48 protein-coding genes (1 of these 48 running past the window's edge) are annotated in these 57,671 nt (G+C 61.2%); 26 read left to right on the top strand and 22 right to left on the bottom strand.

Annotation, left to right across the window (positions count from 1 at the left end; translation table 11 throughout):
• Positions 1-57: the 3' portion of a hypothetical protein gene (locus P3T21_RS16465; protein ID WP_429256993.1), read on the top strand. 192 nt of this gene lie to the left of the window's left edge; only the last 57 of its 249 coding nucleotides appear in the window; its start codon lies beyond the left edge, outside the window; its stop codon occupies positions 55-57.
• A 44-nt stretch (positions 58-101) separates the two neighbouring features.
• On the opposite strand, the gene hfq is transcribed toward P3T21_RS16465, so the two are convergent.
• Positions 102-608 carry an RNA chaperone Hfq gene (hfq, locus tag P3T21_RS16460; protein ID WP_429256992.1) on the bottom strand — a complete coding sequence of 169 codons (507 nt, stop codon included), beginning with the start codon at positions 606-608 and terminating at the stop codon, positions 102-104.
• A 486-nt stretch (positions 609-1,094) separates the two neighbouring features.
• On the opposite strand from hfq, the gene P3T21_RS16455 reads away from it, so the two are divergent.
• From P3T21_RS16455 to P3T21_RS16430, 6 genes are all read left to right on the top strand, one after another.
• Positions 1,095-1,238 carry a hypothetical protein gene (locus P3T21_RS16455; RefSeq protein ID WP_429256991.1) on the top strand — a complete coding sequence of 48 codons (144 nt, stop codon included), beginning with the start codon at positions 1,095-1,097 and terminating at the stop codon, positions 1,236-1,238.
• Positions 1,239-1,252: 14 nt separating this feature from the next.
• Positions 1,253-1,786: a sigma-70 family RNA polymerase sigma factor gene (locus P3T21_RS16450; protein ID WP_429257218.1), complete on the top strand. Its 534-nt coding sequence runs from the start codon at positions 1,253-1,255 to the stop codon at positions 1,784-1,786.
• The gene (locus P3T21_RS16445; protein ID WP_429256990.1) at positions 1,786-2,586 is read left to right on the top strand and encodes an anti-sigma factor family protein; all 801 of its coding nucleotides are present in this window, start codon (positions 1,786-1,788) and stop codon (positions 2,584-2,586) included. The genes P3T21_RS16450 and P3T21_RS16445 overlap by 1 nt, the downstream gene beginning before the upstream one ends.
• Positions 2,587-2,745: 159 nt before the next feature.
• Entirely contained in the window at positions 2,746-3,249 is a 504-nt protein-coding gene (locus tag P3T21_RS16440) for a hypothetical protein (RefSeq protein ID WP_429256989.1), read from the top strand.
• A 104-nt stretch (positions 3,250-3,353) separates the two neighbouring features.
• Positions 3,354-4,931, top strand: coding sequence for an FAD-binding protein (locus P3T21_RS16435; protein WP_429256988.1), 1,578 nt, complete (start codon positions 3,354-3,356; stop codon positions 4,929-4,931).
• Between the two features lie 57 nt (positions 4,932-4,988).
• Positions 4,989-5,393 carry a hypothetical protein gene (locus P3T21_RS16430; protein ID WP_429256987.1) on the top strand — a complete coding sequence of 135 codons (405 nt, stop codon included), beginning with the start codon at positions 4,989-4,991 and terminating at the stop codon, positions 5,391-5,393.
• A 3-nt stretch (positions 5,394-5,396) separates the two neighbouring features.
• Here the strand turns inward: P3T21_RS16430 and P3T21_RS16425 are convergent, their stop codons facing one another.
• The 8 genes from P3T21_RS16425 to P3T21_RS16390 form a co-directional block, all read right to left on the bottom strand.
• On the bottom strand, positions 5,397-6,350 hold the full coding sequence (locus P3T21_RS16425; RefSeq protein WP_429256986.1) for a DUF1571 domain-containing protein: 954 nt from the start codon (positions 6,348-6,350) through the stop codon (positions 5,397-5,399).
• A gap of 48 nt (positions 6,351-6,398) precedes the next feature.
• The gene (locus P3T21_RS16420) at positions 6,399-8,201 is read right to left on the bottom strand and encodes an AMP-binding protein (protein WP_429256985.1); all 1,803 of its coding nucleotides are present in this window, start codon (positions 8,199-8,201) and stop codon (positions 6,399-6,401) included.
• A 63-nt stretch (positions 8,202-8,264) separates the two neighbouring features.
• Positions 8,265-9,566, bottom strand: a complete 1,302-nt coding sequence (locus tag P3T21_RS16415) for an acetyl-CoA C-acetyltransferase (protein ID WP_429256984.1) — start codon at positions 9,564-9,566, stop codon at positions 8,265-8,267.
• 135 nt (positions 9,567-9,701) lie between these two features.
• Positions 9,702-10,622, bottom strand: coding sequence for a MaoC family dehydratase (locus P3T21_RS16410; protein WP_429256983.1), 921 nt, complete (start codon positions 10,620-10,622; stop codon positions 9,702-9,704).
• Between the two features lie 2 nt (positions 10,623-10,624).
• Entirely contained in the window at positions 10,625-12,034 is a 1,410-nt protein-coding gene (locus P3T21_RS16405) for a 3-oxoacyl-ACP reductase (protein ID WP_429256982.1), read from the bottom strand.
• A 64-nt stretch (positions 12,035-12,098) separates the two neighbouring features.
• Positions 12,099-14,597, bottom strand: a complete 2,499-nt coding sequence (locus P3T21_RS16400; protein WP_429256981.1) for an acyl-CoA dehydrogenase — start codon at positions 14,595-14,597, stop codon at positions 12,099-12,101.
• An 18-nt stretch (positions 14,598-14,615) separates the two neighbouring features.
• Positions 14,616-15,395, bottom strand: coding sequence for a TetR/AcrR family transcriptional regulator (locus P3T21_RS16395; RefSeq protein WP_429256980.1), 780 nt, complete (start codon positions 15,393-15,395; stop codon positions 14,616-14,618).
• Between the two features lie 317 nt (positions 15,396-15,712).
• Entirely contained in the window at positions 15,713-16,933 is a 1,221-nt protein-coding gene (locus P3T21_RS16390) for an MFS transporter (protein WP_429256979.1), read from the bottom strand.
• Between the two features lie 433 nt (positions 16,934-17,366).
• Here P3T21_RS16390 and P3T21_RS16385 point away from each other — a divergent pair, with 433 nt between their 5' ends.
• The 3 genes from P3T21_RS16385 (at position 17,367) to P3T21_RS16375 (ending at position 21,501) form a co-directional block, all read left to right on the top strand.
• A complete protein-coding gene (locus P3T21_RS16385) occupies positions 17,367-18,962 on the top strand; it encodes a hypothetical protein (RefSeq protein WP_429256978.1) in 1,596 nt (531 codons plus the stop codon).
• Between the two features lie 243 nt (positions 18,963-19,205).
• Positions 19,206-20,363 (top strand): acyltransferase family protein, encoded by a 1,158-nt coding sequence (locus P3T21_RS16380; protein WP_429256977.1) that lies wholly within the window; start codon positions 19,206-19,208, stop codon positions 20,361-20,363.
• A 10-nt stretch (positions 20,364-20,373) separates the two neighbouring features.
• A complete protein-coding gene (locus P3T21_RS16375) occupies positions 20,374-21,501 on the top strand; it encodes an acyltransferase family protein (protein ID WP_429256976.1) in 1,128 nt (375 codons plus the stop codon).
• A 71-nt stretch (positions 21,502-21,572) separates the two neighbouring features.
• On the opposite strand, the gene P3T21_RS16370 is transcribed toward P3T21_RS16375, so the two are convergent.
• The 4 genes from P3T21_RS16370 to P3T21_RS16355 all read right to left on the bottom strand — a co-directional run bounded on the left by P3T21_RS16370 (position 21,573) and on the right by P3T21_RS16355 (position 25,616).
• Entirely contained in the window at positions 21,573-21,977 is a 405-nt protein-coding gene (locus tag P3T21_RS16370) for a GtrA family protein (RefSeq protein ID WP_429256975.1), read from the bottom strand.
• A complete protein-coding gene (locus P3T21_RS16365; protein WP_429256974.1) occupies positions 21,970-23,058 on the bottom strand; it encodes a glycosyltransferase family 2 protein in 1,089 nt (362 codons plus the stop codon). The genes P3T21_RS16370 and P3T21_RS16365 overlap by 8 nt, the downstream gene beginning before the upstream one ends.
• 265 nt (positions 23,059-23,323) lie before the next feature.
• Positions 23,324-25,018, bottom strand: a complete 1,695-nt coding sequence (locus P3T21_RS16360; RefSeq protein WP_429256973.1) for a hypothetical protein — start codon at positions 25,016-25,018, stop codon at positions 23,324-23,326.
• Positions 25,019-25,208: 190 nt separating this feature from the next.
• Complete coding sequence (locus tag P3T21_RS16355; protein WP_429256972.1) at positions 25,209-25,616, bottom strand: phosphatase PAP2 family protein; 408 nt, start codon at positions 25,614-25,616, stop codon at positions 25,209-25,211.
• A gap of 45 nt (positions 25,617-25,661) precedes the next feature.
• Here P3T21_RS16355 and P3T21_RS16350 point away from each other — a divergent pair, with 45 nt between their 5' ends.
• The gene (locus P3T21_RS16350; RefSeq protein ID WP_429256971.1) at positions 25,662-25,895 is read left to right on the top strand and encodes a hypothetical protein; all 234 of its coding nucleotides are present in this window, start codon (positions 25,662-25,664) and stop codon (positions 25,893-25,895) included.
• A 282-nt stretch (positions 25,896-26,177) separates the two neighbouring features.
• On the opposite strand, the gene P3T21_RS16345 is transcribed toward P3T21_RS16350, so the two are convergent.
• Positions 26,178-27,737 (bottom strand): hypothetical protein, encoded by a 1,560-nt coding sequence (locus tag P3T21_RS16345; RefSeq protein ID WP_429256970.1) that lies wholly within the window; start codon positions 27,735-27,737, stop codon positions 26,178-26,180.
• 522 nt (positions 27,738-28,259) lie between these two features.
• Here P3T21_RS16345 and P3T21_RS16340 point away from each other — a divergent pair.
• Both P3T21_RS16340 and P3T21_RS16335 read left to right on the top strand, forming a co-directional pair.
• Entirely contained in the window at positions 28,260-28,601 is a 342-nt protein-coding gene (locus P3T21_RS16340) for a response regulator transcription factor (protein ID WP_429256969.1), read from the top strand.
• A 236-nt stretch (positions 28,602-28,837) separates the two neighbouring features.
• A complete protein-coding gene (locus P3T21_RS16335) occupies positions 28,838-29,815 on the top strand; it encodes a LysR family transcriptional regulator (RefSeq protein WP_429256968.1) in 978 nt (325 codons plus the stop codon).
• Between the two features lie 67 nt (positions 29,816-29,882).
• On the opposite strand, the gene P3T21_RS16330 is transcribed toward P3T21_RS16335, so the two are convergent.
• Entirely contained in the window at positions 29,883-35,396 is a 5,514-nt protein-coding gene (locus tag P3T21_RS16330; RefSeq protein WP_429256967.1) for a trifunctional serine/threonine-protein kinase/ATP-binding protein/sensor histidine kinase, read from the bottom strand.
• 392 nt (positions 35,397-35,788) lie between these two features.
• On the opposite strand from P3T21_RS16330, the gene P3T21_RS16325 reads away from it, so the two are divergent.
• Positions 35,789-36,463 carry a VOC family protein gene (locus tag P3T21_RS16325; RefSeq protein WP_429256966.1) on the top strand — a complete coding sequence of 225 codons (675 nt, stop codon included), beginning with the start codon at positions 35,789-35,791 and terminating at the stop codon, positions 36,461-36,463.
• A gap of 206 nt (positions 36,464-36,669) precedes the next feature.
• Here P3T21_RS16325 and P3T21_RS16320 read toward each other — a convergent pair whose 3' ends face one another.
• The gene (locus P3T21_RS16320; protein ID WP_429256965.1) at positions 36,670-37,626 is read right to left on the bottom strand and encodes an enoyl-CoA hydratase/isomerase family protein; all 957 of its coding nucleotides are present in this window, start codon (positions 37,624-37,626) and stop codon (positions 36,670-36,672) included.
• Positions 37,627-38,263: 637 nt separating this feature from the next.
• Here P3T21_RS16320 and P3T21_RS16315 point away from each other — a divergent pair.
• On the top strand, positions 38,264-39,589 hold the full coding sequence (locus P3T21_RS16315) for an epoxide hydrolase family protein (RefSeq protein ID WP_429256964.1): 1,326 nt from the start codon (positions 38,264-38,266) through the stop codon (positions 39,587-39,589).
• Between the two features lie 397 nt (positions 39,590-39,986).
• Here the strand turns inward: P3T21_RS16315 and P3T21_RS16310 are convergent, their stop codons facing one another.
• Positions 39,987-40,664, bottom strand: a complete 678-nt coding sequence (locus P3T21_RS16310; protein ID WP_429256963.1) for a type 1 glutamine amidotransferase domain-containing protein — start codon at positions 40,662-40,664, stop codon at positions 39,987-39,989.
• A 610-nt stretch (positions 40,665-41,274) separates the two neighbouring features.
• On the opposite strand from P3T21_RS16310, the gene P3T21_RS16305 reads away from it, so the two are divergent.
• The 6 genes from P3T21_RS16305 to P3T21_RS16280 all read left to right on the top strand — a co-directional run bounded on the left by P3T21_RS16305 (position 41,275) and on the right by P3T21_RS16280 (position 46,668).
• Positions 41,275-41,841: a VOC family protein gene (locus tag P3T21_RS16305; RefSeq protein ID WP_429256962.1), complete on the top strand. Its 567-nt coding sequence runs from the start codon at positions 41,275-41,277 to the stop codon at positions 41,839-41,841.
• A gap of 291 nt (positions 41,842-42,132) precedes the next feature.
• Positions 42,133-42,420 carry a DUF1330 domain-containing protein gene (locus P3T21_RS16300; protein ID WP_429256961.1) on the top strand — a complete coding sequence of 96 codons (288 nt, stop codon included), beginning with the start codon at positions 42,133-42,135 and terminating at the stop codon, positions 42,418-42,420.
• Between the two features lie 670 nt (positions 42,421-43,090).
• Positions 43,091-43,840: an electron transfer flavoprotein subunit beta/FixA family protein gene (locus tag P3T21_RS16295; RefSeq protein WP_429256960.1), complete on the top strand. Its 750-nt coding sequence runs from the start codon at positions 43,091-43,093 to the stop codon at positions 43,838-43,840.
• A gap of 23 nt (positions 43,841-43,863) precedes the next feature.
• The gene (locus P3T21_RS16290; RefSeq protein ID WP_429257217.1) at positions 43,864-44,796 is read left to right on the top strand and encodes an electron transfer flavoprotein subunit alpha/FixB family protein; all 933 of its coding nucleotides are present in this window, start codon (positions 43,864-43,866) and stop codon (positions 44,794-44,796) included.
• 36 nt (positions 44,797-44,832) lie between these two features.
• Positions 44,833-45,651, top strand: a complete 819-nt coding sequence (locus P3T21_RS16285) for an HpcH/HpaI aldolase/citrate lyase family protein (RefSeq protein ID WP_429256959.1) — start codon at positions 44,833-44,835, stop codon at positions 45,649-45,651.
• A gap of 78 nt (positions 45,652-45,729) precedes the next feature.
• Positions 45,730-46,668 (top strand): LysR substrate-binding domain-containing protein, encoded by a 939-nt coding sequence (locus P3T21_RS16280; protein WP_429257216.1) that lies wholly within the window; start codon positions 45,730-45,732, stop codon positions 46,666-46,668.
• A gap of 74 nt (positions 46,669-46,742) precedes the next feature.
• Here the strand turns inward: P3T21_RS16280 and P3T21_RS16275 are convergent, their stop codons facing one another.
• The 5 genes from P3T21_RS16275 to P3T21_RS16255 all read right to left on the bottom strand — a co-directional run bounded on the left by P3T21_RS16275 (position 46,743) and on the right by P3T21_RS16255 (position 52,616).
• A complete protein-coding gene (locus P3T21_RS16275; protein ID WP_429256958.1) occupies positions 46,743-48,125 on the bottom strand; it encodes an MFS transporter in 1,383 nt (460 codons plus the stop codon).
• A gap of 123 nt (positions 48,126-48,248) precedes the next feature.
• Positions 48,249-49,427: a CaiB/BaiF CoA transferase family protein gene (locus P3T21_RS16270; RefSeq protein ID WP_429256957.1), complete on the bottom strand. Its 1,179-nt coding sequence runs from the start codon at positions 49,425-49,427 to the stop codon at positions 48,249-48,251.
• A gap of 15 nt (positions 49,428-49,442) precedes the next feature.
• A complete protein-coding gene (locus P3T21_RS16265; protein ID WP_429256956.1) occupies positions 49,443-50,606 on the bottom strand; it encodes an acyl-CoA dehydrogenase family protein in 1,164 nt (387 codons plus the stop codon).
• A gap of 37 nt (positions 50,607-50,643) precedes the next feature.
• Entirely contained in the window at positions 50,644-51,486 is an 843-nt protein-coding gene (locus tag P3T21_RS16260; RefSeq protein ID WP_429256955.1) for an FAS1-like dehydratase domain-containing protein, read from the bottom strand.
• 185 nt (positions 51,487-51,671) lie between these two features.
• Positions 51,672-52,616 (bottom strand): LysR family transcriptional regulator, encoded by a 945-nt coding sequence (locus P3T21_RS16255; RefSeq protein ID WP_429256954.1) that lies wholly within the window; start codon positions 52,614-52,616, stop codon positions 51,672-51,674.
• Positions 52,617-52,727: 111 nt separating this feature from the next.
• On the opposite strand from P3T21_RS16255, the gene P3T21_RS16250 reads away from it, so the two are divergent.
• The 5 genes from P3T21_RS16250 to P3T21_RS16230 form a co-directional block, all read left to right on the top strand.
• On the top strand, positions 52,728-53,264 hold the full coding sequence (locus P3T21_RS16250) for a phosphonopyruvate decarboxylase (RefSeq protein ID WP_429256953.1): 537 nt from the start codon (positions 52,728-52,730) through the stop codon (positions 53,262-53,264).
• On the top strand, positions 53,264-53,860 hold the full coding sequence (locus P3T21_RS16245; protein ID WP_429256952.1) for a thiamine pyrophosphate-dependent enzyme: 597 nt from the start codon (positions 53,264-53,266) through the stop codon (positions 53,858-53,860). Before P3T21_RS16250 ends, P3T21_RS16245 begins: the two co-directional genes overlap by 1 nt.
• A 76-nt stretch (positions 53,861-53,936) precedes the next feature.
• On the top strand, positions 53,937-55,415 hold the full coding sequence (locus P3T21_RS16240; RefSeq protein ID WP_429256951.1) for an aldehyde dehydrogenase: 1,479 nt from the start codon (positions 53,937-53,939) through the stop codon (positions 55,413-55,415).
• 148 nt (positions 55,416-55,563) lie between these two features.
• Positions 55,564-56,853: an MFS family transporter gene (locus P3T21_RS16235; RefSeq protein WP_429257215.1), complete on the top strand. Its 1,290-nt coding sequence runs from the start codon at positions 55,564-55,566 to the stop codon at positions 56,851-56,853.
• A 485-nt stretch (positions 56,854-57,338) separates the two neighbouring features.
• Positions 57,339-57,671 (top strand): LysR family transcriptional regulator (locus P3T21_RS16230; protein WP_429256950.1); only part of this gene is annotated, 333 nt, incomplete at its 3' end.

Raw genomic sequence — 57,671 nt, 5'->3', positions numbered from 1 at the left:
GCGATCCTGAAGCGTATTGAAGCGATCCTGCAGCGACTCGACAATCGCCTCCGGTAGGCGCCGGCCTGTCGTTTCAGACGAAGACCGGCCGCCCGGGCAGGTTACTCGTTGCCGTTATTGTTGTTGCCGTCACCGTTGCCGGTTCCGAAGAGGCGCCGGCGGCGCGTCACCACAACGGGGCCGTCCGATGCCGGACGATCTGTCCCGGCCGATGAGCCAGTCGAGCTCGACGAACCCGTCGCACCTGAATCCGGAGAAGACGACGACCCCGGACCATAAGCGCCACGCGGCTCACGGGGTTCTCTCGGCTCGCGCGGTTCACGATGGTCGCGCGAACCGTGCGGGCCGCGCGTGGTGTGTTCGCCGTGTGAAGGACGGCCCGCGCGCGGCGCCGGACGGGTGCCGGTGTCGAGCTGGATCGTCGAGATGGCGCGTTTGTAGATGCCCTGCAGGCCAACGGGCGTGCGCAGCATCACCAGATACTGATCGAACGACTCGATGCACCCCGTCAGGCGGATACCATTGACGAGATAAATTTCAACGCGCTTTCTTTCTTTGCGCGCTGCGTTCATGAAGTCGTTTTGCGGATGCGATTCTGCGGAAGGCATGGGCGATTCGGAGGCGGGCAGCGATGCGCCGCGGTCAGTTATAAGAATGGCTACTCGCCGCGATTCTACCCTGTAACCGGATACAAACGCGCTGTGCGGGCGGCCTTACGCCCACTATAACGGCTTGCGGGCCCGGAAGCATCCCTTAAAGTATTGTGTAACGTGTAGTTACGATTTATCGCAATCCGCGCGCGGCGCGGTCCCGCCGTTCGATCCCACCGTTCGGTTCGCCGCACGCCGCGCGGTTCAACGCAGCGAGGCGCGCGGATATCGGAATAAAAGCAGCGCGGGGAACGTTAAGTCTGCATGGTGAGCGTCGGGAGGTCCGGCGCCGCCAGTCTGACCAGCACGAAGAGACCAGAACAGACCGAACCCGTTCGATTCAACCCGACCCCAACCCGGGCGAACCCTCCGGCGCACGCGAAGACCGCACCTCGAGTGGGGCGTCGCGCGTGCCGCCCGGTCCGCGCCAGCAGGAGACGACAGATGAACATGCCTCGCATTCTTTCCACTGCACTCACGATCCTGGTGCTCGCGCTGTCGTCGCTGACGGCGGCGTGTGGCGACATGGCCGCCTCGGGCAGCAGCACGACCAACAGCGGCGGTAGCGGCACCGGCGGCGGTTACTGACGCCCGTGTTGCGCCTGAACGCCCGCCGGGCGAGCTTCGAAGCGGATGTGATTTCGTGGCTCCCGCAGTTGCGCCGCTACGCGCGCGCGCTGACGGGCGATGTCGCGTGGGCGGACGATCTGGTGCAGGACACCGCGGAGCGCGCGCTTGCTCGCTGGACGGCGTTTCGTCCGGACACGAACCTGCGCGCGTGGCTGCTGACGATCCTGCGGCATCTGTACATCGACCAGCTGCGGGTGCGCCGCGAGATTGCCGTCGACGACGAAAGCGCGCCCTGGCGCAATCTGGAGGCGCCGCATGGCGAGGTCGACGGGCTCGTTCTGCGAGATGTTCAGCGGGCGCTGTATTACCTGCCGATCGAGCAACGTGAGGTATTGCTACTGGTGTGTATCGAGGAATTGTCGTATCAGGAAACATCGACGGCACTCGGGGTGCCGATCGGTACAGTGATGTCGCGGCTGTCCCGCGCGCGTGAACACATGCGGGCCCTCCTCACGGAAGGCCCGGCGCGCAGATCCCCGCCGTTGAAGGTAGTGAGAGGCTCGTGATGACAAACGACGAACAACACGACCACGTGCACGATCCCGCGACCGGGCTGGATCCGCGCGCGCTGTCCGCGCTCGTCGACGACGAGTTGCCGGAAGGCGAACGCGCCGCGCTACTGGAGCGGCTTGCTCAGGATCCGGAGGCGGCCAGCCGGATTGCCGGCTACCGGGCGCAGAAGGCCGCGTTGAAGGCGCTGGGCGCGTCGGCAGCGCATAGCGAGCCTCATGTCGTCGTGCTGCGCGCACGCACGCCGTGGTGGCGTCAGGCGGGCATCGCGGCGTGCTGGCTGGCGGTGGGCGCAGGCCTCGCGCTCACGCTCGCACCCATGGCGCCGCGCCTTATCGGTGGCGGGGGCGGCGAGCCGGCTTTTGCGCAGCGCGCCGATATCGCCTACGCCGTGTACACGCCGGAGCGTCGACATCCTGTGGAAGTGGCGGCGGCCGAAGAAGAGCATCTGATCGCGTGGCTCTCGAAGCGGCTGAACCGTTCGCTGTCGGTGCCGTCGCTGCAGGAGTATGGCTACACGCTCGTCGGTGGCCGGCTGTTGCCGGGCGAAGCGGGGCCGGCAGCGCAGTTCATGTACGAGAATCACGCCGGCGCGCGGCTGACGCTTTACGTCACCGCCACGCCGAAGGGCGAAACGGCGTTTCGCCTGTTCCGGGATGGGAATCGTCGTACCTTCTACTGGGTGAGCGACGAAATGGGCTACGCACTTTCTGGTCCGATCTCGGAAGGCAAGCTGCGGACGATCGCGATCGACGTATGCAGTGAACTCGGCGGGCGTCCGGAGTCGTGGCAATAGCGGTGATGGTGGCGTTGGCAGCAGCGACAGCAGGACGAACGCCAGCCTGACATCGCACCAGCAGGACACGGTACAGAGCAGGACAGAACAGACGAAGGCAGAGGACCACGCGGGGATCGGCAAGGACGGCATTGCGGGCCGTCGAGGCAGGGCGGAATCATGCGCAACATCATTGGACTCGGGGCAGTGCTTGGCACCTGCATTGCATGCACGACGCCGGTGGCGTCGCAATCAATGGCGGAGGATCCGCTGAACGATCCGGCGCTGACGTGCCGCACGGTCGTTGGCGAAGCGGAAATCGATGGCGCGATGCAGCAGATCATGGGGCGGGCTTGCCGGCAGCCGGATGGCACCTGGCAGATCGTGCAGGGCACGGATAGCAGTGAGACGGCCATTTACCCCGTCCCGGCGTATCCGTACTATCCGTATTATCCGTATTACGACCCGTGGTACTGGGGGCCGCCGGTGACGATCGGCGTCGGAGCGTCGTTTATCTTCGTCGATCATTTTCATCACTTCCATCACATGGACCACGTCCATTTCAGTCATCCGTCGAATGGGATGGGCATGCGTGGCGGCTTTCGCGGCACCGGCGGTGGGTCTCACGGAATGGGCGGCATGCGGCAATTCGGCGGCATGTCGGGTGGTGGCCGGCGACATTAGCGCAAGACGTCCCACTCGCGCAGGCGATCGCCCCGGCCGCTGACGATGTAGATGGCCGGCGTCGATGACGGTCGACGGTCGCCGGTCGCGTCGAGGAGGGCGACTTGAGCCGCGTATTGCCGCCGGGTGTTTCCGAAGCGAACTTCGATCGCGCGCTCGCTGCGTGGGCGGCGATCGTCGGTGCGCCGAATGTCGTGTCGTCATCGACGGGTCTCGCGCCGTATCGCGATCCGTTTGCGCTGGGGCCGGCGTTTGATTTCGCTGCATCGGCGGTGTTGCTGCCGGCTTCCGTCGACGAAATCCGCGCCGTGCTGCGCGTCGCCAACCAGTATCGCATTCCGCTGTGGACCGTTTCGACCGGGCGCAACTTCGCGTACGGCGGCGCGGCGCCACGTCTTGCCGGTGCCGTCGTGCTCGATCTGCAGCGGATGAACCGCGTCATTCATGTCGACGAATCGCTCGCGTATGCGCTCGTCGAACCCGGCGTCAGCTATTTCGATCTGCACACGTATCTGCGCAACAACGGCTACCGGCTGTGGGTCGATCCGCCGGCAGCAGGCTGGGGCAGCGTGATCGGCAATACACTGGAACGCGGTTTCGGCTACACGTCATATGGCGATCACGCCGCGACGCAATGCGGAATGGAAGTCGTGCTCGCAAACGGCGACGTGGTGCGCACCGGCATGGGCGGTATCGAGATCGGTACTTCATGGCAGTTGTACAAGCCCGGCTACGGGCCATCGTTCGACGCGATGTTCATGCAGTCGAACTACGGCATCGTCACGAAGATGGGCGTGTGGCTGATGCCGGCGCCGCCTTCGTATCTGCTCGGCGAATTCCAGTTTCGCAACGAGAGCGATCTGGAGACGATCGTCGAAACGTTGCGGCCATTGCGGCTCGACGACACGATCCGCAATCACGCGGTGATCGAAGGCGCGATCCGGCGCGCGGCGAGCCTCGCGCCGCGCGCGCAGTATTACGACGGCGCTGGACCGATGCCGGAGAGCGCCGTTGTGGCGATGATCGACCGCCTTCACATCGGCCGCTGGAACCTGCATTTTGCGTTGTACGGCTCTCAGGACATCATCGACGCGCAGTACGCCAGTGTGCATCGCGCGTTTGCGCGCGTGCCGGGCGCGGTGCTGTCGGCAGCGCGTTATGCGGGCGATGCGCAACCCACCGGTGGTGGCGATCGCAATCTTGCCGGCATTCCGGCGATGAGCGCGTTTCGCATGCTCGACTGGCGCGGCGGCGCGGGCGCGCATGTGGATTTTTCGCCGGTGTGCCCGGCGACCGGCCGCGACGCGATGCGTCAATACACGATGGTGAAGGCACGCGCGGCAGAGTATGGCTTCGACTACTACGGCGGCTTTACGGCGGGCACGCGTCACCTGCATCACATCTTCGCGGCGATTTTCGATCGCAACGACGCGCAGCAGTCGGAAGTGGCGGGCGATCTCCTGCGCGCGTTGATGAGCGATGCACGGGCAGCGGGCTATGGCGAATATCGCGCGCATCTGGCGTACATGGATTTTGCCGCGGCACAGTACAGCTTCAACGACGGGGCGATGCTGCGCCTTTCGGAAACGATCAAGGATGCGCTCGATCCGGGTGGCATTCTGTCGCCGGGCAAGCAGGGCATCTGGCCGCGAGCGTGGCGTGGAAAGCGGGGTTATACGTGAGCGTGCGCATGGAGTACGACGAGCGCGCGTAAGCGCTTCGAATGCAGGGAGCTAACGATGGACCGACGTGCGTTCATGACGCGCAGTGCGTTGCTCACCGCGGCGGGCTGCGTGACGCCCGCTATCGCGCATGCGACCCGGACGCCGGGCGCAATCGCGGTGTTCGATTCAACGCTCGCACAGGGCCGCGCGCTGGCTGATCACGCGGCACACATCGGTATGCCCGCGTTCGATACGGGCGACGATATCGGTGCGCTCTGGTACACCACGCTCGCGCCACATCTCGCGCGAACGCGCGGGTTGCTGATCGGCGTGACGCGTCACGCTGACTATTTCGTGCTGACGCAGTTTTTGGCGCACAGGATAGATGCCGTGCAGTTACAACGAGCCGGGTCGAGCAGGATGGATCCAGCCGAAACCCCTGTCTTCATCATCGACTGCGCATCCGCTCGCGCGACGTGAAGTCTAGAATTTGTAGCCCGGATTTTTCGGATCGAACGTCGGCATGTCGAAGGTCTTCGGCGTGACGGTTTCGAAGACGATCTTCTCGAAGATCCGGCCTTCGTTATCGTAAGACTCGACGCTCCTGAACCACGGACGACGCAGATCGAGCCCGAGCGTTTCCTTCTTCGCGTAGAACGTCGGCTGGCCGCTGGGCGCTTCGTAGGTGAAGGCGACCACGCGCACGCCGCCGATGGTTTTCACTTCGATCTGGTTCGGCCGCGTAATGCCGGCGTTGGCAAACTTCTGGCCTTCCGCCAGAAACTGCTGCGCGATGAATTCGGTGCCGAGATCGCGCACCTGATGGTTCGACTGGGCGTGTACAAACGCCCCGTTCAGCGACGTCCACATCGGCATCACATTCAGCAGGCCGCCAAGGTGCCCGTACATTTCGTCGCTGCGCTTCGATTCGTCGTAGATGATTTCCTGACCCGCGTGCGCGCCATCGGGTAGCCATTTCGCGTAGATCCGCAGCGGCTCGCGCGTGAGACGCACCAGCATGTGATCGGGCTGTTCGGGCCAGACGCCCCGGATGCGCTCCTGCCTCGCCATCGTGAACTCATACGACGGATAGCCGTTTGGCCCTTCCTTGATGTAACGCGGCACTGTCAGCGAATCGAGCGACTGGAACAGCGCGAGCAACTGGGCGTCGTCGAGCTTTTCCAGCGCGCCACTTTGCGACGCGCGGCGCAGCCAGCGCACCTGCTGATCCACAGACAGCTTGCGGACCTGCGCCGGCGAGACCGAAGGCGCTTTTGAATCAGCGGCGAAGGGCGGCGGGGTGTCGCTCTGCGCGATCGCCACGCCTGACACGACCCCCGCGTACATCAGAACCCCGCATGCAGCGAAGCGAAACAGTCGCCGGATGAACCGGGCATGCGGTGCAGTGCGCGTCTCTCGATGCATCGGATACTTCATCAAGCTCTCCCGAATCAAGGCCGGTGCGCGCTGTCCACCGCGGCGCCTTCACTCCGGCTTCTGCTTTGCCATTTCCTCGTCGCGCAACTGGCGACGCAGGATTTTGCCGACGTTGGTTTGCGGCAGTTCATCACGGAACTCGACGACCTTCGGTACCTTGTAGCCCGTCAGCTGTTTGCGGCAATGCGCGATGATCTGTTCCTGCGTCAGCGAGCGATTGCGCGGCACGATGAACACCTTGATGCGTTCGCCCTGCGCGGCATCGGGAATGCCGATGGCCGCGACTTCGCGCACATCCGGATGCATCGCGATCACGTCTTCCACTTCGTTTGGATACACGTTGAAGCCGGACACGAGAATCATGTCCTTCTTGCGATCGATCAGCCGCATGAAACCGCGCGAATCCATCACACCGATGTCGCCAGTGGCAAGCCAGCCGTCTTCGTCGAACACCTTCGCGGTCTCGTCCGGACGGTTCCAGTAACCCTTCATCACCTGCGGACCCTTCACGCACAGTTCGCCCGCTTCACCTACGTTGGCCCACGTGCCATCGTCTTTCTTGAAGCGCACCTGAGTAGAGGGCGCAGGCAGGCCGATCGAGCCTTCGAAATCTTGCATGTGTTTCAGGTCGACAGGATTCATCGAGACGATCGGCGAGCACTCGGTGAGCCCGTAGCCTTCGATGATCGGTTGACCGGTTACCGCCTTGAAGCGATCGGCGACGGCCTTCTGTGTCGCCATGCCGCCTGCCATCGCGAGCTTCAGGTTCGAGAAATCGCGCTTTCTGAATTCCTCGTTGTCGAGGAATGCGTTGTAGAGCGTATTCACCGCCGTGATGCCGGTAAACTTCTCGTGGCGGATGATCATCATCACGCGCTTCACGTCGCGCGGATTCGCGATCAGGATGTTGCGGCCGCCGAGCCCCATGAAGATCAGCGCGTTCACCGTTAGCGAGAAGATGTGATAAAGCGGCAAGGGCGTCAGCACGGTCTCGGCGTCGCCCGTCAACTGGCCCGCGGACCACGCCTTCGCCTGCAGCACGTTTGCAATGACGTTGCGGTGCGTGAGCATCGCGCCTTTCGCGACGCCCGTCGTGCCGCCCGTGTATTGCAGGAAGGCGATATCGTTGTGCGTCGGATGCACGGGCGTGAGCGGGCGCGTGTAGCCGTTCGCGAGTGCATCGAGCAGTTTCACCGCTTTGGGCAGGTGATACGCCGGCACCATTTTCTTCACGTGGCGCAGCATGAAATTGATCATGCGGCCCTTGAGATTCAGCCCATCGGCGAGCAGATCGCCAAGGCCGGTCACGATCACGTTCTGCACCTTCGTGCCGGGCAGCGCTTCTTCGACGACCTTCGCGAAGTTCTCGAACACGATGATCGTCTGCGCGCCGCTGTCCTTCAACTGATGCGCAAGCTCGCGCACCGTGTAGAGCGGATTCACATTGACCACGACCGCACCGGACTTGAGCACGCCAAAGAGCGAAACCGGGTATTGAAACGTGTTCGGCAGCATGATCGCAACACGATCGCCGGGCTTCACGCCGATGCCTTGCAGATACGCGGCGAGCGCGGCCGCCTTGCGAGCGAGTTCGCCATACGTCATGTCTTCGCCGACGCTCACATAGGCCACACGCTCGCGAAACTGAGCGACGCATTCATCGAAAAACTGCACCAGCGATTCGTACTGGTTGACATCGATTTCGCGCGGCACGTTGGGCGGATATGATTCGTACCAGATGCCGTCGGTGTGCGGCGCCTTCGACACGTTTGACACGTTAGGTGCCGCTCCGGCCGCGGCGTCCGGCGAAGGGGTCGCGCCCGTCGATGGCGTTTGCGTGGTCTGGGTCATCGCTTGTCTCCTGAAGCTGACTGTATTTTTGTGGTTTGCATTTTAATGCTCACATTGGTCCCGCTAGCGCTCGAGTATCGCAACAACGCCCTGGCCGCCTGCCGCGCAGATCGAGATCAGTCCACGCGCGGTGCCTGCAGGTTTGTCGAGCTGCGCGAGCAGCTTCGCGAGTCCTGCAATGATGCGCCCGCCCGTCGCCGCAAAAGGATGGCCGGTCGCGAGGGAGCTGCCATTCACATTCAGCCTGGCGCGATCGATTGTACCGAGCGGACCGGCCAGGCCGAGTTGCGTGCGGCAATATTCGTCATCCTGCCACGCCGCGAGCGTGCAGAGCACCTGTGCGGCAAAAGCCTCGTGAATTTCGTAGAAGTCGAAGTCCTGCAATGTCAGCCCGGCGCGCGCAAGCATGCGCGGCACCGCATAGGCGGGGGCCATCAGCAGACCTTCCTTCCTGTCGAAGAAGTCGACGGCAGCGGTCTCCGACCACGTCAGATACGCGAGCACGGGCAGACTGCGCGCAGCCGCCCACGCTTCGCTTGCGAGCAGCACGGCCGATGCGCCATCGGTGAGTGGCGTCGAGTTGCCAGCAGTCAGCGTGCCCGCATCGCGATCGAACACCGGCTTGAGGCCCGCGAGTTTTTCGGCTGTGAGATCGGCGCGCAGGTTATTGTCGCGCGTGAGGCCGCGGTAGGGCGTCATCAGGTCGTTGAGAAACCCGCGACGGTACGCATCCGACAGCTTGCTGTGGCTGTCGAACGCGAGCGCATCCTGCGCTTCGCGTGGTATCGCCCAGCGTTTTGCCATCAGTTCGCAATGTTCGCCCATTGAAAGGCCCGTACGCGGTTCGCCATTTCGCGGCAACAGCGGCTTGAAAAACATCTGTGGGCGCAGCTTCGTCAGCGCGCTGACGCGCTGGCCCGTCGTCTTGCCGCGATTCACTTCGAGCAGGATCTTGCGCATCCGTTCGTTGACGCCGATCGGCGCGTCCGAGGTCGTATCGACGCCGCCTGCAATGCCCGCTTCGATCTGCCCGAGTGCGATCTTGTTCGCGACGAGGATCGCGGCTTCGAGACCCGTGCCGCAGGCCTGCTGCACCTCGTACGCGGGCGTTTCCTTCGCGAGTGTGGTGGACAGCACCGATTCGCGCGTCAGGTTGAAATCGCGTGAATGTTTGATGACCGCGCCCGCGGCGACTTCGCCGAGGCGCACGCCGTGCAGGTTGAAGCGGTCGATCAGGCCCTGCAGCGTGAAAGTCAGCATGTCCTGGTTCGATGCGGTCGCGTAGGCGGTATTTGACCGCGCAAACGGAATCCGGTTGCCGCCGATAATGGCGACGCGCCGCACGGCAGGAAGCGGGTGAGACATGCTCGGCTCCTTCGGGTCATGCCCTGATTATCGACTGGTTCAAACGAACGCGGCAGATCATGCGCAATCGCCGCTGAAAAAGCAGTAACGAAAACGGGGGGGCGTTGATTCCACTTTTTGCGCGGGCGCACGCGCTCATTGCAGCGTCCACTGAAGTCGTGCGCGTAGATGCGGCTTCTCGCCGGCGATATCGCGCACTTCGAGTTCTCGCGTGGTGGAGGCCGGCGAAGCGGTCCACAGCGATGCATCACATGGCAGCAACATCGGCAGCTTGAACTCACCGCTGATCGTCGCATCCGCGAGGCGTTTCGGCGGTTGCAATGCGGCCGCGGCACGCGCCAGCGTCCACATGCCGTGCGCGATCGCACGTGGAAAGCCGAATACGCGTGCGGACAGCGCGCTCAGGTGAATCGGGTTGTAATCGCCGGATGCCTTCGCATAGTCGCGGCCGAGCTGCGGTGGCAACTGCCAGCGCGCGTGCCGGAGGAGTGCGGCGCGATCGATTTCCAGCGGCGCGAGCATCGAACCGTCCGCCCCGTTCGACCCAACACCGCGCTTCAGATAGACACTGTCGCCATCCCATACCGCTTCGCCGCGTCGATAGAGGCGGGAGTGCAGCACGAACGCCTGCCCTTTCTCGTGCCGCAACAACGCGCCAAACTCGACTTCGACCCGCAGCACCTCGCCGGAATACAGCGGCTTGCGCAGATGCACGCTGTTCGCGAGATGCACGAGGCCGAGCGCGGGCCATGGGAAGGCCGGGTCGGTGAGCATCAGTAAATGCAGCGGGAATGCGAGCAGATGCGGAAACGTAAAAGGCAGACCCTGCTCGGGAATGAAGCCGCAGACGCGCATATAGCGATCGATCTCCGCCTGTTCGAGCGTGACGGCCGGACGCACGAGCCGCAGCGGCGGCAAGTGCGTCGCACGGCCGCGCTTGATCACACCGGATAACGCCCGCCCGTAAAGCGTGGCAGGCTTCGGCAGGCGTTCGATGACAACGGTCTTCGGACGCGTTACGCCCGGTGTCGCGCCGAAACCGGAAGGCTCGACCATGATCACGCTCCGATCAGACTCTGGCCACATACGCGCACAACCTGGCCCGTTACGCCCGCTGAGCCCGGATGCGCGAGCCACGCGATCGTCTGCGCGACATCGACCGGCTGGCCACCCTGGCTCATCGCGTTCATCCGGCGTCCCGCTTCGCGGATCGTGAGCGGAATCTTCGCGGTCATCTGCGTTTCGATGAAACCGGGCGCGACGGCATTGATCGTGATGTGCCGTTCGCGTAGATGCGGCGCCATGCTTTGCACGCGTCCGATCACACCTGCCTTCGATGTCGCGTAGTTGCTTTGCCCCAGGTTGCCCGCAATGCCGCTGATCGACGACACGCCGATAATCCGTCCGCCGTGGCGCAGCGTGCCGGCTTCGAGCAGCGCGTCGTCGATGCGTTCCTGCGCGGACAGGTTGATATCGATAACGGTGTGCCACGCGGCTTCGGTCATCTTTGCAATGGTTTTGTCCTTTGTAATGCCTGCGTTGTGCACGATGATGTCGATGCCGTTTTCGTCGAGCGCGGCGGCGAGTTGCGCGGGCGTTTCCGGCGCGGCGATATCGAAGGCGAGGGCAGTACCGCCAAGTTCGCGCATGGTCTTATCGAGTGCGTCTTTCGCGGACGGAATGTCGACGCCGATTACATGCGCGCCTTCTGCCGCGAGCACACCTGCAATCGATGCGCCGATGCCGCGCGCGGCACCCGTCACCAGCGCGCGACGGCCTGCCAGCGGCTGCTTCCAGTCGAAGGCGGGCAGGTCCTGCGTGGCAGCGTCGATGCGCACGACCTGACCCGACACGTACGCTGAGCGTGGCGACAGGAAAAAGCGTAGCGTGGCTTCCATCTGCGCCTCGGCGCCCGGCGCAACGTAAATCAGATTGGACGTGATGCCCCGGCGCGCTTCCTTGCCGAGCGAACGCGTGAAGCCTTCGAGCGCGCGTTGCGCTGTCCATTGACGCGGCGTCGCACAGGCTTCCGGCGGCCGGCCGAAAACGACGATGCGTCCGCACGTGCCCAGCGAGCGCAAGGCGTCGTGAAAGAAAGCGTAGAGCGTTTCGAACTGGCTGCTGTCCTCGATACCGCTCGCATCGAACAGCAGCGCACTCATGCGGCCCTGGGCCGCGCCGCTCGCAACCGGCTCAAAGCGCCCGGTCATCAACCCATGCCGATGCGCGAGCGGAATCCACAAGCCCGCGCTCTCATGCGCGACACCCGTCACGCCGATACGGGCGACGATCTCAGCAAGCGCTTCGAGCACGTGCGGCTGCGGACCTGCACCGACCGCAACGAGTCCTTCGAACTCCGGCTTATCCGCGCGATAGCGGCGCAGCACTTCGGGTTTCGGTAGCCCGAGGGAACGGACGAGCCGCGCGCCGAGCGACGAGTTGACGAAGTTCAGGTATGAGTCGTTCATCGTCCGGTTCCGCGGTTCGTTGTGGTGGTTTTAAATGTGCGCAATGTCTGACTCAGGCGCAGACTCACGCTGCAAGCTCCATCGCCCGGTCCAGCGCGTCCTTGCGCTTTTGCAGATCGGCGAGCATGCCGAAGTCGGCCGGGAAGTCGTCCACCTTGACGACCTCTGCAGCATAGCGCGCGTAGTCGGCGAGCACCTCCCGCTCGCTGCCGTCGATGAGTCCGATACCTTCAGCCGTTTCGATCCAGGTCGCGAGATCAGGCAGGCTCTGCGGCATCGGCGCGATAAAGCCTTTCTTCACCGCGTCGCGCAGTTTCTGCTCGATTTCCGTCACGCGCGGATTCAGCGCGAACGCAAGCTCGCCGTAGCCGAGCGGATCGACATCGACCGGCGGTACGTACGAATCCGCGACAAGGCGATCGCGCGCCGCGCCCGGTGTCTGCACCAGTTCCGCAATCGCACTGCCGAGGCTGTCCGACGGCGCGCGATGCGGCAGGCCGAACGGAAACGCGAGTGCGCGCACGAGGCTCGCGGCGAGACGGTTCGGATAGTTCGCCAGCACGCCGTCGATGGCCTGCTGTGCCTGATACAGCGCATCTTCTACACCCCAGCAGACAAGCGGCAGATCGCTTTCCTGACGACCTTCGTCTTCGAAACGCTTGAGCGTCGCCGAAATCAGATACAGCTGCGAGAGCACATCGCCGAGCCGGCCGGAAATGCGTTCACGACGTTTCAGATCGCCGCCAAGCACGAACATCGATACGTCGGCGAGTAACGCGAACGCGGTCGAGATGCGCGTCGCGGCTCGATAGTAGTGAACGAGTGGGGCATGCGCCCGCTGCGGCTTCGCGATGAATCCGCCAGCCGTCAAGCCGTAGACGAAGCTGCGCATCACATTCGATAGCGTGAAGCTCGCGTGGCCAAAGAACGCGTTGTCGAAGTCGCGCAGCGCCTTCTTGCGATCCGTCTCGCGCGTGGCGGCCATTTCCTTCAGCACGTACGGATGACAACGGATCGCGCCCTGACCGAAGATGATCAGGCAGCGCGTGAGAATATTCGCGCCTTCGACGGTAATCGAGATCGGTACCTGCTGATACGCGCGCGCCAGAAAATTCGATGGGCCCATGCAGATGCCCTTGCCGGCGACGACATCCATGCCGTCGTTGATCACCTTCCGGCCGCGCTCGGTGATGTGATATTTGGCGATCGCGGAAATCACCGAGGGTTTTTCGCCGAGATCCACCGCATGCGCCGACAGACGACGCGCGGCATCCATCACATACAGGTTGCCGCCCATCCGGCCGAGCGCTTCCTGCACGCCTTCGAATTTGCCCACCGCTGTGCGGAATTGCCGACGCACAGCCGCATACGCGCCTGTACCGCGCACGGCAAGCTTCGCCATGCCGACATTCGACGAAGGCAGCGAAATCGCCCGGCCCGCCGCGAGACATTCCATCAGCATGCGCCAGCCGTTGCCGACCTGCGCACGTCCACCGATCACCCAGTCGAGCGGAATGAATACGTCCTCACCGGAGTTCGGACCGTTCTGGAACACGGCATTTAAAGGCCAGTGACGGCGTCCGATTTTCACGCCGGGATACTTCGTCGGAATCAGCGCGCAGGTGATGCCCGGTTCGTCGTCGTTGCCTAGCAGATGATCGGGATCGCGCACGCGAAACGCAAGACCGAGCACCGTCGCGATCGGCCCGAGCGTGATGTAACGCTTATCCCATGTCACGCGAAAGCCCAGCGTTTCGCCGCCTTCGAACGTGCCCGTGCAGACGATGCCGACGTCGGGGATCGCAGCGGCGTCGGAACCCGCATACGGATTCGTCAGCGCGAAGCAGGGGACTTCCTCGCCGCTTGCGAGTCGTGGCAGATAGTGATTCTTCTGTGCTTCGGTGCCGTACTGCATCAGCAGCTCGGCGGGCCCAAGCGAGTTCGGCACCATCACCGAAACGGCGGCGGCGGAACAGCGCGTTGCGAGCTTCATGATGACCTGCGAATGCGCGTACGCGGAGAACTGCTTGCCGCCGTACTGCTTCGGAATGATCATGCCGAGGAAGCCTTTCTCCTTGATGAACTGCCAGGTTTCCGGTGAGAGGTCCTGCCAGATCGCACTGGTTTCCCAGTCGTTCGCGAGGTCACACAGATGCTGGCATTCGTTGTCGAGAAACGATTGTTCTTCGGCGGTCAGCTTCGCCGGGCCGTGGGCGAGCAGCGTGTCCCAGTGCGGGCGTCCCGAGAAGAGTGCGGCATCCCACCAGACGGTGCCCGCTTCGATCGCGTCGCGTTCAGTCGGCGACATGTCGGGCAGGATCTTGCGGAAGACTTCGAGCACCGGCTTCGTGAGCCACGCGCGACGCAGTGGCCTGACGGTGAGAAGGAGCACCGGAATCACGAGGACGATTGCGAGGATAGTCGTGGCGGCAGGACCGGCGGCACCCGTGAGGTACGCGGCCGCAACCCACACCACCATGAATGCCAGCCACCCTGCGGCGCGCGCCTGCACGAAGACGAGTCCGGCACTCACGACGAAGAGCGCAACGATGAGCCACGGCATGACGAAACCTCCCTGTTTTCAGGCGCGATCGCGCGCGTCCGCGCCGAACGTTGCGCCAGCGGTCGCCGTCTCAGGACAGTCAGGCTCGGAACCCTCAGCGGCGTCGCCGAGCACGGCGGCGAATGCGGCAAACTGGGAAGCGTCCGGCAACGGCGCCTTCAGCGCCGACACTATCAGAGAAGCGAGCCGTGCGATCAGTTGCAGGTCATTCATCGACTTGCCCTGCGAGAACTCGGCAATAAGACGCTCGGTGTCCGCGCCGGCCAGCACGCCTGATAGCGCGCCGATCGCGAAGTGCAGGCGCCAGCCGAGTTCCTCGCGCGGCAGATGCGGCAGGGCGCGCAGGAACGCATCGAAAAAACGCATCGCCACAGACTCGTAATGCGCGGCGAGAAACTCGCGAATGAACGAAGAAGGATCGGTATAGGCGCGGCCCAAAAGCCGCAGAAACGCCTTGCCGCCGATACGCGGATCGCGTGAAAGCTGCAGCGCGGGAATGAACATCGCGCCGAGCACGTGCTCACAGGTGAGGCGTGAGCCGAGCATCGCATCGAAGCGGTCAAGCAGCTTCACGCGCTCCTGGTTCAGGCGGTCGAGGCGCCGCGACAGCATCGCGTGGATGAGCGCTTCCTTGCTGCCGAAGTGATAGTTGACCGCCGCGAGATTGACCTCGGCGCGCGACGTGATCTGCCGCAGCGACATCGCCTCGTAGCCGCATTCGATGAAGAGCGTTTCGGCGGCGTCGAGGATGCGGGACTTCGTGTCGCCGGCAAGCCGGCCCGTTGTGCGAACTGCCATGTTGCGCCTCCATTGCCAGTCGCCTGACCGCGAACAGACGATTCAAGTGCCCGATTGAAACGGGCGTTTTTTTCAGGATAAGAAGCGCATGCGACGAACGGCAAGGATTGAATGTGGACGGACTCCTCTAAAAAGTGATCGATCGTCGGTGTTTGCCCGCGCTGCGGGCGGCACGTCCTGAACGCGGCGCACACACGAAAAAGGCCGTTCCGATTGAAACTGGAACGGCCTCTCGAATGACTGGCGAAAGCGACGTTATCGCCGCATCGTTTGTGGCGCTCGCGCCGGCCAGGCTGCCGGCGCTCAGACAATCATGGTCAGTGCACCGCCGCAGCCTCTTTCGCGGATTGCGTCATATCGATGCCGCGTCGTTCACGGCTGAACAGGATCAGCACGGCGATCACGATGGCCACGGTGCCCGCGACCATCGCCATCGGGATCGCGTAGTTGTTGCCGTGCGCTTCCGCGAATTTCGACTGCATGGGCCCGTTGATGGCCGCAAACAGGTTGCCGAGCTGGTAGACGAGGCCAGGGAAGGTCGCGCGGATATCGTCCGGCGAGATCTCGTTGAGATGCACCGGGATCACGCCCCACGCACCCTGCACGGCGATCTGCATCAGGAACGCGCCGACCGCGAGCATCACCGGGCCGGTCGAAAACGCCCACGGCCAGAGCGCGGGCAGTGCGATCAGCGCGGCGATGAAGATCGCCCGCTTGCGGCCGATCTTTTCGGAGAGCGCCCCGAAGAACAGGCCGCCGACGATCGCGCCGATATTCAGCACGATGGTGATGTTCTGGACCATCTTCGGATCGAACTGGTGCTGCACGCGAAGGAAGGTCGGGTACATGTCCTGCGAGCCGTGCGAAAAGAAGTTGAACGCGGTCATCAGCACGATGGCATAGATCGACAGCTTCACGTTCTGTTTGAGCGTGGCGATCAGGCTGGGGCGCGGCCGCTGCTCCATCGTTTTCCACGCGGGCGATTCGGGAACATGCGCACGAACGTACAGCACGAGCAATGCAGGCAGGACACCGACGAAGAACATGCCGCGCCAGCCGATGTACTGAAAGAGCTGTCCGAACACGAGCGACGCGAGCAGATAGCCGCTCGGGTAGCCCGCCTGCAGCAGACCCGACACGAAGCCGCGCGCGCGGGGCGGGATGGTTTCCATGGTCAGCGCCGAGCCGACGCCCCATTCGCCGCCCATCGCGACACCAAACAGTGTACGCAGGACGAGCAGGGTAGTGAGATTCGGCGAGAAACCCGACAGCAGTTCGAGCAGCGAATAGCACGCGATGTTGACCATCAGCGTGGGACGGCGGCCAAAGCGGTCAGCGAGCCGCCCGAAAATGAGTGCACCGACGGGGCGTGCCATCAGCGTCAGGAAAATCGCGTATGAGACGGAAGAGATTTCTGTATTGAAGTCGGCGGCGATATCTTTCAGGACAAAAACCATCAGAAAGAAATCGAATGCGTCGAGTGTCCAGCCGAGATAGGCGGCGATCGTGACGTTTCTCTGTTCCCGGGTCCAGCTCATTTCGTTGTTCTCCTGTTCCACAGTACCCCGCTTTCATGCGGCGCGGTCTCCGGCGCTTCTCGCATGCCCCACAGGAGCGGGCCTCGGGGGAGTGTACGCCGACCGTTAAGCGGCTGCATGATTCAACCCGGCCATATTCATGGTAATCCCCGATCTAATCCGGCTTTAATCCAGACTCTTGAGTCGATCTTGTCGGTCATATGAAATATTTGTATTAGTGTGGATATATCTGTTTTAGCGTTTTGTAATTTAAATACGAGCGGTTTTTTTGCGTCGCGATGCCCGGGGTGGCCCTGAACCCCGGCGTTTCGGCTTGTTCGCCAGCAAACATACGAGCCCACGCGCGCCGATTATGCTGTCGTGACATATCGATTGCGCGAAGCGGGAGCGTGAATAAACGTCCGCCCGTGCACTCGAATGCCGGGGGATATCCATGAACAGTATTTCCGTGGCGCGCGGTCACGCGGTCGCGTCAAGTGGGTCACGTTTGAGTCTGCAGCAGATCCTGTTCGTCAGCACGGTGGTACTCGCGGGCGCATTGTTCTGGATCGCGCCGCGCCCGCCAATGGGTGATCTGCCGCAACATGCGGCGCAGGTCGCGTTGCTGCGCGATCTGCTCGACGGTACGTCGCCATGGACGCAGCTCGTCTATATCAACTACTTCACGCCGTATCTGCTTGGCTACGTCATCGCGGTGTCGCTGTCGTTCTTCATGCCAGTGCTGCTCGCGATGAAGCTCTCGCTGACGCTGGCGTACTACGCGTTCATGCTGGGCTGTGTCTGTCTGCGCAGACGCTTCGGCGCCGACCCTCGTCTTGACTGGTTGTTCGTGCCTGGCTTCTTCGGCATCGCCTTCCAGTTTGGCTTCTTCACATTTCTGATGGCGGCGCCCGTCGGGCTGCTCTTTCTTGTCGTGGCGAGCCGGTTCGCCACCGCACCCACGCGCGTGCGGGGCGCAGCGGTGGTCGCGATGGGCGTGCTGGTCTTTTTCTCGCATGGTCTCGTGTTCGCGTTCGCCTGCGCGACGGGCGGCGCGCTGGTGCCGTTCAGCCTCAAGGGCGTCCGGCGCATCGCGCTCGCTTCGGTGCCGTATGCATTGCTGGGCGTGCTGGCCGTCGTCTACCTGGTGTACGCGAAGCACCACAACCTGGTGACGTGGACCGGCGAACCTCACACCGGTCCGAACCTGGTGTGGGACTGGACGCAGGCGTCGTGGGGCTGGCATCGCAGCTTCAATTTCCTGCTGTACGTGTTTGCCGCCCAGATGAAGGACTGGTATTTCCTGCTCGCCGGCATGTTCATGCTGGCCGCGCCTTGGCTCATGGGCGCAAGATTGAACCGGAAGGCGCCAGCGGCATGCGTGCCGATGCTTGCGATGCTCGTTGTCTGGCTGCTGGTTCCGTCTGCCGCACTCGATGTCGAATACGTCTATCACCGCTTTGCACTGTATCTGCTGCCGGCGTATGCGCTCATGTTCGCTCCCGCGGAAGCGCGCAGCGATACCGGGATGCAACGCACCGCATTGGCGTCATTCGGGCCGTTGTTCACGCGGCTCGTCCTGATCGCGATCTGCTGGTCGTTTCTGGGTGTGCTTGCGGTGCGTGAGCAGCGCTTTGCCGCAGCGAATGCGCCGTTCGAGACGCTGCTCGATGCAACCGAACCGGGCCAGCGCGCGTTGAGTCTCGTCTACGATCCCGGCAGTACGATCGTTCACAACCCGTATACGCTGCATAGCTATCCGCAATGGTACGAGGCCGAGCAGCAGGGTTTCGTCGATTTCAGTTTCGCGTATCTGTTGCCGCAGATTGTCCGCTTCAGAGCCGATCACGTGCCTGCGATGAGGCCCGAATTCTCGCTGTCGCCGCAATACTTCGACTGGAAAGCGGTGCAGGGCCGCGTCTATCGGTACTTCTTCGTGCATCACCTCAAGCCGCTCCCCGAAGGCATGTTCGATAACGACGAATGTCAGGTCGTGCTGCGCAGGGAGGCCGGCGACTGGTCGCTGTTCGAGCGGATCGCGTGCCGGTAAGCGGATGTATGGGGCGTATGGAGGCGTCTGGGCGCGATCCTGAGTCCAGCCGACCTCAGAAAATTCGTACGTCCGCGCACAGATGGCGACAGGGCATTCATCTAGATTGAGGCTACATCGTCCCGCGGCACTTTCGACGCGGCGCACGAACGGAGCCATCGGACTCTTCGCGATCGCCGCCCGGCTCGCGGCACAAAGGGTACGGCTGGCGAGTGTTCCCCAGACCCGCCAGGAAACCAGCCCATGACTCATCGCATCCAGGAGTTGACCGGCCTTCGCTGCATCGCTGTCATGCTGGTGGTGATCTCGCATGCGGAACATATGGTCGCGGGCGGTTATACGGGCGCGCTGTCGCCGCTGCGTCTGTTTGCGAACGGCGGCCTCGGTGTGCTGATCTTTTTTGTGCTGAGCGGATTTCTGATCACCGATCTGCTCCAGGCGGAGTGGAAGAAAACCGGCAAGGTCAGATTGATGACCTTCTATGCGAGACGGGCATTGCGGATCTGGCCGGCGTTTTACACCTATCTGCTCGTGGTCTGCGCGCTCGTCGCGGCTGGCGTGCTCGACGTCAGTTTCCGTCAGGTCATGTTCGCGGCGGTGCATCTCTGGAATTATTCCGAACTGCTGGGCCTCGGTTCCACCAATCTCGTTCATCCTGATGGCGTCTGGTATCTCGGCCATTTCTGGACGCTCGCGCTCGAGGAGCAGTTTTACTGGTTCTGGCCGCCGCTCCTCATCGTCATTCTGCGGCGCAAAGATACGCGGTTGCTGCTGGGTCTGATTCTCTTCGTGCCGCTAGTGCGGATCGCTTCGTATTTTGCAGTGCCGTCATTACGCGGTCAGGTGGAGATGATGCTTCACACAGGCCTCGATCCGATCCTGATCGGTTGCTATGTCGCGCTCAACAAGGAGCGGCTCGCAACGCTGCTCAATTCGCGGTCGAGCAGTTCTCTCGCGTTGACCGCGTTAATTCTCGTGCTGTTCTTCGTGATTCCGGTTTGCGAAAGCAAGGCGGGCGGGTACTGGACCGCCACCTACGGTCGCACGATCGAATCCGCCATCGCCGGCATGATCATCGGTGCGCTCGCGGTTAAACGCGACTTCTGGTTTGCGCGTGTGCTGCGGCTGAGAGGCTTTGTTTTCATCGGCACGATCTCGTTCAGCCTTTATCTCTGGCAGCAACTGTTCTTCAATCTGGCCTCGCCCGTCACGCTCAGATTTCCATTGTGCGTGCTTGAAGCGTTCGCTGCAGCCACGCTCAGCTACTGGCTGATCGAGCTGCCGTTCCTGCGGCTCAAGGATAGCCTTGGCAAATCAAAACGACGTCAGCCGCCGGATAGCGTGACGGCCGATGGAGCCGAAGGCGAAATGCCCATCCCGCAACTGAAGGCCGGCGATTGAAGCCGCGGCTATGACCAGCATGAATGCCACGCACAAGCGGTTCGATTGCCTCGAGATCTTGAGGTTCGTCCTGGCATTCATGACCATGACGTGGCATTACTACTACTTCGGTCCAATGATAGGCGCGGTCGCGGGCCCGGCGGCTCACGCGTTCGCGATCCGCTATTTCTCGTTCTCGGTAGAGATATTTTTCGTCATTAGCGGTTTCATCATTACGGCCTCCGCCATCAACCGGCGTCCCGTCGACTTTCTGATCGGACGTGTCGTGCGGCTCGGACCGTGTCTGCTTGTATGCGCCACGCTGTCGTTTGTCGTGGGCCTGCTGCTCGGGCACGGCCCAACGCCGCTCAGCTACGTGGCGTCGCTCTTCATTGTGCCGCTGGTGTGGACGAACGGCGCTGACTGGTCGTACTGGTCGCTGCGACTGGAGATTGTCTTTTACGCAGTCGTGTTCCTGACGATGTGCGTGGCTAGCATAAAGAAGAGCGTGATCTGGATCGCGCTGTTGATGACGTCCTACGACGCCGTCAGCATCGTTGCCGAAAAGCTCTTTGGCAATGACGTTTTCGGCACCGCGCTGACGCAGTATCCGCTTGAACGCTATCTGTCGTTCTTCTCGATCGGCATGGTGCTGTACCTGATTCTCGTCGGGAAGAAGCGCAATTTCGCGACGTTCTCCGTTTTGCTGCTTGCTCTCGCCGCGGGCGCGTTTCGCTGTTACGAGGATGCGAACCGGATTGCGAAGCTCGTCGGCGATACGCCGGTCAGCGTGCTGAGCGGTGTCTCCATTCTGGCGGTGGGTGTCGTCGCGTTCGTTCTGCTTGTTCGAGGCACGACGAACCCGCGCGTTGCTTCGGTGTTCTCCGTGCTGGGGAGGATCAGTTACCCGCTGTATCTGATTCACCAGAACCTGGGCTATCTGATGATACGCATCATCAATGCGAAAGCGGGCGATGCCATCGACTGGCGGCCGTTCGTGATGGCCGGCATGGTCGTGACGGCGGGTGCGATCGCGCTTTACGTGGAGCCGGTTCTCGCGACGTATTACCGGCGCTATCTTTCTTCGGCAGCCTCATCGGCTGGCCTCGTCTGGGCGCGTGCTTCAGGATCGAAGCGCAGCTATGGCGACGCCGACTAGCCGGGATATCAACGACCAGACATGAGTCGTGAAGCGGGTATTGGGACTTCCCGCGGGCGCGGCGAAGCCGTTCAGACAGCTTCGGCGCCGTGTCCCTTGAAGGTCCACACCGAGTTGAGGATGTAGGTGATACCCAGCACGACGCCCGTCGCCGCGACCTGCGCAATGAGGTAGTTCGCGTCGAGGTGGCGGGTCAGCAGGTTCATCAGCAGGCCATTCACCGCGACGCCGAGTAGCGCGATTGCTGCAAATCGGGGAACGGCTTTGAGGTGACTGCTGCCGTGCCGGAACGTAACGCGCCGGTTCAGCCAGTAGTTGACGACAGCACCCACGCCCGCGCCCGTCATTGAGCCCGTCACAGGATTCGTGAGTCCCGCCGTTACGAGGGTGATGAGAACCGCGTATTGCGCCGCAGTGCCGATGGCGCCGACGCCCGCATAGACCACGAAGCGTCGTAGGGTGCGACCGTCAGGCATCGCCTGCGTCCGGTGCCGTCGCCTGATGGCGGCGACGGATCAGATACACGGGTCGGTTCTTCGACTCGAAGTAGATGCGCCCGATATATTCGCCGAGCACGCCGATGCCGATCAGTTGAACGCCGCCCAGCAACAGTACTGCTGAGAGTATCGATGCGTAGCCCGGAACCGCGACGCCCTGAATCAGCGTACGGATGATCAGAAACGACGCGTAGAGAAACGCACCAAACGCGACGAATGAACCTACGTACGTCCACACGCGCAGTGGCAACGTGCTGAAACTCGTGAAGCCTTCGAGCGCGAAATTCCAGAGCTTCCAGCCGGAGAATTTCGAGGTGCCCGCAACCCGTGGCTCGCGCACATATTCGACGACTGCCGTGCGATAGCCGACCCATGCAAAGAGCCCCTTCATGAAGCGACGCGTTTCGGGAAGCAGCTTGAGTGAATCCACGACTTCGCGCGTGATCAGACGAAAGTCGCCTACATTTGCGGGGATTTTTGTATCGCAAACCGCGTTATGCATCCGGTAAAAGAGCGATGCCGTCTGACGCTTTATAAACGAGTCCGTCAGGCGATTGATCCTTTTCGCGAGCACCACGTCATAGCCTTCGCGCCATTTTTCGACGAGAAGCGGGATGACCTTCGGCGGGTCCTGCAGATCGGCGTCGAACGGAATCACGATTGCACCCAGCGCTTCATCGAGTCCGGCTGACAACGCGGCTTCCTTGCCGAAGTTGCGCGTCAGATCGATCACGCGTACCCGCGAATCGCGATTCGACATCGCGACCAGCTTGCGCAGGGTGCCATCGCGGCTGCCGTCGTTGACACAGACGACTTCGAATACGGTTCCGTCAATTGCTTCGAGCACGGGTATGACCGAGTCGAAGAAATGCGCGATGGTTTCTTCCTCGTTATAGAACGGCACGACGAGCGACAGCAGGCTCGGCGCGGCGTCGGTGTTCGTCGCGATGATCGAGGGTGAGGTCAGCACGAAGCTGTCGCGGGTGTCCGCTGGCTCGGGCGTCGTATCCCTGAAGAGCGGATCAGGTGCGAGCAGGTGATGACGGCCGACGTAGTCCATGATTTCCTCGCGGATAAGGCCTCACACGCGATCCGTTGCAACGAAGCCCACGGAAGGTGAGGTCTGCGGTGTCCGCAAAGCATGTCCGGTGATTGGGTTTGCGGCGAAAGCGATCGCGGGTGTCGACCCCTTTGCACAGAGTCTAGGCCATATCCCCCGGGCAGTTCGTGCGCTCGGGCACACTGGCGAAGGCGTGGGCGGCGCCGCGTTCAAGTCGCCCCGATCGTCGCGAAGTACCGCGGACCGCGGCCGCTCCAGCCGCGCGTTACAGGCCGGCTTTGGCGAGCTTCGCGCGCCACGCCATCAGGACCAGATCCAGATAGCTGCGCTGTCTGACGGATATCGTCCATTGGCCTGCTGGCAATTCGTACTCGACAAACTGGCTTCCCTGAACCGGTGCAAGCGTGATGCCGTCCGCTGAACGCGCGCTGCTGGTGAGAAAAGGCGTCGAAAACTGGTTGATCCGTACGTGACCGCCAGCGGCACACGTCGCCGGGATTTCCAGCGTGTTGAAGTACGCGGGCCGCGGGATATCCGTGTAGCGGCATCCGCTCGCCTCCACCAGCGGCCGTTGCGCCGGCAGAACGCCTGTCGCGGGCGTTTGCAGGATGTCGATGGCTGCGAGCTGGGGCTGGTAGTGAGCGGGATAATATTCGCCGCCGGCGTCGGGACCGACTACGCTCGTGGGCGGTGCTTCGCGCCGAAGTTGTTCGAGCGGTATCGGTGCATACTCGTTGCCGTAGAAATGCAATAACGCTGCTGCAGTCGCAAGTGCGAACGCAAGTATGCCGAACTGAATCCGCTGCTTTGTGACAGGTGACAACTGCTCGAGGATACCGGCGAGCACAACGAGGCAGAGTGGTATCGCGAGCGAAAGCAGTCTCCACGGAAACTGCACGAAATCGAGTTGCGCGGAGATGTGCCATAGCGGCCGCGTGAGGCGCGTCATCAACAGGATGACAAGCAGTGCCGCGCCGCCGAAAGCGAAGATCATGCGCGCGCGCGGATCATCGGTACGACGTAACTGGAACGCCATGCCGATCATCAGCGCGAATACCGGCCATCCGAACTGGGAGCGCGGAGACCGCCAGAAGATGTAGCCAACGGAAAGGAGATTGTCCGAGATGTGTCCAAAGATCTTTGCCTGCGCGGGGCAGAAGTATGCACTCCACCAGGTGAACGGGACGAATGTAGTAGCGAAAAACACGGCGAGCGCGCCGATTGTGATCGCAAGAAGCGGCCAGCCGGATTGCGACGACGTCACGATCAGGTAGAGCGTCAGCATCAGCAGTACGCCGGACGCGATAACGAATACCAGCACGTGCGCCTGCGCGAGAAGCAGGAGCAGCACAAAGAGCGAAAGGCCCTGCCACTTCCCGAACCGTCCGTTGTGGACGTCGATCAACAGCGCGAGGATCAGGGGAATCAACGTCGTGGCCGAATATTCCGCCACGCCCCCCTCGATCGCCTTGGTGAGCATGTAGGGCGCGAAAACGGACGCCGTAGCAACGACGAGCCTTGAAGTCCTGTCTGCGCCCAGCCGTGCAGCACACGCGTACACGCCGTAGAACATGACCGAAGAGAAGGCGAGTATGGCGAAGCGATACCCGGTCACAACGTCGCCTGTGGCCAGCGACAAGGCTGCACCGACGAGGTTGAACAGCTTGTGATAGAAGAACGGCACCGGTGAGCCAAAGCCGCTGGCGTCGATCGGCGTCCAGATGGAGAGCGGATCGCCGGCGCGTAGCGCCTCCGTCCAGATGTAAAGACGCGAGAACGAGACGTAGGTGTCGGCGCCGCGAACGATCGGTGAAAAAAGCACGACGACGACCCAGACGACCAGTGAGACAGCGACGGCGCCTAGCAGCATCCGCTCGCCTGGCGCGAACCGCGCCGGGGACATCACGTTCCGGGCGATCTCCTTTGGGGCGATCGATTCTGGATAGGGTGGCTGGCTCATGTTCAGTGCGGTCAGTGTGCGATAGACGGATGCAACGCACGTCGCAGGCAACGTATCGCCCGATACTAGATCGCCGGAAAAATATCCTGCGTACGCCAGCAGACATTCGCGGTTTGTTCGGCGCAGCCGGGATCGGTGAGACGCCGGCGCCGCATGGGCAACACACGGGGCACAATGCGCCGGCGGCGACCTACAGATGCTTCAGGAACGATTCGCTCAACGTCCGGATTTCGTCGAACTGGCTTGCAAATTCGAAGCCCAGCAGAAAGAGGGCGACATTGATTGCGCTTTCGTGTCGCACAGACCAGTTCAGCGCCGGTGCGGCGATCCATTGCCTGATCGCGGTGCTGTTGCAGATCACACAGATCGACACGCCGAGCGCAGCGCCGGCAACGATGTCGGTAGGATGGTGCAGCCCGAGGTAGATGCGCGGCAGGCAGACGAACAACAACGAGTACAGCAATGCGACCACGCCGAGCCGGCGCGACGCGATGAAGATGCCAGTCGCGAGCGCGCACCACATCATCGCGTGGTCGCTTGGAAAGGCACTCCACGTGCGAAGTAAATGCGTCGTCGATTCGTTAGGCGGAAAGGACATGGCAAGTTCCGGGTTCGCGAACGGACGCAGTCTGAAAGGGAGCCAGTGAGCAAGCGATCGCCCGAGGAGAAGCGCGCCGAAACTCGCCACGATCGTTGCAATCACAATTTCGCGATCGCGCCGGGCCGAAATACCGCCACGAAACCAGACCCACCAGAGCATGGCGACCAGAACCAGATGCGTCATATAAAGACCGGAAATGGCGCTGATAATGTGATCGGCGGTCGTAGAGCGAAAAGCAAACTGGTTTGCAAATCGCAAAATATCGAGGTCAAATGAATTCATTCTGTTATTAAAATGAAAGCAGCGTGTAATGTCCGGTGTCAACTCCCGGCTGTCAATCGAAGTATAGAAAACACGATCAGGACATAATGTGCGCAAGGACACCGCCGCGCAATCGGGACACGCCACTTTTTTAACGCGATTGCAGCATTTTTCCGGAGTGGACGACGAATAGCGTGGGGTGGGCGGGTTCTGGTTCTATGTACGTGCCCGGATGCACCTGTAACAGACGGACTGGCAGATCGGGTTTATACCGATCTGCCAGTTCAATGCCAATGGTCAGGGAAACTCGATGCCGAGCCCTGTCTTGCCCAGCGTCGAGACAACCGCCGTGGCCTGCGGGCCGAACCGGTAAATGCAAACGACCAGATTGATCCGCTCCGCATTGCCGCCTTTATTGCACTCGTAAATCTTGTCGAATTCGGGAATGATTTCGAGAAAGGCATAGCTGTCGATTTCCGGGCGGAATGGCCTGACATAGACATCGGGAATGCCGAAATCAGTCCGCAGATAATCGGAAAGAAGCGCCGCGTAATTCTCCCGTTTCTTGTTGCGCGCAACAAAAAGGTCGTTTAATCCCACTGTATCGAAGAATTTCTGTTGCGAGTAAAACGCGAGCTTTCCGGCTTCCGGCGACGCAATCGAAACGCCCGGTATGTCGCGGAGCGCGCGGCCGATTGTCTCGTACGGCGTGTGATCCACGATGAAGAACTCCGCCTCTTTGCGGTCTGAATAGAGGCGGTTCACGTTGCTGATCGCGAGCAGCGCGGTGATCGACAGGATCAGCGCAATACCCTGTTTTCTTGACACGGGCGATTTCACGATCAGATCGAAAAAATGCACCATCGCAAATGACAATCCAATCAGAACGGGCAACTGGAAGCGGTACGCCACATCCACGATGGGCAGCACCGTGAAAAGATATGCAAAGTAGACGGCGCACGCGAGATAGATCGGCAGATAGTGTTTCGAATGGTTCCGGTCCAGAAATGCCGTAGAGATAAGCGCAAGAATGACGAGCGGCAGCAGGTGGCCCAGAAATGCCAGCTGAAAGCCCAGAATGAAACGATATTGATTGCCTGGCAGCCGGCCGAGCAGGAGATCGGTCAAGGCGAACTTCAGACTGGCGGCCAGCGGAAGCGCCGTGCCGGTCAACAGGCTGACGGCGAAGAGCGCGCACAGCGCCGCGAGAAATGCGAATACGACGAGCACCACGCAGCTTTTGATCCGTTGTGCCTTACCTGCATCGGCGAGCCCGAGACCGAAGAAAAACAGCGAGAGCGGAAAAATCGGCAGATCTGGGCGGACGAGAACGGTTAGTCCGGAAAATATGCCCGCCCACAGCGGGTGCGTGCCGGTCGTTCGCAGAAAGCCCAGCAGGTAGATGGAGAAGGCAACAAAGAATATCGTGATCGACGTTTCAAGTCCGTTGCTGGCGGCGCGGATAAAAAAGGGACTTGAGATCAGCGCGATCAGCGGGCAGATGGCAAGCCAGCCGTTGCGGGCGGTGAAGTGGCGCACTGCGGTCGCGTAGATTGCCAGCAGCGTCAGGATGGAGAAGGCGAGGCATCCGTAGCTGTTGACGTCGATGACGTCGAGCCGCGTCACGCGGGTCACGAGCGTGACAAGCGTGACCCAGGCGACGCCCGTCATGCCCTGCACGGTGCCGGCATGCCGGTTCCATTCGTACGGGAAACCGTCCGCGCCGTTCTGTGCGTAACGGTACATGATGTAGCTGTCTTCGAAATTCGCCGGAAAGGGCATGAACCAGCAGGCCAGCCAGACAAACACCGCGAGTACCAGAATCAGTAGCAGTGACCTTTGATAGTGCAGCTTCATTGTCGATTACCTCGCTGTTTCATCGGACCACCCATTGCCCTTTGCGCATTACCCATTGCCCCGCGACGGGCCGTCCTCTGGAAGACGCTTCGTGCCAATCGGCATTCAACTGATTGTGGGCGGCTTGCGGACGCTCGCGTCCTGATGATGGCCGCACCAACTGGCTGTGCCTCGTCAGCGACGCGCGGCCGCACTTCCCGGATTGGGCGAAGTATAAGAAAGGTAAGGGGAATCGACTGTGCGGCAGGATACGGTCGTCGTTTCAGTCTTCCTGGCTCGACCCGCTGGCGGATTCAGGCGCGGGCGGGGAATGGAGTCGGCGGCTGGCGATGGCCAGAATCTTTGAATACCACGTTCGACTCGGACTCATACTAACCGTCGGTAAATTCAGTCGAAGGTGTTATTGCGGCGTTAAATAGGGTCCTGTACGTTGTCCAGAGGATTTGATGTTCTCGCGGGCCATTTTAGCCGCCCTCTGGACTCGAAATGAAAACAAGGCGCTCTGCGGCGGTTATTGGAGTCGTGGATGACGATCAATCCGTCGGGCTGGCAACGACGGCGCTGCTGCGTTCGGCGAACTGGCAGGTGATCACGTATTTGTCCGCGAGGCAATTGCTGCTTGACGCGCGCCGCGGGGAGCTGAGTCTCGTTATCGCGGATATTCATATGCCGGGCATGGATGGCTTCGCGTTGCTTGAGGCGATCAAGCAATGGGAGCAGCCTGTCCCGGTCATTTTCATTACGGCGGACACGATACGGGATCTTTTGGATAGATCGATCGCGTCAGGCGCGGCCGATTTCTTTCCCAAGCCTCTCGACGACGCGCGACTGCTGGCGCGGATCGACGCGTTGCTGGGACCCTAGCGGCGCTATCTGTTTCCGCCAGTCGATCGCCGCTTTGTATTCTTACCCCCGTTAAGCCCATTCAAACGTATTAGTTGCGCATGCAAGCGCACGACGCGTCACACCACATCGGACGATGGCGCCACGCGGCGTTCGCGCCTACCCTTCATTCGTTTCCCGGTGGTTTCGATTTTTTCATCTGCGATGATTCCAGGCGCCTGGATACTCCTCTTCTACATTGGCCAGTGAGGTGCGAGATGGACCAGCTTTACATGTTGCGTGCATTCGTTGCAGTTGCGCGGTATCAAAGCTTTAGCAAGGCTGCGGAATCGTTGAATGTGACCACCGGGTCGGTATCGAAAGCGATCGCCAGGCTCGAAGGGTGTATCCAGACGAGAGTGTTGCTCAGGACAACACGGTCCGTTTCCTTGACGGAAGCGGCACAGCCCTACTATCTGAGTTGCTGCCGTCTGCTCGAGGAACTCGATGAAGCGAATCGCCGCATTTCGCAGGCGCGTGAATTCGACAGCGGAAAGCTGCGGCTGATTGTGCATCCGATGCTGATGAGCGAAACCTTCTCGCGCCTGGTGCGGGGCTATCACACGATTGCGCCCAATGTGAGTCTGATCGTTTCCGTTCAGGAGGGAGTCGCGAACCTGTATGACGGCCGCTTCGACATGGCGATTCTGCCGCCGCATCTTGTCGAGCAGTCTGCCGCGATTCGCCGGACGCTGGCGAAGTCGCCGCGCATCTTCGTCGCAGCGCCCGGTTATCTGGAGCAATACGGCACGCCCAGAGCCGCCGTCGAGCTGGCCCATCACTTTCTCCTGCTCGACACGGATTCGCGGAAGAAGGGCGTGGACGTCATCGATCTGCTCGAGAGGGGAACACGAGTGAGCGTGTCGCCCATGTCGTCGATGGAGGGCAATGAAATCCTGCTGAGGGCGGCGGCACTCACGGGGACCGGCATTGCCGCCTTGCCCGAAACGATGGTTCGCGAGGATATCGACGCCGGGCACCTGACGCATATCCTGCCGCAGTGCACAACATCGGACAGCAAGGCCGAGATCTGTCTCTTCTACTCGCACCGCGAACTGCTTCCGGCGAGACTCAGGACATTCGTCGATTTTTGCATCGAGTTTTTCAGATCGCCGGGTCGATCTGGCGCGAGGGACCCACAGACGGTTTTGCCGCAGAAGGACCATCGCGAAGACTACGAGTTGGAGGCCGTCTGAGGTGCGGCGCGCAAGCGCTTCGCCCTGCGAACCGGTGGGCCGGTGACCTGCGCATCGGCCTCGTGCGTTATTGCCGGCTTTCCGCGTGATGTGAGGCGCCGCCGTGTGCCGGCAACGTGAACTGGAAGACGGTGCCGCTCGGCGAGTTCGGGGTCGCCCACAATCTTCCGCCATGACTTTCGACAATCGAGCGGCAGATCGACAGGCCCATCCCGAGCCCGTTGGGTTTGGTTGTATAAAAGGCCTCGAAGACAGTGTCGAGATGCTCAGGGTTAAGTCCCGGTCCCGAATCCTGCACCGTCACGCAGAGTTCACCGGCCTCGACCTCGCTTGTGCGGATCGACAGCGCCCGCTCGCCCGCGTTCATCTCGCTCATCGCTTCAATGGCGTTGATGATCAGGTTGAGTATCACTTGCTGCAGTTGTACCCGGTCGCCCTGAATGTGCGGCAATCCATCAATCAGCTGCACGGCGACATCGATGCCATGCTTGTTCGCTTCATCGTGCAGGAACGCGATCAGCTCGTGAATCGTCTCGTTGATATCCAGGCTGTCCCTGCGCGGTGATTCCTTCTTGAAGAAGGCGCGGGTCCGGTCGACGATCTGGGCGGCACGCGCGCTATCCGCGACGATCTGGGTGAGCGTGTGGCGAGCCTCGTCCAGCCTGGGCGGCGTAGCGGCCAGCCAGCGCAGGGCGGCACTGGCGTAGGCGGCGATCGCGGTGATGGGTTGTTTCACTTCGTGGGCGATCGTCGCCGATAGCTGCCCCATTGTCGCTACCCGGTTTGAGTGCGCCAGCACCATCTGCAGGTCGAGATAGCGCCGTTCGCTCTCGCGGATTTCCTGTTGTGCGCGCTTTTGTTCAGTGAGGTCGAGCACGAAGGCGACGCACTCGTCCTCGTTTTCACCAAATGCCGCCGCGCCGATCAGGACGGGCACCCGGCTGCCATCCTTGCGGAAGTATTCCTTCTCAAACGGCTGGGCGGTTCGGGTTGCCTTCAGTTCGGTCAACGCCAGTTCGTTACGGCTGCGCCACTCGGGCGGAGTCAGTTCGGTCCACCGCACGGTCCCCGAGAGGAGATCGTCGCGGCTGTAACCGACAAGACGCAGAAAGGCATCGTTGGCGTCGATGATCCGGCCTTCAAAATCACAGATGTAGATGCCGATGATATTGGATTCGACGAGGCGCCGAACCTTGTTCTCCCGTTCCTGAAGATCGGCATAAAGGCGGGTGTTCTCAAGCGAGATTGCCGCCTGTGACGCCAGCACGTCCAGCAGCGCGGAGCGGCGTGCAGTGAAAACGCCGGCGGTAACCGTGTTCTCCAGATAAAGCAGGCCGCCCAGCTTGCCCTGCCTGACGAGCGGCAAACAGAACACCGACCGGGTCGCGCCGCCTGCCAGGTAGTCGTCTTCGGCGAAGACGTGGGGTTTCAGGGCATCGTCGATGATGACGCTCTTTTGCGTGTGGATCACATAACGCAGAAGGGCGGCAGGGGCGGCCGAGTCGGCCACCGGTTCATGATTCAACACGATCTTGTCGCCGGCGATGCGGGCCTCCGCCTCAATGCGATAGCCGCCGTCCCGCGGCACAATCAACAGGCCCCGATCGGCGCCGGCCGTCTGTAGCGCGATCGTCATCAGGCGCCGGATCAGCCTGGGCAGTTCGATTTCGCTCGACAGGGCCTGGGAGGCCCTGAGCAGGCTCGCGGTGTCGAAGTGCCGGACATCGGAGCCGAGTGTCGTCATCGGCTGCTGGTCTTCGGGGCTGGCGAGGCCGGGATATCGCTCATCGAGCTGCGCGACTTTGCCGTCGGCGCCGCACAGCGCGAAGCATTGACGCGCGTTGCGCAAATGAGCATGGGCATTGGTCTCCAGATTGCGGCTCAGATAGAAGCGGCCGGCCAGCTCGTTGGCCATGCCTTCGTTGTGGAAAAAGCCGTTTTCGCGGGCCGAGCGAACCGCCTGTTCGTAGAGGCGCATCGCATCGAGATCGCGGCCCTCAAGGCGCGCGAGCTCAGCCAGAACGAGCGCATGGCGGTTGCGATAGTTCTCGGGGCAGTGTCTGGCCCACAGTTCGAACTTCTTCAGTTTCGCCGCGAGAATACGCCCGTAGGCCTGCTGCTGTTCGGCGGATGCCTGCGGGTAGAGCGCCGCCAGCGTGAGCGCGTGGAAGAAGTGATAAGTCGCTTCGATCGGCAGGGCCATGGCGGCACGCAGCGTGGTCTCTGCCTCGCGCGCGGCGTTCAATGCGTCAGCATACCGGCCATCAAGGAAGGCGAGCATCAGCTTGATGATGTGATAGAAGACGATACCGCAGCCGAAGTTCGCTTTGGTGATTGCCCCGAAGCAGGCCGCTTCGTCGAACTTGTCGTCGTTCAGCTTCAGCGTTTCGGTGGTCTTGCCCCGGAGGCTGGCGACGAATTGCTGCTCGAGCCGGATCGTCTCGTGAACGGCGTCGTTGTGGCTGTCCCGCGCGAGTGCGGCGTACTTTTCCGCTAGCACCTGCACGTCCTCGAGGACCGCCCCTGTCTCGATCGCCTGCCATACCGTGTTGAATGCGAGGTTGCCGGCAAAAACGAGGTCGCCCACTTCCAGGCAGGCGCCGATCGCCCGTTCGAGAACAGGCAGGTTAGCCGCCATGTGGCGTCGCCAGAAATTGATATGACTGGCATGCAGATGAAGCAGCTTTCCATAGAGGCGCCGGTTGCCGAACTTCTCGTTTAGCCGCAGCGACATTTCTGAGAATTGCACCGCAGTGGGTATGTCGTCAACGCCCGAGACCAGCATCAACGCGTAGTTGCCATAAGCGAAGCTCGAGTTGTCGGTATTGCCGTGCTGCAAGGAGAGGTTGACTGCCTTGAGGGTGATGAGTGGGTAGAACACGGGCCGCGCGGCAAAGGCGCAGGGCATCGCTTCAACCAGAAGGTTGATGATCGCCCGTGTGACGGGGTCCGCTGCCACCGGTGCATCGACGAGTTTGCCGATGGCCCGCCCCGCCAGATTGAGCGGAATGTCCCGCAACGCCGCATCGATCGCAGCCTGAATATCCTGGTCGGACCTGGGGAGGACAATGCCGAAATCGCGGAGCGCATCGCACGCGACGGCGAAGCTCTCATCATATCGGCCGGCGACCTGATACAACTGCATACGCAGGCTGAAGATTTTTGCCCGATCGAGATTGGAGCGAGCCCTGCCGAGGATCATGTCGAACAGGGTGTCCGCCTCGGCAAAGTTGCCGGTCAGATATTCGCATTCCGAGAACGCGAGATAGAGATCGAACGTGTTGTCGTAGTGCCGGACCCACGCATCGGATGACAGCAGCGTGACGCCTTGCGCCAGATAGGAGCGGGCCGACGCATAGGCGGTCGAACTCATTGCGCGCCTGCCCGCGATCAGGTTTAGCGCGATGGTGCGCTCGCGCTCCACCTCGGTCGTGATCAGCGCTGCGCCGCGATTGAGGTGGATGACGATGTCGAAGATGTTTTCTTCGAGCGCTTGTGGGCTCGCGTGCGACGCGAGTGCACGTCCGATCCGCAGATGCGCCGCGGCGCGCTCGCCGGCGGGAATGAGCGCATAGGCGGCTTCCTGCACGCGATCGTGCGCGAATGCATAGGCACCCTTCACGCGAAAGATGAGACCCGCCCGCACGGCGCCCCACAGCTTCGCGTGGACGGTTTCCTCCGGCCCACCGTAAACCCGTGTCAGCGCGGTGACCTCGGCGACGTTGCCGAGACACGCGAGCAGGCCGAGCGTGTCGCGCGTTGTGTCAGGCAACCGGCTCAGCTTCGCGGCCATCAGGTCGGCGATGTTCTCGGTGAAGCCCTTCGCACGAATCTGCGGCAGATCCCAACGCCAGCGTGCGGCGCCGTGGTCGAACGTGAGCAGGTTCTCTTCAGTCAATGTCCTCATGAACTGGATCGTGAAGAACGGGTTGCCCCCCGTCTTCTCATACACCAGTTGCGCGAGCGGCTCGGCCGTCGCGCTGTCGCAGTGAAGCGATTCGGCCACCAGTTGCGCGACGTTGCAGGGCATGAGCGGCGCGAGCACGATCTGCTGAACCTTCCCGCCGGCGTTGCGGATTGCGTCGAGCGTGTGTGTCAGCGGGTGCGACGCATCCACCTCGTTGTCGCGGTAAGCGCCGACGAGCAGAACGTGCCGCACGTCCGGATGCGTGGCGAGGTGGGCGAGCAGGTCGAGCGTCGCCGCATCGAGCCATTGCAGATCGTCGATAAACAGCGCGAGCGGATGCTCGGGCCGCGCGAACACGCTGAGGAAGCGGCGAAATACGATCTGAAAGCGGTTTTGCGCGTCCTGCGGCGGCAGCGGCGGCACGGGCGGTTGCTCTCCGATGATGTGCGCAAGCTCCGGGACCAGATTCACGATCAGCTGACCGTTCGGGGCAAGCGCCTCGACGAGCGCGCGCCGCCACGGCTGGAGCTCCGCGTCGCTCTTGCCTAGCAGATTGTGCGCCAGAGACTGGAAGGCTTGCGCAAACGGGGCATAAGGAATGCCGAGCTTGTATTGATCGAACTTGCCGGCTGCGAAGAGGCCGCGCGGTGGGACGAGTACCTTGTGCAGCTCGTTGACGACCGACGACTTGCCGATGCCCGCATAGCCGGAGATAAGCACCAGTTCGGCTGCGGCGCTGGTCACGACCCGATTGAACGCCGCGACGAGAGCTTCGGTCTGGGCCTCGCGGCCGTAGAGTTTTTCGGGGATCAGCAGCCGGTCGGACGCGTCGTGTGCGCCCAGCGCGAACGGGGCGATCTCGTGGTGCGTCTCCCACGCCGCGCGGCACGACTGCAGGTCCGCCTCGACGCCCGCCGCGGTCTGGTAGCGGTTCTCCGCCGTCTTGGCGAGGAGTTTCAGGACGATCTGTTCGAGTGGCTGGGGAATGCCGGCGACGCGCTCGCCAGGGAGTGCCGGCAGGCGAGCGATGTGGCAATGAATCCATTCCATCGCGTCCGCTGCCGCGAACGGCAGCGCGCCGGTGAGCATCTCGTACAGCGTGACGCCGAACGAGTAGAGATCGCTGCGCGCGTCGATCGAGCGGTTCATGCGGCCGGTCTGCTCGGGCGCCATGTAGGCGAAAGTGCCCGCAACAACTTCCGGCGGCGCGGGCGGCGTGTGTTCGTGCGGCAGGTGCGCCGCCATGCCGAAACCGGTGAGCCGCACGTTGTCATTGCCGTCCACGAGCACGTTCGCCGGCTTGATGTCCTTGTGAACGAGGCCGCACCGATGAACGTGGCCGAGCGCTCTCGCGAGGTTGACGGCGATTCGAAAAAAACTGCTGAGTTCGAGCGGCTGACCGAGAGCGCGATTGAGGGGCTCACCGCCGTTATCGTTGAGAAGCAGCATGGGCGGCACGCTGCTCCGGTCGAGCGCGAGCGGGCGAGCGGCCCAACTGGAGTCGAGCATCGAGCCCAATGCATACTCGTGCTCGAGGCGTGCGACGCTTTGGGAAGTCAGGCGCGAGGGAAGTAGCGCGAGTACGGAGACCGGATTGCCAGGATGCCGCGCACGATACAGCACGAAGTTGCTGTCATCGCGTAGCACCTCCAGCTCATATCCGACGAGGTCCATGATGAACACCCCTGTCCGGAAGCGAAGGCAATTCGGTGGCAATTGTCCACGCTTCTCGCCTTCCTGGCTACGACTAACCCTCCATCAGGCAACAATTGGCGGAACGACGGTGAGGTGTTTGTCTGAACAAAACGGACCTTGATTCGCACCCGAAGAGAAACCCTTCGAGGTGCGGCCAACCGAGTGCACCACTACAGCGCACGCGCCCGTTGCGCGAGCCCCGCACATGCCACCAGCAGCGTGCCGGTGACGAAGATTTAAACGCTTTTAAGCGTTCTGGAAAATTCGGCTGTCACCAATACCAGATTTGCAATCGACCCGGCCGTCTGCTTTGCTGTAATTTGCAGGTCGAATTTGTCACCCTTAGATCATCAAGACATGAGGAGCCTGACGTGAGCAATACACAGACACGTAACGAAACCAGGACGACCGTCGGAACAGCGCGGACGGTCGACATGAAGCTCGAGGTCGTTGTCATCCCCGTCTCTGACGTCGATCGCGCCAGGCAGTTCTACGTTGGGTTAGGGTGGAGGCTCGACGTCGATATCGAGAAGGATGACCAGTTTCGGGTTGTACATCTCACGCCCCCGGGCTCGCAATGCTCGATCCTCTTCGGCAAGGGCGTCACGACGGAAGAGCCGGGCTCGGTGCAGGGACTCCATCTCATCGTGTCTGATATAGACGAAGCGCGCGCAGCGCTTGTCGAGCGGGGCATCGACGTGAGCGAAGTTTTCCATGACGCTGGCGGCCTTTTCCACCATGCGGGCGAGGAAGGACGCGTGAGCGGCCCACATCCGGCGCGGCGCAGCTATGGTTCTTTCGCCTCGTTCAGCGATCCTGACGGAAATGGCTGGGTCTTCCAGGAGGTGACCACTCGACTCCCTGGAAGGGCAGACACGCAGGCCACGACATTCACTTCGGTAATGGAACTCGCAGGGGCGCTACGACGCGCCGCGGCCGCGCATGGCGAGCATGAGAAACTGTCCGGACAGCATGACGAAAACTGGCCGGACTGGTATGCGGACTATATCGTCGCCGAGCAGGCCGGCACGCAGTTGCCGACCTGAGACTGGTGGCTTAGCTGCGCCGTCTGAGGGATGGAGTGCTGTCCCGGTTGAATCGCATGGGCGTCAAGCGTGTCATGGGGCGCCCGTAGCAGCGCTGGCCGCGCTGGTGGTGGGAGCACTGTCCCGAAGCACAGCGACAGCTGCCCGGGAAAAAAGAAACCTCGCTCGTTGGCGGGGCTTGACCGGCCAGGTGCGAAGCGCGTGGACTACTTGTCCGGTTGATTTACCTTGCCGGTGTACCGGTCGAGATGAATTTCCACATCAGGCTTTTTCTGCAGCCCAAGCTCCATCAGCTTCTTGATATCCCGCTGTGCCGCTGGACGTTGTACGGAGGTAATGAAAGCGTCCCACTGAGGGCCGATCTCGCTATCGGGAGGGAGAGTGGCGATGTTGACAAAATACTTGATCTCCCCGATGGTCTGCTTGTCGAAGGATGCGATGCGCCGAGCCAGGGTATCGACAAACTTATCTAGTTCGGCATCCGGAAGCGAGCGGTTGACATAGCCATATCGTTCGGCAAGTTCGCCGTTGATATCGTTGCCGCTCAGCAGAATTTCCAGCGCACGGCCTCGCCCCATCAGACGAGGGAGACGGGCCATCGGTCCGCCGCCCGGATCGAATCCGGCGCCAACTTCAAATTGAGAGAGCACGGCTTTTTCGCGGCTGGCAAAGCGCATGTCGGATGCAAGGGACAGCTCACTGCCAACGCCCGTAGCCCGGCCCCGGATCGACACGATCGACACCACGGAGGAGCGGCTCAGGCGAGTCAGCATATCGGGCAACGGCGGCAAGCCTGTGGGACCAGCGGGGATGCGCGTAGTGGCTTCGAGGGGCGGCACAAAATCATAGTGGGTCAGGAAAAAGCCGGGTACCGCGCTGTCAAACACCACGACCTTCAGTGCGGGATCGTTCTCTATCTGGGTAATCACGCTGTTCAACTGCGGTATGGATTCCGGGCCAAAGATATTGAATGGCGGATGGTCAATGGTGACGCGCCAGTATTCTGGAGTCACGCGTGTGATCTTGAATTCCTGCTTCGCGCCGGCTTCCGGCTGCGCACCTTGACTCGCCGCGGTGCCTGGCTGGTCGTTCTGTGCTATCGCGCTGCCGTTGAAAAACAATGCGGCTGCGACCAGTGCCGCCATCAATGGTGTGAGTTTCATGTTTGCTTCCTGTTTGGGGGCCGAAGAAATACGCGGAAGAAAGAACGTGCGGGACGTTCGATCTACACAAATTAGTGTAGGCACCCACTCGGCAGATACCAATGAGTATGAATGCATCTATCAATCAAGAATCAGGAAACAATATTGAGTGATGCGAAGCAGTGCCGGGTGATTCAACCGACGACTTTCGTCGTTGCATAACAACTCGCCGCAGTCGTTTCGCGCTTCGCGTCCACACTGCTTGGGCTATGTCGGGCTTCCATGGGCGCGTGTCGACCGGTGGATGAGCAGATAAGACGATTTGCCAGCCCACGGTCTCGTGCAAGAAGACGCGCGCCCGAGGGATCTGTTTTGGACCAGGAAGGTCGAGCGCGACGGATTTGTTCGCGAGCGACACAACTGTTGTTCTCACATGACCGTTTACCCGGAGGGCTTGCTTCCGCACAATCGCTACAACTACTGCGGACCGCGGACTGCCGTTTGCGGTCGGTCGAGGCGGTAACGATGTGAGGCTTGCCAGATGGCTGCCTCTATAGGCGGCCCAATTGGACAATCGTGAACGTGTTTGCCCGGGATATTGCGTTGCTGCCGCACTCATCGCTCCACCCCATCGCACTTATTGCTAACGGGAGCTTGTATGTCTGACGATATCCTTCCCCAGACCCCATCGCGCCGTCGCTTTATTGGCGTGGCAGCGGCGGCCGCTGTTGCGGGCTCGTTGAGTCGACTCGCTTTCGCGGAAACGAATCAAGCCATCGCTGAAGTCGCGCAGTCGAGCGGTGGTGACAAGACCGCTATTCGTCCACTTCGTGTGCACGCGCCGGAATCGCAACTCATCGATTTGAAGAGACGTATCAAGGCGACCAGGTGGCCCGAGCGGGAAACGGTGACGGATGCATCGCAAGGCGTGCAGCTCGCGACAATGCAGAAGCTCGCGCATTATTGGGCGACCGGCTATGACTGGCGCAAAGTCGAAGCGAGGCTGAACGCTCTGCCGCAATTCGTCACCGAGATCGATGGGCTCGATATTCATTTCATCCACGTTCGTTCGAAAGACGCGAATGCGTTGCCGGTTATCGTCACGCACGGGTGGCCCGGCTCGATCATCGAGCAGTTGAAGATCATCGGTCCGCTGACCAATCCGACGGCCCATGGCAATGCGGCGTCGGACGCTTTCGACATCGTGATTCCGTCACTTCCGGGCTACGGGTTCTCAGGCAAGCCGACAGCGACCGCCTGGGATCCTGTTCGCATCGCACGCGCCTGGGTCGTACTGATGAAGCGTCTCGGATACACGCGATATGTTGCGCAAGGCGGCGATTGGGGGAATGCTGTCACGGAGCAGATGGCCCTGCTGGCACCGCCGGAACTGCTTGGCATTCACACCAACATGCCGGCCACCGTACCGGACAACATTGCAGAGGCACTCAAGCTGGGCGAGCCGGCGCCAGCAGGCCTCTCAGCCGATGAGAAGCACGCGTTCGATCAGCTCGACTATTTCTACAAGCACGGCCTTGGCTACGCATTGGAGATGGCGAACCGCCCGCAGACGCTGTACGGGATTGAAGATTCGCCTGTCGGCCTCGCCGCGTGGATGCTCGACCACGACGCCGCCAGCCAGGCACTTATCGCGCGCGTGTTTGACGGTCAGTCCGAGGGGCTTACGCGAGACGACGTTCTCGACAACGTGACGCTCTATTGGCTCACGAACACGGCGGTTTCCTCGGCTCGTTTGTATTGGGAAAACAAGCTCAATTTCTTTGCTCCCAAGCACGTTGCCATCCCGGTTGCCGTCAGCGTCTTTCCAGATGAAATCTACGCTGCCCCGCAAAGCTGGGCAGCGAAGGCGTATCCCAAACTGATTCACTATAACCGCCTTCCCAAAGGCGGACACTTTGCGGCCTGGGAGCAGCCGCAAGCCTTCTCGGAAGAGCTTCGCGTGAGCTTCCGGTCGCTGCGCTGAGCGCAAAGCCGCGGATGAGGGCGATGGAGGCAACGGGCGCGCGCGTCAGGCGCACTAGAAAGTCCGGCCACTGCGGCAAGCTTGTGGGGCCGGGCGGCATGGCGGTGAGGTCCTCGAGCCCGGCGTCAAAATCTGCGTGGCTCAGAAAGTAGCGGTCCACCGCGCTGTCGAAGACCACGAGACGTGCTCTCGGTTTCGAGAGCGTTGATGATCTCGTGGAACTGCGCGAGCATTGGCGGGCCCATGACGTTGATCGGCGGGTTGTTGATCGTGAACACGCCAATAGGCCGGGGACCGCCGGGCAACTTTGATCTGAGCGGGATTCGTCGTCGGATTCATTGAGGGCTCCTGTTGCCGACACACGTGCGCGGGCTTCATGGCCCGCGCCGGATTGGAATCAGGCCTGCAGGACCTTGAGCAGTTCCCTCGCAGTCGGACCGGATGAGGCAGGGTTCTGGCCGGTGATCAGCCGCCCGTCGACAATGGTGAACACGGCCCAGTTTTCCACCTTCTCAAAGTGGCCGCCCAGGCGCTTGAGCTCATCTTCGACGAGGAAGGGCATGACCTTGGTCAGGCCCACGGCTTCTTCCTCATCATTGGTAAAGCAGGTGACGCGCTTTCCCTTGACGAGAGGCTGTCCCTGACAGGTCGCCTTGAGCAGAACGCAAGGGCCATGACAGACGGCGGCGACCGGCTTGCCGGCGTTGTAGAAAGCCTCGATCAAGGCGATCGAGTTCCTGTCATTGGTCAGATCCCACATCGGGCCATGGCCGCCGGCATAGAAGATCGTATCGTAGTCATCCGCCTTGACGTCGGCGAGCTTGACGCTATTGGCCAACACCTTCTGGGTTGCAGGATCCTTCTTGAAGCGTTGCATCGTGTCGGTCTGATTGTCCGGATCGTCGCTTCTGGGATCGATCGGTGGGTGGCCGCCCTTGGGCGAGGTCACTGTGACCTCTGCACCGGCGTCCGTGAACGCATAGTACGGGGCAGTGAACTCTTCCAGCCAGAAGCCGGTCGGCTTGCCGGTATCTCCAAGCACGTTATGCGAAGTCAAAACCAACAGGATTTTCATTGCTAGTCTCCGTTCAATGGGGCAAATGCCTAAACGCGGCATCGCCGGGGGGAATTCTCGAAGGGGAAGTCGCTGCTCAGATCAGATGTTTGTGGTCCTCGCCTGGCTGGGAAATTGGCTCGCGCAGGCTTGGAGCACGGGGGGCCGCCGTTCACGATAAGGAGCACGCTGTCACAAGGGCCTCCTGGTGCAGACACATGCAATGAGCGCTTGTATTTAACGCCGGCTCCCGGGTCGCGCGCCATCGGACGATGGTATTGCCGGACCCATCCCATGGTATGAACAGGACTTCGCCGTTCACGTTGAACGCCTCAGACGAGGCCGTTCCCGGCGCGGCTTTCGCTTTCGAAGAAGCGAGGTCGGCTTGCACAGGTCAAAGCATGCAGCGCCTGTGTTTGGCCAGGCCATAGCGCGATGCGACTCCGAATACCAAAGCATGCGAGACACCTTGGTGCAATGGCGACTGCGTTGCCGTGTTCCTGCAAGCATCAATGCAAAAGATTGTGTCCTCACGTGTTGTGTTTTCACGTTGTGATTTCACCTATTGTGTTCTCACATACCCGAAGCGGTGGACGGGAAACCGATAGTCAAAGCCTCTAAGGAGCCAGACATGAGCAACATTCCGATGCCGGGCGAACACGCAGTTGGGACCGCGGGCGGTGGCACGTTCGACATGAAGCTCGAGATCGTCGTCATCCCTGTCACGGACGTCGATCGCGCTAGGCGCTTCTATGGCGAGTTGGGTTGGCGGCTTGATCTCGACTTCAAGGCGGGGGACGACTACCGCGTGATCCAGTTCACGCCGCCAGGCTCCGGATGCTCAGTCATGTTCGGCAAGAACATTACCGCGGCCGCGCCCGGCTCAGCCCAGGGGCTTTACCTCATCGTCTCCGACATCGAGGCGGTCCGCAACGAACTGCTCCGTCGTGGCATCGAGATCGGCGAGCCATTCCACGACACGGGCGGCGTATTCCATCATGCTGACGCGAAATGCCAGGTTAGTGGCCTCAATCCGCAACGACAAAGTTACGCCTCGTACGCCACGTTCAGCGATCCGGACGGCAACAGCTGGCTGTTGCAGGAGGTTACCGTGCGATTGTCCGGAGACATCGAAGTGGGCGACCCCAGGTTCACCAGCGAGGTCTTGAAGGCGATTCATGCGACGACACCCGGGTGACCTCACGGGGATTGGCTTTGTTCGGAAGGGTGCGGGCGCATGAACTTTCCCTGCATGACCCGACACGTGGTCTCGCTTCGGTTGGTGAATTTTTCGCGCTGGCGAAACTCGCGTGGAAGCGGTAATTCAAAACTGCCCGCTACGATCGCCTCGCGAACGTCTGTTTGCGAGGACCGGATGGTTCTCTCGCACAAGGACGGTTCGACTATGCGCCGACGCTGTGTATCGAGGGTCCATACGGTTTCATGGCATCATCGTGCGCACCTTTACACCACCGTAGGAGCCTACGCCATGGCAACTTATATTGTCTTCACAAGGGAAAGCACGCAGGATCAGGGTGAACTCGACACCTACCAAAGCAAGGTGGGCGAGACCTTCAAAGGTCATCCTGTCAGGTTTCTCGCTGCCTACGGACCTCAGCAGGTCCTTGAGGGCGACGCGCCAGAGGGCGTCGTGATCGTGGAGTTCCCGTCGACGGCGGCCGCGCGTGCGTGGTACGACAGCCCGGCGTATCAGGAGGTCGCGCAGCACCGGTTCAAGGGCGCGCGCTATCGCGCCGTTCTCGTCGAAGGCGTGTGACGAAAGGCGGCGACGATCGGGCGCGTGGACCTTAGCCGGACCCGGCCTGTGACTGACGCGGCAAGAGTGCGTCTGTGTCCTGTCGCCCCAGCACGAAATTTCGTCGATGTCGCCGCCGATAACCAGAATGCGGTCGTCTGACTGGCGCCTGAGAATGTTGTGTTTCGTCCGCTCAAGGAAAACGTGAGCGTAGTGACCACCGCCCTGGCCTGGAGTACCGCTCGTGACAATCCGCTGATAGACGCGGTTGTTGCCGTGTTAAGTAGCACAGTGGCTGGGCCCAGGATGCGTAAGCGATTGCGCTAGAGCCACTGGGTTGAGTCGCGCGCCTGCCACGTCTCGTGATTTCCGTCGAGAAGTTCATGGCGTATCGGTAAAACCCTCTTGAGCCTTCGGCGCGAAGCTCTTTCGACGCAACCGCCACGCCCGTTCTGAACGAGTACCACTCGGGAGCCCTAGGACGAGCCTATGGCGGGCAAAGCTAACTCGTATTTGCGCCTGAGCGCTGCCGGGGTTCCAATGCAGCTTGACCAATGCGGTTAACCACCGATAAAGACCTTGAGGGCCGTCAAACGCCGCCCGGCGTGCCGTTTTTCATCCGGAGAACGGCCTGAACGTTCTCGTGCTACGGCATGGGCGAAGCAGCGCGACGACCAATATGGAGTAGACAATGAAGATTCTTGTACCAGTCAAGAGAGCGGTCGATTACAACGTGAAAGTCCGGGTCAAGTCGGATGGCACGGGCGTCGACATTGCCAACGTCAAGATGTCGATGAATCCGTTCGACGAGATCGCGGTGGAAGAAGCGGTGCGTCTGAAGGAAGCGGGCGTGGCGACCGAAGTGATCGCGGTGTCGTGCGGTGTGACGCAATGTCAGGAGACGCTGCGCACGGCGCTGGCGATCGGCGCGGACCGCGCTGTGCTGATCGAGTCGAACGAAGACCTGCAGCCGCTGGCGGTGGCCAAGCTGTTGAAGGCGCTGGTCGACAAGGAACAGCCTTCGCTGGTGATCCTCGGCAAGCAGGCGATCGACGACGATTCGAACCAGACCGGCCAGATGCTGGCTGCGCTGGCTGCATTGCCGCAGGCCACGTTTGCTTCGAAGGTGGTCGTGGCGGATGGCAAGGCCACGGTGTCGCGCGAAGTGGATGGCGGTGCGGAAACGCTGTCGCTGACGCTGCCCGCTGTCGTGACGACCGACCTGCGCCTGAACGAGCCGCGCTATGTGACGCTGCCGAACATCATGAAGGCGAAGAAGAAGCCGCTGGAGACGCTCAAGCCCGAAGACCTCGGTGTCGACGTCACACCGCGCCTGAAGACACTGAAAGTGGTCGAGCCGCCCAAGCGCAGCGCCGGCGTGAAGGTGCCGGATGTGAAGACGCTGGTCGAGAAGCTGAAGACCGAAGCCAAGGTGCTGTGAGGGAGACAGAGCAAATGACGAATCTGGTGAATCTTGTATTGGCAGAACACGACGGCACGTTGATCAAGGCAGCGACGCTGAACACGATTGCAGCCGCGCAGAAGATCGGTGGTGATATCCACGTGCTGGTGGCGGGTCACAACGCGCAAGCTGCTGCAGATGCAGCAGCGAAGATCGCAGGTGTTTCAAAGGTCCTGCTGGCCGACGCGCCGCAACTCGCTGCGGGCCTGGCAGAAAACGTCGAAGCGACGGTGCTGAACATTGCGAAGGACTATACGCACATCCTGGCGCCGGCTACCGCCTACGGCAAGAACATCACACCGCGTATCGCCGCAAAGCTCGACGTGGCGCAGATCAGCGACATCACCGCAGTAGACAGCGCAGATACGTTTGAGCGCCCGATCTACGCAGGCAACGCCATCGCTACCGTGCAATCAGCTGATCCGATCAAGGTGATCACGGTCCGCACGACCGTTTTCGACGCAGTTGTGGCCGAAGGTGGCAGCGCAACGGTCGAGAAGATCGAAGCGCCAGCCGACACCGGCCTCACGCAATTCGTGAGTCGCGAAGTGACGAAGCTGGACCGTCCGGAGCTGACCTCGGCGAAGATCATCGTCTCGGGTGGTCGCGGTCTGGGCAACGGCGAGAACTACACGAAGGTGCTGGAGCCGCTCGCGGACAAGCTGAACGCCGCACTGGGCGCCTCGCGCGCAGCGGTCGACGCAGGCTTTGTTCCGAACGACTATCAGGTCGGCCAGACCGGCAAGATCGTCGCGCCGCAACTGTACGTCGCGGTGGGTATCTCGGGTGCGATCCAGCATCTGGCCGGGATGAAGGACTCGAAGGTGATCGTCGCCATCAACAAGGACCCGGAAGCGCCGATTTTCAGCGTCGCTGATTACGGTCTGGTCGGCGACCTTTTCACGGTCGTGCCGGAACTGGCAGATGCCATCTGATGCAAGCGCATCCCACCTCGCTCTATGAGAACTGAGATGTCAGATTTCAATCGGCTGCAACATCGGTCGTTTCTGTTTGTACCGGGTAGCCAGCCAGATCGCTTCAGCAAGGCGCTCGCAAGTGGCTCAGATGCGGTCATTGTCGATCTGGAGGACGCCGTTGCACCAGATGCAAAGGCGCAAGCCCGTCGCGCCGTGGCAGAGTGGGTAAGCCCGGAGCGGCCGGTTCTCATCCGGGTCAACGCGAGGAATACGCCGTGGTTTGACGAAGACGCACAGCTGTTAAAGCTGCGCGGTGTCGCCGGTGTGATCTTGCCCAAGGCGGAAAGTGCGTCGGATGTGGTGGCCTTGATTTCAGCGACCCGCACTAAAATGCCCGTATTTCCATTGATCGAAACGGCTCAGGGAATGTGGGACGCGCTGGAAATCGCAAAGGCCCCCCTCGTGCAACAACTCATGTTCGGGACGCTGGATTTCATCGCTGACATGGGGATGGCTTCCGACGGCTACGAACTGGATACCTTCCGCGCAAAGTTGGTCATGATTTCGCGGATCGCAGGGATCTTGCCACCCGTCGACGGCGTGACGCCGAGTATCGACGATACCGAACGGTTGACTGCCGAGACCACGAAAGGAAAACGATGGGGCTTCGGCGGAAAGCTGTGCATCCATCCTAAACAGATACCGATCGTCAACGCTTGCTATACACCATCCGATTCAGAAATCGCGTGGGCACAGCGCGTACTGGATGAATCCGGAAAAGCAAACGGCGCGGCGGTTTCAGTCGACGGCAAGATGGTCGACCGACCTGTCGTCCTGCAGGCGCAGCGCGTGATAAATCTGGTTCGTCGGTGACATCATGCAACCCTCGCTTCCCTGACGCGCGATCTCCATAGGTGTATCCTATGACGACACACAATGGGTCGCATTGCTATGGACGTCCGGCAGCTTCGCTATTTCGTTAGTATTGTTGATTACGGGAGCCTTGGGAAAGCGGCTGAAAAGCTTTTCGTCGCCCAGCCCTCGCTTAGCCAGCAAATGGCGCGTCTCGAGGAAGAACTGGGCGTGACGCTTCTGGTGCGCAGCAATCATGGTGTCACGCCGACATCGGCCGGAGACGCGATGTACCGCCACGCGCGGCTCGTCTTGCGCCAGATGGAGCAGCTCAAACAGGAGGTGACCAACGGCGCCGGCGCCGAGTCCGGCACAGTGGCGGTGGGTCTTCCCACGACCATGGCGTCAGTGTTGGCGGTGCCGCTATTCGAGCGGATCCAGGAAACCCATCCAGGGATCAGGCTGCAGTTCTTCGAGAGCATGAGCGGCTACCTCAACGAGCTGCTGGCCAATGGCCGTCTGGATCTCGCCATCCTGTTTCGCGAGTCCGACACGCCGGGGATCACTGCTATGCCCGTGCTCGATGAAGCGTTGTATCTTCTCGGCGAACCCGGCGGTGAAGTGTCCGCCCGGTCAACCACGTGTGCGCTCGCCAGGCTTTCCGGTGTGCCGCTCGTGGCGCCGGGGGTATCCAATGGGCTTCGTCTGCTCCTCGAACGGATCTTTTCTCGTGAAAACGTCGATCTGAATATCATCGCCGACATCGATTCGTTGCCAACGATGATAGCGATCGCCCATTCGGGAAAAGCCTGCACGATTCTGCCTGCCTCGGCCGTCGCTCAATGGGATTCCGCGCGCCTTCCCAAGATGCGGCGTATCGTCGAGCCGGGTATCGAGCGCCCGGCCAGTATCTGCTGGCCGAACGGCTTGCCGCTTCACTCGGCGACGCTCGCCGTGCGTCAAACAATGGTCGAAATTATTTCGGAGCAGGTCGCACGAGAAATGTGGAAGGGCGTGACCTTGCGGGATATCCGCTAATGATTCATGCGGTCCTTGCGTGGAAGTGGTGGCTTTTCATGCACCCCGCTCACGCGCAAGGTCCCGGCATGCGCTTAGCGTGTCACTGGCTCCGTTTGCGTTGGCATGGGCTCCCCGGCGCACGGCGCAATGTTCTCAAGCGAGTGACGGCTCGTTTCGACCCGTAACGCAGTGATCGCCACGCACAGTGCGGCGAATACGATGCTCACCATCGCAATCACACCCGACACGCCAAAACGTTCGTAGAGCAGCAAGGCCAGATATGGCGTCGCGATCGATGCCGCTCGCCCGCAAGTCCCCGCGACCCCGGTTCCGCGAAGCCGAACTTCGGTTGGGAATAGCTCCGGGATGAAGCCGAACAGTCCCAGTGTGGTAATCGTATAGATCGTCGTGACAAGGCAGAAACCGACAAAGATGATCGCAGTGGTATCGCGAAGATTGACGTAGATCCAGCCGAGCACGATGCTGATCAGCGCGGCGGCGACGATGCCTTTTGCACGGCCGATGCGGTCCGCCGTGAGGTAGCCGACCAGGCCGCCGACCGGCGAGCCGATGGACATCAGCAGAACAAAGCCGAGCGACTTGACGATCGACAGGCCTTCGGCCACAAAGAACGTGGGAAGCCACGCGATGAAGCCGTACAGCCCGATATTCACGGCGATCGCGGTCAACGCGGCCACGCAGGTTCTGCCACGCATGCCCGGCACAAACAGCGCGCGAAACGACGTGACGCCCACGTGCAGGTCGACCACGCGCTGAACGGGTGGCAGCTTGCCTACCTGTGCTTCGACTTCCCGTTCGATACTGGCGAGTGTCGCTTCGGCCTCGTCGAGCTTGCCGACTGATTCCAACCAGCGCGGCGATTCGGGCATCCTGTGGCGCAGAAACCAGACCACGAGTGCCCCGACACCCGCGATTGCGAACATGTAGCGCCAGCCGAGATTCGGAATGATCCAGTACCCTGCGGCGAGCGCGGCGAATAGCCCGCTATTGATGATGATGGCAAGCAGCGAGACCCATTTTCCACGGGTGGCTGGTGGGACAAACTCGGCGAGCGTGCCTGCTGCGACGACCAGTTCAGCACCCAGACCCACGCCCATAATGAACCGTAGGACAATCAGCCATTCGATGTTCGGCGCAAAGCACGCGGCTATTGACGCGAGACCGAAGATCCCGAGATTGAGCTGGTATGAATAGCGTCGGCCCAGTTTGTCTCCGATATATCCCGCGGCAAACGCGCCGATCATCATGCCGACAAACGTTGCGGAGACGAACATCGCTCCATACCGCAAGTCCGTGAATCCCTCTTTCACCATCGCCGCAACGGAACCATTGGCGAGGTAAATATCAAATGCGTCGAGAAAGGCGCCGCCGGCAATCAGTCCGAGGATTTTCCAGTGGAAGCGTGAAATGGGTAAGCGGTCCAGGCGGCCAGCTGCATTGACCGTGTGTGACATGGTTGTCTCCTGCTGTCCAGTAACTCGTGACGGCTGTCACGAGGAGGTGCTTCGCTTGTCGTACGAAGTCTGTTTGTGGTCTGCTTGTAGTCTGTTCGTCAGGTGGGAAAGCCTGTCTTCGACTCAGATTGCGCCGAGTTCGCGCATCGCATGAATCTGCGAATCGTCGAGGCCCAGCTCATGCAAGATGGACTCGGAATGCTGGCCGAGTGCGGGCACGCTGCCCATGAGCGGCCCGTCGGAAGGGTCCACGCCGGGCGGGTACAGCGCCGGAATCTCGCCTGCCGGCGTCTGAACTTTTGTCCATCGCCTGCGGGCCGCGAGTTGCTCGTGGTCCCAGACCGCTTGCATGTCGTTCATGCGGGCGTTGGCGATACCTGCCGCTTCGAGCCGCTCGATGACTTGCGCCGCGCTCAGCGATGAAAAGACCGCCAGAATGAGTCCAGTGAGTTCGTCGCGATTCTTCGCACGGCGACTGTTCGAGCTGAAGCGCTCGTCGGTCTGCAGTTGTGGTTGCTGGATCACTGTCTCACAGAAGCTCTTCCACTCGCGCTCGTTTTGCAGGCCCAGCATGACCGTCTTTCCGTCGCCGGCCTTGAACGGGCCGTACGGAAATATCGTCGCGTGCGAGGCGCCCGCCTGCTTTGGCGCGCTCTGACCGTCGATTGCGTAGTAAAGCGGATAGCTCATCCATTCGACCATGCTCTCGAGCATCGAGACATCGATGTGCTTGCCGCGTCCGGTCCGGCCACGCTCGAGGAGGGCGGCGAGAATGTTGGTATAGCCGTACATACCCGCCGCGATGTCGGCGATCGAACAGCCGGCTTTGGCGGGCTCATTTTCCGAGCCGGTGATACTCAGAAAGCCGGACTCGCTCTGAATCAGCAGGTCATAGGCCTTCTTGTCACGGAATGGCCCGTTCAGGCCATAACCCGAAATGTCGCAGACGATCAGGCGCGGGTACTGTTTGCTCAACGTGTCGTAGTCCAGGCCGAGGCGCTGCGTTGCGCCAGGGGCCAGGTTTTGAACGAACACATCGGCGTCAGCGAGAAGCTTGTGCACGACATCGATCGCCTGGGGTTGCTTGACGTCGAGCGTGATGCTTTCCTTGGATCGATTCGTCCAGACGAAATGAGAGGCTAGACCGGACACCCGCTCATCGTAGTTGCGAGCGAAGTCTCCCGTACCAGGGCGCTCGACTTTGATGACACGTGCGCCGAGGTCCGCGAGTTGCCGGGTGCAAAACGGCGCGGCGATAGCGTGTTCAAACGTGACAACCTTGATTCCTTCGAGCGGGCGCATGATGGTTCTCCCCGATTAGAACGAGCGGGGCAGGCCGAGAATATGCTCGGCCACGTACGACAGAATCAGATTCGTCGAGATCGGCGCCACCTGATAAAGACGTGTTTCGCGGAATTTGCGTTCGACGTCGTACTCGGAGGCGAACCCGAAGCCACCATGGAATTGCAGGCAGGCGTTGGCCGCTTCCCACGAAGCGTCAGCCGCGAGCAGCTTGGCCATGTTCGCCTGGGCGCCGCAGTGCTGATGCGCGTCGAACAGTTCGCAGGCCTTGTACCGCATCAGGCTTGCTGCTTCGACATTGACGAGGGCGCGCGCAATCGGGAACTGCACCCCCTGGTTCTGGCCGATCGGACGCCCGAACACGACGCGATCCTTCACGTACTGCGACACCTTGTCGATGAACCAGTAGCCATCGCCGATGCACTCGGCGGCGATCAGGGTTCGCTCGGCGTTGAGGCCGTCGAGAATGTACTTGAAGCCTTTGCCTTCCTCGCCGATCAGATTGTCGGCCGGGATTTCCAGGTTGTCGAAAAACAGTTCGTTGGTCTCATGATTCACCATGTTGGGAATCGGACGTACGGACATGCCCTTTCCGATCGCTTCACGCAGATCGACGATGAAGATCGACATCCCCTCGCTCTTCTTCTTCACGTCGGCGAGCGGCGTCGTGCGGGCCAGCAGAATCATCAGATCGGAATGCTGGATGCGCGAGATCCAGACTTTCTGTCCGTTGACGACGTAGCGGTCGCCCTTGCGCTCAGCGGTCGTCTTGATTTTCGTCGTGTCGGTGCCGGTGGTCGGCTCGGTGACGCCCATCGACTGCAGACGCAACTCGCCCGACGCAATCCTCGGCAGGTAGTACTGCTTCTGTTCGGCCGATCCGTGGCGAAGCAGCGTGCCCATGTTGTACATCTGTCCGTGACACGCGCCGGAGTTGCCGCCGGACCGGTTGATTTCTTCCATGATCACCGACGCTTCGGTCAGCCCCAGGCCCGAGCCGCCATATTCCTGCGGAATCAACGCGGCGAGCCAACCGGCTTTCGTCAATGCATCGACGAACGCTTCAGGGTAGGCGCGTTGCTCGTCGATCTTGCGGAAGTATTCCGCGGGAAACTGTTGGCACAGGTCACGCACCGCCTCCCGAATGTCCTGATGCGAATCGGTTGAGATGTTGATCATGGCAGAGGTCTCTTCCAGGCTAGGGATGGATGGGCGATCAGGCGAGCGTGGCGCGGGCAGACATCGTTAGCCACCCTTCGTGGTCTTTGGCCCAGAGTTCGACCGTTTTTCCATCCGGCGAAGGACGACCGCAAAGATGTAGCGCATTGCCCGCGAAGCTCGGGCGAATGGCTTTGAACGCGAAGTCGAGGACGCTGGCCTGCGGCTGGTTCCGGCGAACCAGATCCATCAGCAACGTCGCGATGAGCGGCCCATGCACGACGAGACCTGGATAGCCCTCGGTCCCGGTCACATAAGGCGTGTCGTAGTGAATGCGATGGCCGTTGAACGTCAGCGCGGAATAGCGAAAGAGAAGGACTTCGTCAGGGAGGACTTCACGGTGCCACGCGTCATCTGACGGTGCCTGTGTCGGGATCGGCGCCGCGGCAGATGGCAACGGAGCTTCGCGGTAGACAATGTCATGCTCTTCTTCGATGGCCAGTGAATCCGGCGTCCGTATGTCGTGTTTGACCGTGACGAAGGCCAGCTTGCCGCTGCGGCCTTCCTTCACCCTGACATCGGCGATACGGGAATCGCGCACAACCGGGGCACCGACCTGTATGGGAGAAAGGAAACGCAACCTCCCGCCGGCCCACATCCGCCGGGGAAGGCCGAGATCCGGCAGGAATCCTCCCTTCACGGGGTGGCCGTCTTCGGCGATCCTGGACTGAGGTACGACGGGCCTGAAGAAGATCCAGTGCCACAAGGGAGGGAGCGGTTCGCCGGGTTGTGGCGACGTGTCATGGTCGAGTGTCGCAGCAAGCGCTGCGACTGACGTCGGTACAACGAGGTCGACCACGCTTTCCGTGCGACCGATCGACGAGGCTGGGGTGTCAATCATCCTTGTCTCCGCCTGGCTGGGCCAGCAAATAGTTTCCTGTTGGGGGACTCTATTTGAAGGCGCTGACGGATGGAAATATGAGTTTCATGTGCCGGTCATAGGGCGAACCTATTCCCGGGCACTTGCCTTGCGACGTGCGGCGAAGATGAAATTTCTGGGGGAGAGGCGCGACGCGATGACGCCGATCAGCCGACGTCGGTGCCGCTGCCCAGCCATCGCGCGGCGGTCCATTTGCCGCACCGGACTGCATTGCTCATCTGATCGACGAGCAGGTCAACGACGCAGCGCACCGCGACGGGCACCCGGCGAGTGTTCGGCAGCGCGAGCACGATCTTGCGCAGCAGGTTGGCGTCCGAGAGCGGGGCGGCGCTCAGCAGTCCACGCGCCACATCGTCCACGATGGCAATGCTCGGCAAGATCGTGATGCCCAACCCGCCCAACACCAGCCCCTTCTGCACGCTCATGGCGTTGGTTTCCGCCGCGATCGACAACTCGATACCTGCCGATGCGCAGGTCTGTTCGACGAGGCTGCGTATACCGTGCGGCGCGTTAGGCAGAATCAGCGGCTCGCCGGCGATCTCCCTCAATTCGACGGGAGATGCCGCGTTAAAACCTGCTTCCGGTCGCCCGACCACCCACAGACGTTCCTCGAGAAGCGGTTGCACCTGCAAGACGGGGGAGGGTTTCGGGTCGTACAGCAATGCGGCGTCGACTTCGCCGAGTTCAAGCCAGTTCTGCAAATGACCGGTGTAGCCCATTGAGATTCGCAGCCTGATGGCCGGATAGGCCCTGGCGACCCTGGCCACCAGTTCGCTTGCCAGCAAATCGCACGTGCTGGGAAGCAGTCCGATTGTCACGACGCCGGCGACGCCTGCGGCAGGTTGCACTTCGGAGCGCGCGCGGTCCAGCTCGGCCAACGCCCGGCGTGCATATTCGACGAATATTTCGCCGGATTCCGTGAGCTCCATGCCATATCGACCGCGCGAGAACAACGCAGTGCCCACGTCCTCTTCCAGCAGACGAAGCTGCCTGGAAACGGCAGGCTGCACGATGTGCAGCAGGGTTGCTGCCTTCGTGACGCTTCCGGTCTCCGCGATCGTCACCAGTGCGCGCAATTGCTTGATGTCCACGTTTACCCCGCCAATGCCGAAATCACATACAGGAATCACGAAATTCTATTTTTCAGGCTATCACATCACAAACTAAAATTCCTGAATTCCCCTGTCTTTGGAGACGAACACATGAGTACAGATGCGCGCGAGGCGCCGGCGTGGCAACAGGAAATCTTCGACGTCCTGAAAGCCGGCAACGTCAAACAGGTCGCCTATGTTCCCGACGCGGGACATTCGCACGTGATCAGGAAAGTGATCGCCGACCCCGAGATTCATGACGTGGTTCTGACCACAGAAGAAGAGGGCGTCGCGGTCACGAGCGGCGCCTGGCTGGGCGGGCAGCGTGCTGTCCTGCTCATGCAGAGCAGCGGTGTCGGTAACTGCGTGAACATGTTTTCGTTGCTGCAAAGCTGCCGGTTCCCCTTTTTCACGCTGGTCACGATGCGTGGCGAGTATGCGGAGTTCAATCCGTGGCAAGGCCCGATGGGCAAGAAGACGCAAGCAGCGCTCGAACTGATGGGTATCACCGTGTTTCGCGCTGACGATCCCGAGTCGGTCGGCGAAATCGTGAGCGCAGGTTTCGATGCGGCTTTCGAAGCCGGCGAACAGGTCGCCGTTCTGCTGTCGCAAAGCCTGATTGGTCGCAAAAAATGGGAGAGAAAGTAATGGTCAAGGTCACTCGCCACACTGGCATCGACCGTCGCGAATTTGTCGCGGCATTGCTCAAGGCGGTGCCCGACGCGCTGGTCGTGACCGGCCTCGGTTCCGCTTCGTATGACGTGTTTGCCGCCGGCGACCGCGCGGAGAACTTCTACCTTTGGGGTGCCATGGGCGGCGCCGCATCCCTCGGCCTGGGTCTCGCGCTGGCGCAGCCCGACAAGCCAGTCCTCGTCATCACCGGCGACGGCGAACAACTGATGGGCGTCGGCAGTCTCGGCACGATCGGCGCGCGGCAGCCGCGCAACCTCTCGATCGTCGTTCTCGACAACGGCCATTTCGGCGAGACCGGAATGCAGCGCAGCCATACGAGCCTGGGCACCGACCTTGTGGCCGTTGCGAAGGGCTTTGGCATCGAGGATGCGTTTTCTGTCGAGACGCAAGGCGATGTGGCCCGCGTGGCCGAACGCGCGTTGTCGCACAGCGGACCTGTGCTGGTCAACGTGCATATCGCCGCGAATGAGCCACCTCGCGCGCTGCCGCCGCGAGACGGCGTGTATGTCAAGAACCGCTTCCGTGAAGCGCTTGGCTTCGCACCGTTCTGAAAGAAAGTCGCCTGCGCAGCGCTATCCGGCGCTGCGTCCCCGGGTCGATTCACCGGATCACTGTAAAGAGACATTGATGGAACGCTATCGTTTGTATATCGACGGCAAGAACTGCGACCCCGAGGGTGGCGAGTGGTTTCCGAGCGAGAGTCCGTTCACCGGTGAGGCGTGGGCCGAAGTCGCACGCGGCAACGCGGCCGACGTGGAGCGCGCTGTCAGCGCCGCTCACCGCGCCTTCGTGTCCGATGCATGGGCGGAGCTCAGTGCGAGTGCGCGCGGACTGCTTCTGCATCGGTTCGCCGATCGGATCGCAGCGGACGCATCACGCCTTGCCGCGATAGAGGTTCGTGACAACGGCAAGCTTTATGCCGAGATGCATGCCCAGTTGAGCTATCTCCCGCAATGGTTCCGGTACTACGGTGGGCTGGCCGACAAGATTCAGGGCGATGTCATCCCGCTCGACAAAAAGGGCTACTTTAATTACACACGCCAGGAACCGCTGGGTGTCGTCGCGATCATTACGCCCTGGAACTCGCCGTTGATGCTGCTGGCCTGGAAGCTCGCCCCGGCTCTCGCCGCGGGCTGCACGGTTGTCATCAAACCCTCCGAGTTCACATCGGCTTCGACGCTGGAACTCGTGCAACTGCTTGACGAGGTGGGTTTCCCACCGGGCGTGGTCAACGTGGTGACGGGCTTCGGCAACGAGGTGGGTAGCGCGCTGGTCGGTCATCCACTGGTCAGGAAGATCACGTTCACGGGCGCCGACGCGACGGGACGGCGGATCAACGAACAGGCCGCGCGAGACTTCAAGCACGTCAGTCTCGAACTGGGCGGCAAGTCACCGAATATCGTGTTCGACGACGCCAATATCGACGACGCCGTGAACGGTGCGGTCGCCGGAATTTTCGCTGCGACCGGTCAAACCTGTATCGCGGGTTCCCGACTGCTCGTGCAGGACGGCATCTATGACGCAGTGGTCAGTCGTGTGGTGGAACTCGCAAAAACCGCGCGCATGGGCGATCCGATGGAGGCCAGTACGCAGGTTGGACCGATCACCACGCGCCCGCAGTACGACAAGGTCTTGAACTACATCGATATTGCACGTGCTGAAGGCGCGACGCTTGCCCTTGGCGGCCATCCGGCAGGACGGCCGGAGTGCGGTAAAGGCTGGTTCATCGAGCCGACTATTTTCACGAATGTCGACAACAAGATGCGAATCGCTCAGGAAGAGGTGTTTGGGCCTGTTCTTTCGGTGATCCGCTTCCGTGATGAAGCGCACGCGGTCGAGATTGCCAACGACGTGCGGTTCGGACTGGGTGCCGGCGTCTGGACCCGCGACATCGGGCGGGCGTTCCGCATGGCTGAGCGAATCCAGTCCGGCACGGTCTGGGTCAACACCTATCGCGCGGTCAGCTACATGTCGCCGTTCGGTGGGTACAAGGATTCCGGTCTCGGTCGTGAAAATGGCGTCGATGCGATCAAGGACTACCTTCAGACAAAGAGTGTCTGGATTAATACCGGTGCTTCAACTGGAAATCCGTTTGTGATCCGGTAATCCTGTGCACGTGTCGGTCACGATCAAAGTCGCGACCGACGTGCTGGATCCCACGCCAGAGCTACAAGAAAAATGCGGCATCAGATCGCAAATGTGTAGGCATACTAATGGAGACATCATGAAAGTCGAAGCACTTGGCAGCGGTGCCATGTCGAGCAGTAGCGAAACCCGGCGCTGCATCATGGCCATCGTGGGCGCGTCATCGGGAAATCTGGTCGAGTGGTTCGACTTCTTTGTCTACTCGTTTTGCTCCATCTACTTTGCTCACGCGTTTTTCCCAAGCGGAAATACGAGCACGCAACTTCTGAATACTGCGGGCGTGTTCGCAACTGGCTTCCTGATGCGTCCTGTCGGCGGATGGATGTTTGGCCGTATTGCTGACAAATATGGTCGCCGGTCGTCGATGATCATCTCCGTTCTCATGATGTGTGCCGGTTCGCTGGTGATCGCAGCGCTTCCCACCTACGCCACCATTGGCGCTGCCGCGCCGGCGCTTCTACTTGTGGCACGTTGCTTCCAGGGCCTGTCAGTCGGTGGCGAATACGGAACCAGTGCAACCTACATGAGCGAAGTGGCAGTGGCTGGGAGAAGGGGATTCTTCGCCTCATTCCAGTACGTGACCGTGATCGGCGGACAGGTATTGGCGCTGATCGTCGTCGTGATTCTCCAGCAGATACTGTCTACTGAAGAGCTGCGTGCCTGGGGATGGCGCGTGCCGTTCGCGATGGGTGCAGTCGCAGCGCTGGTATCGCTATATCTGCGCCGGTCACTCGAAGAAACCTCGACGAATGCGACACGGTCACGTTCCGACGCCGGGACGCTGCGTGGTTTGCTCACGCACAAACGTGCGATCGCTACCGTCGTGGGCTTTACGGCGGGCGGCTCGCTTTCGTTTTATACCTTTACGACCTATATGCAGAAATACCTGGTCAACACTGCGGGCATGCATCCCAAGACCGCCAGCGCAGTGATGACCACTGCCTTGATCGTCTACATGCTGATGCAGCCGGCCTTCGGCGCGCTCTCTGATCGTATCGGTCGACGGATGTCGATGATCCTGTTCGGCGTGTTGGCGACGATTGGCACTGTGCCGTTGCTGTATGCGCTGAAAGAAGTGACAAACCCGTACGCGGCGTTTGCTCTGGTGATCATCGCGCTTGCGATCGTCAGTCTCTACACTTCGATCAGCGGGCTCATCAAGGCAGAGATGTTTCCTCCCGAGGTCCGCGCGCTTGGAGTTGGCCTGTCGTACGCCATAGCCAACGCTATTTTCGGGGGATCCGCCGAATATGTGGCGCTTTCGCTTAAGTCGCTGGGCAGCGAGCCCGCGTTTTACTGGTACGTAACGGTGTTATGTGCGATAGCAGGCGTCGTTGCTATTCGAATGAGGGACCCGTCAGAAACCGGATATCTACGAGGTAGCAGGCAACGCGAATGAAGCCGCCCGGTAGTTCGGCGCCAGGAAGTCATTGGCTGATCGTGCACGGCGAGTACGTTTGCAGGAGCTCGAATTTTCATGTACTCAAGAACGTACTCATTCGACATCGGCTTATATCGTGGAACGCGAGCATCTTCCTGGCGTCCAGGAAATAAAAAAGCCCGCAAAAGCGGGCGTTTTCATGAACAGCAGTCCAGCAATTGAACCGGACCTAATTTTCTGGTGCCAGGAGAGGGCTCGAATATTAGATGTAATCGATTGATTATTAGAGAATAAATTTATATTTTTGCGCGCGATATACGCACTTGTATACGCAAAAATCTCGTACGTGCGGCCTGATTGTCGGGAGGTGGTGTGTCGCTTTTATGCAGCTTCAAATAGGGCATGATCTATTCATCTGCAGATTGCCGTTGCTGGTGCCAGAATAAAGAACTGATAGTGAGCAACCGAGTCGCGGTGAGCATCGCTTGCCGGCAGGAGGCTGTATGGGGTTCGACCGTCAGCAGTTAGAGACTTTCGCCGTCGTCGTGGAACTGCGACATTTCGGGCATGCCGCAAGATCGTTAAATATTACCCGCGGAGCAGTGTCCCAGCGAATTAATGCACTGGAGGAATCTCTGGGGATGCCCCTCCTGGTGCGCGATGGTGCGGCGCCCACGCCTGCGGGCGAAGCGCTCTTGAGGCACATACAGGTGATCAGGGCAGGGGGTGGGGGGGGGGGGATGGTGGTGAGGGGTGGTGGGGGCGATTTTTTCGGCGCCCCCCCCCCCGCCCGGTGGTGTGTTGGGGGGGGCGGGGGCGGGGGGGGCGGCGCGAGG

The sequence above is a fragment of the Paraburkholderia sp. GAS334 genome, from assembly GCF_050436625.1.
Classification (GTDB): Bacteria; Pseudomonadota; Gammaproteobacteria; order Burkholderiales; family Burkholderiaceae; genus Paraburkholderia.
This window is presented reverse-complemented; position numbering and strand designations above follow the sequence as displayed.

Bases quoted from the DNA above. Each gene is read 5' to 3' on its own strand.
- hfq (WP_429256992.1), bottom strand. From the start codon at position 608: ATGCCTTCCGCAGAATCGCATCCGCAAAACGACTTCATGAACGCAGCG.
- P3T21_RS16455 (WP_429256991.1), top strand. From the start codon at position 1,095: ATGAACATGCCTCGCATTCTTTCCACTGCACTCACGATCCTGGTGCTC.
- P3T21_RS16445 (WP_429256990.1), top strand. From the start codon at position 1,786: ATGACAAACGACGAACAACACGACCACGTGCACGATCCCGCGACCGGG.
- P3T21_RS16440 (WP_429256989.1), top strand. From the start codon at position 2,746: ATGCGCAACATCATTGGACTCGGGGCAGTGCTTGGCACCTGCATTGCA.
- P3T21_RS16430 (WP_429256987.1), top strand. From the start codon at position 4,989: ATGGACCGACGTGCGTTCATGACGCGCAGTGCGTTGCTCACCGCGGCG.
- P3T21_RS16425 (WP_429256986.1), bottom strand. From the start codon at position 6,350: ATGAAGTATCCGATGCATCGAGAGACGCGCACTGCACCGCATGCCCGG.
- P3T21_RS16420 (WP_429256985.1), bottom strand. From the start codon at position 8,201: ATGACCCAGACCACGCAAACGCCATCGACGGGCGCGACCCCTTCGCCG.
- P3T21_RS16415 (WP_429256984.1), bottom strand. From the start codon at position 9,566: ATGTCTCACCCGCTTCCTGCCGTGCGGCGCGTCGCCATTATCGGCGGC.
- P3T21_RS16410 (WP_429256983.1), bottom strand. From the start codon at position 10,622: ATGGTCGAGCCTTCCGGTTTCGGCGCGACACCGGGCGTAACGCGTCCG.
- P3T21_RS16405 (WP_429256982.1), bottom strand. From the start codon at position 12,034: ATGAACGACTCATACCTGAACTTCGTCAACTCGTCGCTCGGCGCGCGG.
- P3T21_RS16400 (WP_429256981.1), bottom strand. From the start codon at position 14,597: ATGCCGTGGCTCATCGTTGCGCTCTTCGTCGTGAGTGCCGGACTCGTC.
- P3T21_RS16395 (WP_429256980.1), bottom strand. From the start codon at position 15,395: ATGGCAGTTCGCACAACGGGCCGGCTTGCCGGCGACACGAAGTCCCGC.
- P3T21_RS16390 (WP_429256979.1), bottom strand. From the start codon at position 16,933: ATGAGCTGGACCCGGGAACAGAGAAACGTCACGATCGCCGCCTATCTC.
- P3T21_RS16385 (WP_429256978.1), top strand. From the start codon at position 17,367: ATGAACAGTATTTCCGTGGCGCGCGGTCACGCGGTCGCGTCAAGTGGG.
- P3T21_RS16380 (WP_429256977.1), top strand. From the start codon at position 19,206: ATGACTCATCGCATCCAGGAGTTGACCGGCCTTCGCTGCATCGCTGTC.
- P3T21_RS16375 (WP_429256976.1), top strand. From the start codon at position 20,374: ATGACCAGCATGAATGCCACGCACAAGCGGTTCGATTGCCTCGAGATC.
- P3T21_RS16370 (WP_429256975.1), bottom strand. From the start codon at position 21,977: ATGCCTGACGGTCGCACCCTACGACGCTTCGTGGTCTATGCGGGCGTC.
- P3T21_RS16365 (WP_429256974.1), bottom strand. From the start codon at position 23,058: ATGGACTACGTCGGCCGTCATCACCTGCTCGCACCTGATCCGCTCTTC.
- P3T21_RS16360 (WP_429256973.1), bottom strand. From the start codon at position 25,018: ATGAGCCAGCCACCCTATCCAGAATCGATCGCCCCAAAGGAGATCGCC.
- P3T21_RS16355 (WP_429256972.1), bottom strand. From the start codon at position 25,616: ATGTCCTTTCCGCCTAACGAATCGACGACGCATTTACTTCGCACGTGG.
- P3T21_RS16345 (WP_429256970.1), bottom strand. From the start codon at position 27,737: ATGAAGCTGCACTATCAAAGGTCACTGCTACTGATTCTGGTACTCGCG.
- P3T21_RS16335 (WP_429256968.1), top strand. From the start codon at position 28,838: ATGGACCAGCTTTACATGTTGCGTGCATTCGTTGCAGTTGCGCGGTAT.
- P3T21_RS16330 (WP_429256967.1), bottom strand. From the start codon at position 35,396: ATGGACCTCGTCGGATATGAGCTGGAGGTGCTACGCGATGACAGCAAC.
- P3T21_RS16320 (WP_429256965.1), bottom strand. From the start codon at position 37,626: ATGAAACTCACACCATTGATGGCGGCACTGGTCGCAGCCGCATTGTTT.
- P3T21_RS16315 (WP_429256964.1), top strand. From the start codon at position 38,264: ATGTCTGACGATATCCTTCCCCAGACCCCATCGCGCCGTCGCTTTATT.
- P3T21_RS16310 (WP_429256963.1), bottom strand. From the start codon at position 40,664: ATGAAAATCCTGTTGGTTTTGACTTCGCATAACGTGCTTGGAGATACC.
- P3T21_RS16305 (WP_429256962.1), top strand. From the start codon at position 41,275: ATGAGCAACATTCCGATGCCGGGCGAACACGCAGTTGGGACCGCGGGC.
- P3T21_RS16300 (WP_429256961.1), top strand. From the start codon at position 42,133: ATGGCAACTTATATTGTCTTCACAAGGGAAAGCACGCAGGATCAGGGT.
- P3T21_RS16295 (WP_429256960.1), top strand. From the start codon at position 43,091: ATGAAGATTCTTGTACCAGTCAAGAGAGCGGTCGATTACAACGTGAAA.
- P3T21_RS16285 (WP_429256959.1), top strand. From the start codon at position 44,833: ATGTCAGATTTCAATCGGCTGCAACATCGGTCGTTTCTGTTTGTACCG.
- P3T21_RS16280 (WP_429257216.1), top strand. From the start codon at position 45,730: ATGGACGTCCGGCAGCTTCGCTATTTCGTTAGTATTGTTGATTACGGG.
- P3T21_RS16275 (WP_429256958.1), bottom strand. From the start codon at position 48,125: ATGTCACACACGGTCAATGCAGCTGGCCGCCTGGACCGCTTACCCATT.
- P3T21_RS16270 (WP_429256957.1), bottom strand. From the start codon at position 49,427: ATGCGCCCGCTCGAAGGAATCAAGGTTGTCACGTTTGAACACGCTATC.
- P3T21_RS16265 (WP_429256956.1), bottom strand. From the start codon at position 50,606: ATGATCAACATCTCAACCGATTCGCATCAGGACATTCGGGAGGCGGTG.
- P3T21_RS16260 (WP_429256955.1), bottom strand. From the start codon at position 51,486: ATGATTGACACCCCAGCCTCGTCGATCGGTCGCACGGAAAGCGTGGTC.
- P3T21_RS16250 (WP_429256953.1), top strand. From the start codon at position 52,728: ATGAGTACAGATGCGCGCGAGGCGCCGGCGTGGCAACAGGAAATCTTC.
- P3T21_RS16245 (WP_429256952.1), top strand. From the start codon at position 53,264: ATGGTCAAGGTCACTCGCCACACTGGCATCGACCGTCGCGAATTTGTC.
- P3T21_RS16240 (WP_429256951.1), top strand. From the start codon at position 53,937: ATGGAACGCTATCGTTTGTATATCGACGGCAAGAACTGCGACCCCGAG.
- P3T21_RS16235 (WP_429257215.1), top strand. From the start codon at position 55,564: ATGTCGAGCAGTAGCGAAACCCGGCGCTGCATCATGGCCATCGTGGGC.